At 68.2% G+C, this 48805-nt stretch carries 47 protein-coding genes, 1 tRNA gene, 1 pseudogene and 1 riboswitch; of the genes and pseudogenes, 28 read left to right on the top strand and 21 right to left on the bottom strand.

The window, feature by feature from the left end:
• Positions 1–144 precede the first annotated feature (144 nt).
• The 3 genes from QMK24_RS30165 to QMK24_RS30155 form a co-directional block, all read right to left on the bottom strand.
• A complete protein-coding gene (locus QMK24_RS30165; protein ID WP_283469996.1) occupies positions 145–1449 on the bottom strand; it encodes an IS1634 family transposase in 1305 nt (434 codons plus the stop codon).
• A gap of 9 nt (positions 1450–1458) precedes the next feature.
• Positions 1459–1542: riboswitch (ZMP/ZTP riboswitch) on the bottom strand.
• Positions 1543–1672: 130 nt separating this feature from the next.
• Positions 1673–3463: a serine/threonine-protein kinase gene (locus QMK24_RS30160; protein WP_283469995.1), complete on the bottom strand. Its 1791-nt coding sequence runs from the start codon at positions 3461–3463 to the stop codon at positions 1673–1675.
• A gap of 237 nt (positions 3464–3700) precedes the next feature.
• Positions 3701–4243, bottom strand: coding sequence for a hypothetical protein (locus QMK24_RS30155; RefSeq protein ID WP_283470000.1), 543 nt, complete (start codon positions 4241–4243; stop codon positions 3701–3703).
• 307 nt (positions 4244–4550) lie between these two features.
• On the opposite strand from QMK24_RS30155, the gene QMK24_RS30150 reads away from it, so the two are divergent.
• The 5 genes from QMK24_RS30150 (at position 4551) to QMK24_RS30130 (ending at position 7653) form a co-directional block, all read left to right on the top strand.
• On the top strand, positions 4551–4877 hold the full coding sequence (locus QMK24_RS30150) for a PadR family transcriptional regulator (protein WP_283469994.1): 327 nt from the start codon (positions 4551–4553) through the stop codon (positions 4875–4877).
• Complete coding sequence (locus QMK24_RS30145) at positions 4874–5230, top strand: DUF1048 domain-containing protein (RefSeq protein ID WP_283469993.1); 357 nt, start codon at positions 4874–4876, stop codon at positions 5228–5230. The genes QMK24_RS30150 and QMK24_RS30145 overlap by 4 nt, the downstream gene beginning before the upstream one ends.
• A 1-nt stretch (position 5231) precedes the next feature.
• Complete coding sequence (locus tag QMK24_RS30140) at positions 5232–5558, top strand: DUF1048 domain-containing protein (protein WP_283469992.1); 327 nt, start codon at positions 5232–5234, stop codon at positions 5556–5558.
• A gap of 305 nt (positions 5559–5863) precedes the next feature.
• The gene (locus tag QMK24_RS30135) at positions 5864–6865 is read left to right on the top strand and encodes an ATP-binding cassette domain-containing protein (protein ID WP_283469991.1); all 1002 of its coding nucleotides are present in this window, start codon (positions 5864–5866) and stop codon (positions 6863–6865) included.
• The gene (locus tag QMK24_RS30130; RefSeq protein WP_283469990.1) at positions 6862–7653 is read left to right on the top strand and encodes an ABC transporter permease; all 792 of its coding nucleotides are present in this window, start codon (positions 6862–6864) and stop codon (positions 7651–7653) included. The genes QMK24_RS30135 and QMK24_RS30130 overlap by 4 nt, the downstream gene beginning before the upstream one ends.
• 165 nt (positions 7654–7818) lie before the next feature.
• Here the strand turns inward: QMK24_RS30130 and QMK24_RS30125 are convergent, their stop codons facing one another.
• From QMK24_RS30125 to QMK24_RS30095, 7 genes are all read right to left on the bottom strand, one after another.
• Positions 7819–8469 carry a hypothetical protein gene (locus QMK24_RS30125; protein ID WP_283469989.1) on the bottom strand — a complete coding sequence of 217 codons (651 nt, stop codon included), beginning with the start codon at positions 8467–8469 and terminating at the stop codon, positions 7819–7821.
• 47 nt (positions 8470–8516) lie between these two features.
• Complete coding sequence (locus tag QMK24_RS30120) at positions 8517–8795, bottom strand: hypothetical protein (RefSeq protein WP_283469987.1); 279 nt, start codon at positions 8793–8795, stop codon at positions 8517–8519.
• A gap of 142 nt (positions 8796–8937) precedes the next feature.
• Complete coding sequence (pip, locus tag QMK24_RS30115) at positions 8938–9903, bottom strand: prolyl aminopeptidase (RefSeq protein WP_283469986.1); 966 nt, start codon at positions 9901–9903, stop codon at positions 8938–8940.
• Positions 9904–9944: 41 nt separating this feature from the next.
• The gene (locus QMK24_RS30110) at positions 9945–10169 is read right to left on the bottom strand and encodes a hypothetical protein (RefSeq protein WP_283469985.1); all 225 of its coding nucleotides are present in this window, start codon (positions 10167–10169) and stop codon (positions 9945–9947) included.
• On the bottom strand, positions 10166–10666 hold the full coding sequence (locus QMK24_RS30105; protein ID WP_283469984.1) for a hypothetical protein: 501 nt from the start codon (positions 10664–10666) through the stop codon (positions 10166–10168). The genes QMK24_RS30110 and QMK24_RS30105 overlap by 4 nt, the downstream gene beginning before the upstream one ends.
• A complete protein-coding gene (locus QMK24_RS30100; protein ID WP_283469983.1) occupies positions 10591–11325 on the bottom strand; it encodes a hypothetical protein in 735 nt (244 codons plus the stop codon). The genes QMK24_RS30105 and QMK24_RS30100 overlap by 76 nt, the downstream gene beginning before the upstream one ends.
• Positions 11326–12306: 981 nt before the next feature.
• A complete protein-coding gene (locus QMK24_RS30095; protein WP_283469998.1) occupies positions 12307–12612 on the bottom strand; it encodes a helix-turn-helix domain-containing protein in 306 nt (101 codons plus the stop codon).
• A 693-nt stretch (positions 12613–13305) separates the two neighbouring features.
• Between QMK24_RS30095 and QMK24_RS41975 the strand changes: the two are divergent.
• From QMK24_RS41975 to QMK24_RS30085, 3 genes and pseudogenes are all read left to right on the top strand, one after another.
• A pseudogene (locus QMK24_RS41975) lies at positions 13306–13449 on the top strand (transposase); the annotation flags it as partial.
• Positions 13450–13492: 43 nt separating this feature from the next.
• Entirely contained in the window at positions 13493–13621 is a 129-nt protein-coding gene (locus QMK24_RS30090) for a hypothetical protein (protein WP_283469982.1), read from the top strand.
• Positions 13622–13863: 242 nt separating this feature from the next.
• Positions 13864–14964, top strand: coding sequence for an integrase core domain-containing protein (locus QMK24_RS30085; protein ID WP_283469981.1), 1101 nt, complete (start codon positions 13864–13866; stop codon positions 14962–14964).
• Between the two features lie 238 nt (positions 14965–15202).
• Here QMK24_RS30085 and QMK24_RS30080 read toward each other — a convergent pair whose 3' ends face one another.
• The 8 genes from QMK24_RS30080 to QMK24_RS30045 form a co-directional block, all read right to left on the bottom strand.
• Positions 15203–15694, bottom strand: coding sequence for a hypothetical protein (locus QMK24_RS30080; protein WP_283469980.1), 492 nt, complete (start codon positions 15692–15694; stop codon positions 15203–15205).
• Between the two features lie 27 nt (positions 15695–15721).
• The gene (locus QMK24_RS30075; protein ID WP_283469979.1) at positions 15722–16375 is read right to left on the bottom strand and encodes a hypothetical protein; all 654 of its coding nucleotides are present in this window, start codon (positions 16373–16375) and stop codon (positions 15722–15724) included.
• A gap of 126 nt (positions 16376–16501) precedes the next feature.
• Positions 16502–16702 carry a hypothetical protein gene (locus tag QMK24_RS30070; RefSeq protein WP_283469978.1) on the bottom strand — a complete coding sequence of 67 codons (201 nt, stop codon included), beginning with the start codon at positions 16700–16702 and terminating at the stop codon, positions 16502–16504.
• Positions 16689–17237: a LuxR C-terminal-related transcriptional regulator gene (locus QMK24_RS30065; RefSeq protein ID WP_283469977.1), complete on the bottom strand. Its 549-nt coding sequence runs from the start codon at positions 17235–17237 to the stop codon at positions 16689–16691. The genes QMK24_RS30070 and QMK24_RS30065 overlap by 14 nt, the downstream gene beginning before the upstream one ends.
• Before the next feature lie 50 nt (positions 17238–17287).
• Positions 17288–18670, bottom strand: coding sequence for a glutamine synthetase family protein (locus tag QMK24_RS30060; RefSeq protein WP_283469976.1), 1383 nt, complete (start codon positions 18668–18670; stop codon positions 17288–17290).
• On the bottom strand, positions 18670–20202 hold the full coding sequence (locus QMK24_RS30055; protein ID WP_283469975.1) for an amino acid permease: 1533 nt from the start codon (positions 20200–20202) through the stop codon (positions 18670–18672). Before QMK24_RS30055 ends, QMK24_RS30060 begins: the two co-directional genes overlap by 1 nt.
• A 101-nt stretch (positions 20203–20303) precedes the next feature.
• Positions 20304–21350: a hypothetical protein gene (locus tag QMK24_RS30050; protein ID WP_283469974.1), complete on the bottom strand. Its 1047-nt coding sequence runs from the start codon at positions 21348–21350 to the stop codon at positions 20304–20306.
• Between the two features lie 243 nt (positions 21351–21593).
• Positions 21594–21788, bottom strand: a complete 195-nt coding sequence (locus QMK24_RS30045) for a hypothetical protein (protein WP_283469973.1) — start codon at positions 21786–21788, stop codon at positions 21594–21596.
• Between the two features lie 633 nt (positions 21789–22421).
• Here QMK24_RS30045 and QMK24_RS30035 point away from each other — a divergent pair.
• The 7 genes from QMK24_RS30035 to QMK24_RS30005 all read left to right on the top strand — a co-directional run bounded on the left by QMK24_RS30035 (position 22422) and on the right by QMK24_RS30005 (position 29129).
• On the top strand, positions 22422–23867 hold the full coding sequence (locus QMK24_RS30035; protein ID WP_502962615.1) for a helix-turn-helix domain-containing protein: 1446 nt from the start codon (positions 22422–22424) through the stop codon (positions 23865–23867).
• The gene (locus QMK24_RS30030; RefSeq protein WP_349307904.1) at positions 23788–24654 is read left to right on the top strand and encodes a 2'-5' RNA ligase family protein; all 867 of its coding nucleotides are present in this window, start codon (positions 23788–23790) and stop codon (positions 24652–24654) included. The genes QMK24_RS30035 and QMK24_RS30030 overlap by 80 nt, the downstream gene beginning before the upstream one ends.
• A gap of 323 nt (positions 24655–24977) precedes the next feature.
• Positions 24978–25334 carry a hypothetical protein gene (locus tag QMK24_RS30025; RefSeq protein WP_283469972.1) on the top strand — a complete coding sequence of 119 codons (357 nt, stop codon included), beginning with the start codon at positions 24978–24980 and terminating at the stop codon, positions 25332–25334.
• A 4-nt stretch (positions 25335–25338) separates the two neighbouring features.
• On the top strand, positions 25339–26640 hold the full coding sequence (locus tag QMK24_RS30020) for a radical SAM protein (protein WP_283469971.1): 1302 nt from the start codon (positions 25339–25341) through the stop codon (positions 26638–26640).
• The gene (locus tag QMK24_RS30015; RefSeq protein ID WP_283469970.1) at positions 26637–27536 is read left to right on the top strand and encodes a radical SAM protein; all 900 of its coding nucleotides are present in this window, start codon (positions 26637–26639) and stop codon (positions 27534–27536) included. Before QMK24_RS30020 ends, QMK24_RS30015 begins: the two co-directional genes overlap by 4 nt.
• 30 nt (positions 27537–27566) lie before the next feature.
• Positions 27567–28340, top strand: a complete 774-nt coding sequence (locus QMK24_RS30010; protein WP_283469969.1) for a cupin domain-containing protein — start codon at positions 27567–27569, stop codon at positions 28338–28340.
• A gap of 171 nt (positions 28341–28511) precedes the next feature.
• Entirely contained in the window at positions 28512–29129 is a 618-nt protein-coding gene (locus QMK24_RS30005) for a restriction endonuclease (RefSeq protein ID WP_283469968.1), read from the top strand.
• 117 nt (positions 29130–29246) lie between these two features.
• On the opposite strand, the gene aspS is transcribed toward QMK24_RS30005, so the two are convergent.
• A complete protein-coding gene (gene aspS, locus QMK24_RS30000; protein WP_283469967.1) occupies positions 29247–30563 on the bottom strand; it encodes an aspartate--tRNA(Asn) ligase in 1317 nt (438 codons plus the stop codon).
• Between the two features lie 612 nt (positions 30564–31175).
• On the opposite strand from aspS, the gene QMK24_RS29995 reads away from it, so the two are divergent.
• From QMK24_RS29995 to QMK24_RS29940, 11 genes are all read left to right on the top strand, one after another.
• Complete coding sequence (locus tag QMK24_RS29995) at positions 31176–31439, top strand: hypothetical protein (RefSeq protein ID WP_283469966.1); 264 nt, start codon at positions 31176–31178, stop codon at positions 31437–31439.
• Between the two features lie 338 nt (positions 31440–31777).
• Positions 31778–32110 (top strand): hypothetical protein, encoded by a 333-nt coding sequence (locus QMK24_RS29990; protein WP_283469965.1) that lies wholly within the window; start codon positions 31778–31780, stop codon positions 32108–32110.
• A 16-nt stretch (positions 32111–32126) separates the two neighbouring features.
• Complete coding sequence (locus QMK24_RS29985; protein ID WP_283469964.1) at positions 32127–32438, top strand: pore-forming ESAT-6 family protein; 312 nt, start codon at positions 32127–32129, stop codon at positions 32436–32438.
• Between the two features lie 103 nt (positions 32439–32541).
• The gene (locus tag QMK24_RS29980; RefSeq protein ID WP_283469963.1) at positions 32542–32925 is read left to right on the top strand and encodes a DUF6507 family protein; all 384 of its coding nucleotides are present in this window, start codon (positions 32542–32544) and stop codon (positions 32923–32925) included.
• On the top strand, positions 32922–35495 hold the full coding sequence (locus QMK24_RS29975) for a hypothetical protein (protein ID WP_283469962.1): 2574 nt from the start codon (positions 32922–32924) through the stop codon (positions 35493–35495). The genes QMK24_RS29980 and QMK24_RS29975 overlap by 4 nt, the downstream gene beginning before the upstream one ends.
• An 11-nt stretch (positions 35496–35506) precedes the next feature.
• Positions 35507–36373 carry an immunity 49 family protein gene (locus QMK24_RS29970; RefSeq protein WP_283469961.1) on the top strand — a complete coding sequence of 289 codons (867 nt, stop codon included), beginning with the start codon at positions 35507–35509 and terminating at the stop codon, positions 36371–36373.
• Positions 36374–36438: 65 nt separating this feature from the next.
• Complete coding sequence (locus QMK24_RS29965) at positions 36439–37038, top strand: RDD family protein (RefSeq protein ID WP_283469960.1); 600 nt, start codon at positions 36439–36441, stop codon at positions 37036–37038.
• Positions 37039–37373: 335 nt separating this feature from the next.
• Positions 37374–38744, top strand: a complete 1371-nt coding sequence (gene eccD / locus QMK24_RS29955) for a type VII secretion integral membrane protein EccD (RefSeq protein WP_283469958.1) — start codon at positions 37374–37376, stop codon at positions 38742–38744.
• A gap of 371 nt (positions 38745–39115) precedes the next feature.
• A complete protein-coding gene (locus QMK24_RS29950) occupies positions 39116–40039 on the top strand; it encodes a CpaE/TadZ family protein (RefSeq protein WP_349307903.1) in 924 nt (307 codons plus the stop codon).
• Positions 40036–44103, top strand: coding sequence for a type VII secretion protein EccCb (eccCb, locus tag QMK24_RS29945; protein ID WP_283469956.1), 4068 nt, complete (start codon positions 40036–40038; stop codon positions 44101–44103). Before QMK24_RS29950 ends, eccCb begins: the two co-directional genes overlap by 4 nt.
• The gene (locus QMK24_RS29940; RefSeq protein WP_283469955.1) at positions 44100–45533 is read left to right on the top strand and encodes a DUF6177 family protein; all 1434 of its coding nucleotides are present in this window, start codon (positions 44100–44102) and stop codon (positions 45531–45533) included. The genes eccCb and QMK24_RS29940 overlap by 4 nt, the downstream gene beginning before the upstream one ends.
• Positions 45534–46148: 615 nt before the next feature.
• Here QMK24_RS29940 and QMK24_RS29935 read toward each other — a convergent pair.
• On the bottom strand, positions 46149–46439 hold the full coding sequence (locus tag QMK24_RS29935) for an integrase (protein WP_502962614.1): 291 nt from the start codon (positions 46437–46439) through the stop codon (positions 46149–46151).
• Positions 46440–46529: 90 nt separating this feature from the next.
• Between QMK24_RS29935 and QMK24_RS29930 the strand changes: the two genes are divergently transcribed.
• Together QMK24_RS29930 and QMK24_RS29925 are read left to right on the top strand one after the other, a co-directional pair.
• Positions 46530–47174 (top strand): helix-turn-helix domain-containing protein, encoded by a 645-nt coding sequence (locus tag QMK24_RS29930; protein WP_283469953.1) that lies wholly within the window; start codon positions 46530–46532, stop codon positions 47172–47174.
• A 207-nt stretch (positions 47175–47381) separates the two neighbouring features.
• Positions 47382–48554: a site-specific integrase gene (locus QMK24_RS29925; protein ID WP_283469952.1), complete on the top strand. Its 1173-nt coding sequence runs from the start codon at positions 47382–47384 to the stop codon at positions 48552–48554.
• A 113-nt stretch (positions 48555–48667) separates the two neighbouring features.
• Here the strand turns inward: QMK24_RS29925 and QMK24_RS29920 are convergent.
• Positions 48668–48741, bottom strand: a tRNA-Pro gene (locus tag QMK24_RS29920).
• Positions 48742–48805: the final 64 nt, after the last annotated feature.

Genomic DNA, 48805 nt, shown 5'->3' with positions numbered 1-48805 from the left:
GCATCGCACCCTCCTCGATCAACAACAAGCCGTCCGCTGCCTGCCCCCACCCCTCCACGATCATGCCCCGCACACGAAGAAGCCCCCGCTCATCGAACAGGGACTCCCTTTGCCACAACGCACTCAGACTTCGAGGGTCACGGTTCAAGTTTGGGGCCAGTGGCTTTGTCCGATGTCGGTGTCAAGGAGATTGAGGAGGTGGAGTTGAACGCCACGGGTGATCTGGATGGTGGGCGGGTCGGTGATGTTGCCGATGCGCAGGGTGAGTTCGCCGAGGTGGTAGAAGATCATGCGGCCGGCCGGTCGGACCCGACGGTTATCGGGGTAGAGGCCGGTCATGGTCTGCTCGGGGCCCAGGGCCCGTCTGACCTGCCGCTCGATCAGGCTGAACACCAGTAGGGCCAGGCAGATGACCTGGATGAGGGCAGCGACGCGCCGGTTGTGCTGCACGAAGACCGGTGCGACGGCGAGCGGTCCCTTGAGGTCGTGGTAGCGGCGCTCGACCGCTCTCTGCCCCTTGTAGTGGACCAGGACCTGGCCCGGATCGGCTTGTTCGGCGGGCAGCGAGGTCAGAAGCGCGTACCAGCCGTCGACCGCGGCCTCGGCATTGAGGACATCCTCATCGAAGTTCCGGTCCAGAGCGGGGACGCCGTGTTCGTCCTCGGTGACGTGAAAGCGCAGGCAGGAAGCGACACGGCGCTTGGCCGCGATGACACCGAGGCGGGCGACGATCTTCTCGGCGCTCTTGTAGTGCCGTCCGCCGGCCGCTCTGGCGAGCTTGCCGAGATCGTCAGCCGCCCTGGTCAGCCGCTTGTCCCGGGCGGCCTGCTGGCCGGCGGCGTTCGCGGTGGAGTGAACCAGGATCCGCCGCACGGTGAGCTCGGGATCGCTCTTCCTCGCCCCCTCCAGGGTGTGGGAGTCCTCCAGCACCCGGTAACTCTCACGCTGCACGGCTGTCTTGCCCGCGTCTCTGCCCGGCACCCAGTCCACAGTCGTGGCACGGGTGAGGTCGAGGGCGGCATAGACCTCGTCCTTGACCTGAGCGGCCGGGGCCGGAGCGATGAACTGAACCCCGGCCGTCAGCAGGGCGGCGACGTTGGAGTAGGACACCAGCTTGGAGTCGGCGACCATCAGGAAGTCGCGGGTGCCGCCCATCGTGCGCAGGTCCTTCATCGCGCCGACGACCTGGCCGACCTCGGCCGCCGAGCCGTCGAAGACCCGGGCATGGACCGGGATACCACCGTCGGCGCTCACCGCGAGCCCGGCCTGGACCTGTTTCAGATCCACCCGCCGGTCCTTGGGATGCCCGTAGCCGATGACCGGGAAATCCTCGTCCTGGCCATCGGTCGGATAGGCGCCGTGGACGGACATGCTGGTCATGTCCCAGTGCAAACGGGACACATCGATGCCGAACTCGGCGATCGCCCGAGCCCCGACCGTTCCGGCCACGTGCTCCAGATGCGGAGCCCAGGCGGTCGGCTCCCGCGAGTGTGCTTCCCGATGGTTGGATCCATCTTCGGGCCGCCAGTCGCTTGAGATCCGCATTCTGGCACACAGGCGCTGACGCACCGCATGTCGCCGATTCCTAATCTTCTTGTCAAGCGGCTGGTGTGACGGGGGGTATATCCCGATCAACAAGGTAGGGACCACTGAACCCCTTGGAATCGATCATCTAGTAGGGCACCGTGCCGCACCAGGTCTGCGCCCAGGCGGAGGCGCCGTACTTGTTGGCCGCACGCACGGCGACGCAGATCTCGTCACCGGAGTACGGGCCATTGATCACGTACTTGGTGCCACCGGTGGACAAGATGGTGTCGACGTTCTTCGTGGTGAAATTACTGCCCTTGTTGGTGTAGTGGATGTCGTACCGGGTCGCTCGGGAGACCGCCGACCAGGTCACCGTGAGCGGCATGTTGCACGCGCCGACGCAGGAATTGTTGTACGCGACGTTGTAGCCCGTCATGGCAGGCGGCGGGGAGCCGGCGGGCGTCGTAGCCGGCGTGGTGGCGGGCGGCCTGGTGGTCGAGCCGACGGAGCCGGACAAACCTCCGCCGCCCGAGCCCGAGGGGCCGGACCCACCGCCGGACCCGCTGCCGCCGGCGGCTGGATTACTGCTGCTGCCACCACCTGGCGGCGCCGAACTCCCGCTGCCCCCCTGGGCGTTCCGCCCAACCGTGGCGCCCTGTGCTGTGGCGGGCGAACTACCGGCCGTGTTCGCTGAGTTGCTGCCCGCAGGAGTAGCACTCTCGCTGCTGGCCCGCGACTTGGCTTCCGCTCCGGCCCCGGCGCCGCTCTCGAAGGTATGGAGCAGTGCGGCCGTGCCGCCGCCGACGGTGAGAACGGCGACGATGGGCAGCACAATGAGCGTGTTGCGCCGACGGGGCCGCCGTTCGCGCTCCCCCGTCGTGACGCCTGCTGCGGCCGGCATGACTTCGGGAGTCCCGGTCTGCGACCGCAGCCCGACGGTCGCCCGGTCCACGGGCTCCTCCCGAAGCGGCGCCGCCTCGGCGTCGAGCAGCCGTGCGGACTGCTGCGCGAGGTGCGCGACCACGGTGGCAGGCAGCCAGGTGCCGAGCGTGATGAGGGGACGCGTCCGCTCGGGAGCGTCCAGCAGCTCGTCGACGCTGGGCCGTTGGCCGGGGTCCTTGATCAGACACCGGGCGATGAGCGCCCGCAGCGAGGCGTCCTCGACGCTCATCAGATCGGGCTCGCCCTCGACGATCTGGAACATCACGGCGTGCTGATTGCTGGCCCCCTGCCCGAACGGCAGCTTCCCGGTGGCCGCATACACCAGCACGCACCCGAGGGTGAACACATCGCTCTTCACCCCGGCGCGCTGCCCGCGCACCTGCTCCGGCGACATGAACCCGGGAGAGCCGACGATCATCCCCGTACTGGTCAGCAAGGAGTCGACAGATGTTTCGAGCGCCCGCGCGATCCCGAAGTCGATCACCTTCGTGCCGTCCACGGTGAGCATCACGTTGGACGGCTTCAGGTCGCGATGCACGATCCCGGCGTCGTGAATGTCCTTGAGCGCCTTCAGCAGCCCGAAGACGAGGGCGTGCAGGGACGCGGTCGGCAACGGCCCGTGCCGCCGTACGACTTGTTCGAGCGAGAGCCCGGGAACGTACCCGGTGGCGACCCACGGCGGATCGTCGCCCGGACCCGCGTCGAGCACCGGCGCTGTGTACTGCTCCCCGACCCTCCGCGCCGCGTCGATCTCCCGCCGGAACCGCGCCCTGAACTGCTCGTCGGACACGTGCTCTTCGTGCACGACCTTCACCGCGACGGTTCGCCCGCTGTCCGACCGCGCGAGGAACACCCGCCCCATGCCACCGGCACCGAGCCGCCCGAGCAGCAGATACGGCCCGATCCGCGCGGGGTCGCTCACCGCGAGGGGTTTGATGCCCCCGTCGACGTAATCGTCCCGCTCGTCGTGTCCGTCCCCGTTCGTACCGCTCATGATGGCGTGACTCCCCCGGTTCTTCTCGCCTGGTCATCGGCGTAACTCAGCTGAGAATAGACACTGTTGATGTACCCGGTGAAGGAGAGGACGCGCGGGACAGTCGGGACAGCTCTCCACGTTGTGCGGTAGATCACCGTAACTGATGAGGTGGCGCTCCATACGATGCGCGACGGATACACCTATCCCCACCTCAGGTCCCGGTCTCCAGGTGTCCACGATCAAGACTCTGCTGGTCTATTCACGGTGCGGTGAGTGAGAGGCGAAGTGCGCTGACCCGGGCTGGGGTAGCCGGTAGTCGTCCGCGCGCTGGGCATACCGGTCCCACCAGACGGCCGGGGCGTGTTCGAGCAACCAGACCGGGGCGGCGATCGCCAGCGTCTCCAAGGCTGCCCGCATCGTCTCCATCGCCAGTTCCAGGCGGTTGAGCAGCCGGACCGCGGCATGGACATGGGTTGCGTCGGTGCGCTGCCGCCCGCCCTTGTCCAGCAGCCGGTGCTCGCGCAGGTGCCGGAGCAACAGCCTCAGCAGCCGGTCGGCCTGGCCGTCCCCGGTCAGGCGGGTGCGGAACTCGCTGAGCACCGAGGCGTCGAAGCCGGGATCCTCCAGCGGCAGGCCGAGGCCGAAGGTGGAGCAGCAGGCTGCCGCCGAGTGGGCCGAAAAGTTCGACATGCCGCCGCTGGAGGGTCCGCAGAGGGCCCTGGACTGGGGCGCGCGCTCCCGCCACCAGCTGATGACGACAGCGCACACCGCGCTGGTCGTCGAGGGGTTCTCTGTCAAGTCCAGCGTGTTGGGGTAGTGGAAGGCGCCCAGCCCGCAGAGGGCAAGACGGCCGGTGGAGATTTGGCGTGCGGCGTGGCATTCGCCCCGGACATCATGAGGCCGACCGCGCACCTGGTGGCGCCAAGCGATGTCCCGAAGGGCACGCAGGAACGTAAGGGACTACGAGCGGCCGGGTCTCTTCCTCCGCTTCGCGGATCGCAGAGTCCGGCCCGTGTTCGCCGATCGCTGACATCTCCACTACTCGGTGGTACCGTATAGTGGTACTCGGTAGCACGTAGTACCGAGGGGCTGAGGAGGATTCGCGATGGACGACCTGACGGAGATGCTGAAGGGCACGCTCGAAGGGTGCGTGCTCGAAATCATTGGCAGCGAGGAAACCTACGGGTACGCCATCACCCGTCAGCTGAACGAGCTCGGCTTCGCCGACGTCGTCGAGGGGACGGTGTACACCATCTTGCTGCGACTCGAGAGGAACGGACTCGTCCAGGTGACGAAACGACCATCCGGGGTCGGTCCGCCGCGCAAGTTCTACGCGCTCAACGACGCCGGACACGAGGAACTCGCGAAGTTCTGGACGAAATGGCAGTACGTCTCATCACGCATCGACAGGCTCAAGGAGGGCGGGAGATGAACTTCTGGGAGACGATCACAGGCAGCGATCTCACCAGGGAATGGAAGGCGTTCGAAGCCCGGGCCGGGGCCCTGCCAGACGCCTACCGGGCAGCGTGGGAACAGATCAAGGGCCACCTCCTTCCTCATGGGGACTTCACCGGCCGCAACCTGATGCCGATCCTCGACGCCGCCCTGGGGCTGCTCGAAGAAACAGCGGCGGACGGGCAGAACGTCCACGAGGTGCTCGGCGACGACATCCGAGGCTTTTGCACGGCGCTGGCCGGTGGAGAAGGAGCTCGAACCTATCGCGACCGGTGGCGCGAGCAGTTGAACAGGAACGTCGCAAGAAAATTGAGCCGGATGGGAGGCTGACGTGGGCATCCAAGACATCATCGAGGGCAAGAAGCAGTGGCGGGCACACATGGCTCGGGTCAAGGCGCTCCCACCGGACTACCAGATCGTCTACAAGGAGATGCAGAAGTACCTGTTCAAAGTCGGACCGGTCGACCTGCCTGACGGGCCCCTACTTCCCGGGATCGTCGACTTCTTCGAGGAGGGCGTCGCCTCCGGTAAGGGTGTCTTGGAACTCATCGGCACGGACGTCGCCGCGTTCTGCGACGACCTGGTCAAGGACTCACGCACCTATGCGGACGTCTACCAGGAGTCCATCAGCGGAGAACCCGGCGCGGCCGAGAAGTAAGACCCGTCGCCTCATGTCAGCGGGCGTAGCCCGCACGCGCGGTTCGTTCGCCTCGGCGCAGCGCGAATAGGCGCGGGTCGGCCGGCCGCCAGAAGCCGCCGCAGATCCTGTCCACCGAGGCGGTCGAGCCGGCCGACGAGACCTGGCTCAGCCCTGCCAATGCCCCCGGTGAGCAGGTCTCCGGCGGCGGGCCGCTCGACACCATTCCCCAGGACGACACGACTGACGTGCAGTCACGGACAGCCACTCGATCCGAGTTCCGAAACAGCTTCCCCTGCGTCTTCAGCCTTCGAAAGGAAGTCACCATGCCTTCATCTGTCATGCCCACATCCAGGCAAGGTGGCGATCACCCGTCGCCGACCGCAGTCTCCGCCGTCGGGCTACGCAAGTCATACGGCGAAAAGCTCGTCCTCGACGGTATCGATCTGCGCATCCCGGCCGGGTCTGTGTTCGCGCTGCTCGGGCCGAACGGCGCCGGCAAGACCACCGCCGTGAAGATCCTGTCCACGCTCATCACCGCCGACGCCGGCGACCTGCACGTCGGCGGGCACGACCTGGCAGTCGACCCACAGGCGGTCCGTGCCGCGATCGGTGTCACCGGGCAATTCTCCGCCGTCGACGGTCTGATCACCGGCGAGGAGAACATGCTCCTCATGGCGGACCTGCACCACCTGTCCAAGAGCGAGGGCCGGCGGGTCGCCGCCGAACTCCTCGACCGCTTCGACCTGGTGGAGGCCGCGAAGAAACCCGCCTCGACCTACTCCGGCGGCATGAAGCGCCGCCTCGACCTCGCGATGACGCTGGTCGGAAGCCCGCGGATCATCTTCCTCGACGAGCCGACGACAGGTCTCGACCCGCGCTCCCGCCACAACATGTGGGGCATCATCCGCAGCCTCGTCTCCGACGGCGTGACCGTCTTCCTCACCACCCAGCACCTGGAGGAGGCCGACGAACTCGCCGACCTCATCGCTGTGTTGCACGACGGCAAGATCGCCGCCGAGGGCACCGCCGAGGAGCTCAAGCGGCTCATCCCGGGTGGGCACATCCGGCTCCGCTTCACCGACCCGGTCACGTACCAGTCCGCCGCTGACGCCCTGGGCGAGGTCACCCGGGACGACGAGGCGCTGTCGCTGTCCATCCCCAGCGACGGCAGTCAGCGCGAACTGCGCTCCATTCTCGACTGGCTCGACTCCGCCGGCATCGAGGCGGACGAACTGACCGTCCATACCCCCGACCTCGACGACGTGTTCTTCGCCCTGACCGGCCCAGCCAACGTCCCCAACCAGCCCAAGGAGAACGCCCGATGAGCTCCCTCTCTCTCGCTGTACGCGACTCGAACACGATGCTGCGCCGCAACCTGCTGCACGCGCGGCGCTACCCGTCAGGGACCCTGAACCTGCTGCTCACGCCGATCATGATGCTGCTGCTCTTCGTCTACATCTTCGGCGACGTGATGAGCGCGGGCATCGGCGGCGGCGCCGCCGACCGCTCCGACTACATCGCCTACATCGTCCCGGGCCTGCTGCTGATGACCATCGGCAGCACCGTGATCGGGGCCGCGGTGTACGTCTCCATGGATATGACCGAGGGCCTCATCGACCGCTTCCGCACCATGGCGGTCTACCGCCCTTCGGTACTCATCGGGCACGTCGTCGGCAGCGTGCTGCAATCCGTCATGAGCGTGGTCCTCGTCGGCGCCGTCGGCGTGGCCATCGGCTTCCGCTCCACGGACGCAACCGTCCTGGAGTGGCTGGCAGCATTCGGGCTCATCGTGCTCTTCGCCCTGGCGCTGACCTGGATCGCGGTCGGCATGGGCCTGGCCAGCCCGAACCCCGAGGCGGCCGTCAACATGGCCATGCCGCTGATCCTCCTCCCCCTCATCTCCAGTGCCTTCATCCCGGCCGACACCATGCCCGGCTGGTTCCAGCCGATCGCCGAGTACCAGCCCTTCACCCCCGCCATCGAAACCCTCCGCGGCCTCCTCCTCGGCACCGAGATCGGCAACAACGGATGGATCGCGATCGCCTGGTGCGTCGGCCTGATCGCACTCGGCTACCGCTGGTCGACGGCGCAGTTCAACCGCGACCCGAAGTAGCCGAGACGACCGCGCTGGCCGCCTCCCGCAACGCGTCCTCCCCTGCCCGCGTGCAGATCCGCACCCGTATGCCCGGCTGGTGGCGGGGCTGATCGAGCCGTGGCGAGCACCGGCTCCCACAAGGACCATCCCGAGGACATGGCAGGGCCTTGTCCCGGTTCCCGTTTACCTCAGGAGTCGGATGTCGGGGTTCGCCAGCTGAGTGCCCAGCCTGTTGATTTCCAACTGGGACAGATGGAGCGCTCCGACGAGTGCTTCGACGTCAGCTTCCAGTTGCCGGATCTGAACTGCGTCCGCGGCTCGGAGCTCCTTGAGCTTTGTGATCTGCCTACGAAGCCGCTTCTCGTGGTCCGGGGTCTGGCCGTGTACGCGGACTCTGTCGCGGTGAAGGCTCGGGCTGTCAGCGGTATCCGCGCGGTGACACAGTGCCCGGTCGCGGTTGTAGACGCACATCAGCAGGGAGTTCGGGTTGTCGTAGACGGCCAGAGCGGGGTTGTCGAGGATGTCGCGGGCCTGCCGCGAGGTGCGGATGGAGCCGGCGAAGGCCGGTGCCTGGGCTGCGGCCTGGATGGCGCGGCGCGCGGCCGGGCCGGAAATCCCGGTGTCTGCCGCGAGGTCTTGGTGGAGGGCGGTGAGGGTGTCGGCGGTGGCGCGGGCCGTCTCAAGATCGAGGAGTTCATGGATGCCGTCGCGGCTGCGCGATGCGGAGCCGGCACTGACTGCGGTCCGCAGGTGGCCGTACTGGATCGCGAGAGCGACGAGACCACCGGGCCGGCGGGCGATGTGCCAGGCGAGGGATCTACGGAAGCGGGCCACGCCGATCGCTCCGTGTCGGTCGTCGGGGATGGTCTCGTGCGGTCGGTTCAGGCGAGGGCCTGTTGGGAGGCCCAGGTCACGAAGTCCTCGATGCGGGCTCGAAGTGCCTCGTAGCCCAGTGAGGTGCCGTCGGATGGGCGTGTGTGCTGGAAGGTGTGGGCGGCGGAGTCGAAGAGCAGACTGCCGTCCGGCACGATCTTCTCCAGGACGCGGACGGCGGAGACGACCGGCTCGATCGCCACCCAGGGGATTTCCCGCAGGGTGCCGTCGGAGTTGTGGTTCCCGTCCTGGTCGCTGGCCCCCTTGAAGACTCGCCCGTGGATCACGTGGCGCCCGGACGGCAGATCTGGACAGCATCCTGTGCTCAGGCCCATGATTACTGGCGGGAGGGGGTTATTCCGACCGTGCGCTATTCCCGTCCTCTCTCTTCTGGGGCAAGGGGCTCGCAGCGCAGTGCGGAGCCAGTTGTCACCGTCCGCTCTTGCCGAACGCGGCAATCGCCTCCAGGATCGAGTCCTGCATCGCGGGACTGCCCGTGTGTCCGGAGTCGTCGATCACTTTCAGCTCCGCGTCTGGCCACGCTTTGGACAGCTCCCACGCGGTCTTCAGCGGGCTGCCAAGGTCGAGTCGGCCGTGGATCAGCACCGCCGGGATCCCAGCCAGCCGGTCCGCATCACGCAGCAGTTGTCCGTCCTCGAGCCAGGCATCGTTCGCGAAGTAGTGCGCGCAGACCCGGACGAAGGCCATCAGCGCGTCGTCAGGCTTGTCGCTGTACTGGCCCGGATGGCCGAGCGCCTCGTGTGCGATGACGGCGTCTTCCCAGGCGCACCAGTCCCGCGCCGCCCTGGCTCGGACCGCCTCATCTGGGCTGTTCAGCAGCCGGTTGTAGGCGGCCACGAGATTGCCGTCCCGGTCTGTCTCGGGCAGTGCGTCGCGGAATGCCTCCCAGGGGCCGGGCAGCAGGCGTCCGACGCCGTGGTAGAGCCAGTTGGTCTCCTCCGGCCGGGTCATGGTGACGCCGACGATGACGATCTCGGAGACCCGCTCGGGGTAGCGCTCAGCGTAGGCGAGGATCAACGTCGAGCCCCAGGAGCCGCCGTAGAGGAGCCAGCGCTCGATGCCCAGGTGCTCGCGTATCCGCTCCATGTCGGCGACGAGGTGGTCTGTGGTGTTGTGATCGAGGCTGACAGCCGGGTCGGAGGCATGAGGACGGCTCTCACCGCAGCCACGCTGATCGAACAGGACGATCCGGTAGACCTCGGGATCGAACATCCTGCGACTGCTGCGGCGCCCCCCGCTGCCGGGGCCGCCGTGCACGCACAGCGCCGCCTTCCCATCGGGGTGGCCGCTCGTTTCCCAGTAGACCTCGTTTCCGTCGGCGACATCGAGGAGACCGTGCGCGTACGGTTCGATGGGCGGGAACGGCTCGGCCATGACGGTCTCCTCCTGAAGGCGCGAAGAACAACCTCGCGAGATTAGTCGATGGCTGGAACGACGTCTCCCGATTTGTCCACAGCTCGGGCGGCGAGGTACTCGGCCCAGTCGCGTCGGGCGTAGGCGACCCAGCGGAGCGCGGTGTGGCGGTGCATCCCGGTCACGTCGGCGAGGATCGGGCTGGGGAGATCAGCAGCGAGAGCAGCCAGCGCCGCGTTGCGAGCGGTGCGAACCGGGATGCCATGGCGGCCCAGCTTCTGGGTCATGCCGTGCGTCGAGATCGGCTTGCACGGGACCATGCCCGGGAAGAGCCACCGAGGCCCTGGGTGGGTTCGTGAGAGCTGCGGCCGTAGCTGGGGCTGTTCGGCAAGTTGACGGAGGAGTTCGGCGAGCCGTGGCGGTAGCAGGACGGGGGGCGGCCCAGGACCAGGTGGGCATGCTTGTCGTCGAACTTGAGGTGCTCGGGCGTCAGATGGCAGAGAGGTTCGGTGGAGGGACCGAACAGCAGGGTGATCGGGCCGGCAGCTCGGACGTCCGTGGGCAGGGCATCGTCGGTCAGACAGCGTTGGAGGAGCGGCCATCGATCGTCCTCGTCGAGCAGGTCCTGGGGCTCCTGTCTCGGGAGGGAGGGGACGGTCAGTTCGCGGGTAAGCCGCCGGCTCGTGGTCCATTTGAGGAAGTATCGGATCAGGTAGCGCCGTTGGCTGGTGGCTGCGGTGATCCAGTTGTCGATGTGCTCTTGGGCGAGGTCTGCGAGGGCCAAGTCGCGTTGGTCCATCCAGGCCAGGAAGTCCAGGGCGACGCTGACGCGGCGCCGCAGGTCGCGGTCGGCGGAGGCGGGATGGTGGCGGTGGGCGGCCCGTTGGCGTGCTCGTCGGAGCAGGAACCAGTGCAGGAACGGGCGGGCGAGGTTGGCGTGCGCGGCCGGCTTGTCCGCGAGCTCGTGCTCCAGCCCGGGATGCGTTCGAGGTCCTCGTGGCGTTCCTCCAAGATGCCGGTGTGGACGAGGAGTTGACGGATATAGCGCTGGTTCCGGCTGGGCGGAAGCTCATCCAGCAGCTCGTGACCGAGCACGTGGCCGTCGGCCGCGAGCCGGGCGAGGAGCCTGGTGTTCGGGCTCTCCTTGATCCACTGGATAGCACGGAACGGTGAGGGAGCGTCCGTCAGCGCGGCCGCGAGCGGTTCCATCTGCGGGGCGACCGTGCCGTCGGGCCCGGCCAGCAGGGCGTTGACCCGCTCGGCGAGGACGCAGTGAGCGCATCGGCCGCGACTGTGGGGATTGCCCGCCCGGCCGCACCGGCGGCAGGTGTAGTCGGCGGCGAATCCGACGCAGGGTCCGCAGACCTCGGCGCCGTCGTCACCCCGCGCGATCAGCGGCTGGACTATGCCGCAGCGGGGGCACTCGGCCGGTGACCGGAGCACGGCTGTGTAGCAGGTTATGCAGACCGGCCTGATCGGCCATCGGGTGTTGACCGGCTTGGTCCGACCGCAGCGGGCGCACGGCTCGCCAGTGCGGTGTCGCTGGTAGCAGGTGGCGCAGATCGGTTGTCCCTGCTGATCGCGGCTGGTGCAGGGGCGGACCCGGCTGCAGATTGAGCAGGTCGCCTCGGGGCCCTGGTAGCAGCCGTCGCACAGGTCCGGCTGCCCGTCGCGCGCGTTGCAGGCGATCCGCTTGAGCTGCCCGCACCGACCGCAGGGCCGCCGTGGCCGGCGATGGCGGTCGTAGCAGAGGTGGCAGAGTGCGCCGTCGTCATCAACGAGGGCGGCGGCTGCGGACTTCCCGCAGCTCACGCAGGTGTGCATCGGGCGTTTCCCGCACTTCATGCACAGCCCTCGGCCGTCGCCCCGTCGCACCGGGTGTCGGAGCTGACCGCAGTCGGCGCACTCCTCGAACGTGGCGGGGTCCGCGCGGTAGCAGCGATGGCAGATCGGGCCCTCGGGGCGCCGGGGCAACGACGCGCTGGCCGTCGCGGTGGCACCGTGCGCAGGTTTCGCGTTTGCGGCTTCGGGCGTCGCACGAACCGCAGAGCCGCCCTTCGGGGCGGAGTTGTCGCAGGTCAGCACGGATCTTTCCGCAGTGCGCGCATCCGGGGCGAACGACCGGATGTCCGGCTTCGTCCAGCACCTGGGCCAGCCGCAGCAGAACCGGTGGGCAGAGGGAGCTGCCCGAGGTCAGGGCGTCGGGGTGAGCGGCCATGTGATCGGCCAGCTCCTCCAGGAACCGAGCGGCGCCGCGGACAGGGATCGGGACCGCCGCCTCCAACACCGCTGTCGCGTCGGCGGTGCTGAGGGTCGGCAGAGCCGTGGTGGCTTGGACAACCGCGGCGTTCGTGGCGGCTTCCATCCGCGCCGCCTGCGCGGCAAGACGGGCGACGATCGACGGGGCGGTCGGTGAGGGCGCGGTCACAGGCCCTCCGGTCGCCGGATCGAGGTCCGACGCACGGCCGGAAGCGGGCCGGGCGTTTCGCCGCCGGCGGTCTTGCGTACCTCTTCGTTGACCACCTGGACCTCGATGAGCTCGTTGGGCTGGCAGTTGAGGATGTCGCACAGAGCCGCGAGGGTGTCCATCGACATCCGCTGCGGCGGCTGCGTGACCAGGTGGAAGACCTCCTCGCGCGAGAGGTTGACGCCCCGTTCGGCCAGCAGTGGCACCAGCTCGGTAGTCTGGAAGTAACTGGATAGGCGGTTGTGGCCGAGGACGTGCTTGATCGCTGGTCGATCGGACCAGCGGGGTCAAGCGGTGGCGGGGTACTGTCCTCGAACCGTGAAGGAGGGTGTGTATGGCACTGGCTGGGAAGCGTTCACGACGACTGACCGTGGATGGCACCGTCTACTGCTGGCAGGTCCGCAAGAACAGCGAATGCCCGGTTTGCCTCGGCGGACTCGGAGCGACATTCGTGGTCCAGCGGGAGGAACCGCAAGGCGCCCTGCTTTTCGTCGACACGCCACAGCACACCTCTCCCATCGTCCCCGCCCTGGTCACGGTGAGCATCCGGCAAGCCTTGAGCCGGGGCTGGCAGCCAGCCCGCCCGGGCGGCCTCTTCCATCTCGGAGCCCTCCGGGCAGGTGTCCCGAGTGGACGGACGCCGCACAGTCAGTGACAGCTCGGGGGCGAAGCGGTACGCCCTGCCTCAGCCGTCTCTACTGGTCAGCGCGAAGGTGGTTCTGGCTGAGGATGTGCTTGATCGCCACTTGGTGGGGCGAGCGGCGATCAGGCAGTGGCGGGCGTCCAGGGTCTGCCTCGCATGGCCTGCACGAGGACGTCGAGCATGGGTTGGTCGTGTCGGTCGGCGGTGGCCGGGTAGGTGCGGATCGCGGCGAAGTCCTGGGCCCTGAGGCGGCCCCCGGAGTGTGGACACACCTGAGAATGGATCTTGACGGTCCAGGAAGGTGTAGGTCTCCATGGCAAGGCCGTCGAAGTACAGTCCGGAGTTCCGGTCCGACGCGATCGCGTTGTGGCGGGCTTCGGCCGGCAGGCGAACGTATCGGGACGTTGCTACCGATCTGAACGTCAACCCCGAGACGCTGCGCGTCTGGGTGCGCGACGTGGACGGGCCCCCGGCGGACGGCGGCAAGGTGACGCCGGGAGATGCGGAGGCGGAGCTGGCCCCGGTTGCGGGCGGAGACCGCCCGGCTGCTGAAGGCCGAGAAAGAGTGGCAGCTGGAGCGCGAGATCCTGCGACGGGCAGCCGCCTATTTCGCGAAAGAGATGAAGTGAGGACCCTTCCCCAAGCTCTTCGAGCAGGGGAGACCCCATGCTGGGACTTCGTCTCCGCCCACGCCGGCGTCTTCGGCGTTCAGCGGCTGTGCCGGGTGCTCCAGGTCTCCCGCTCGGGCTACTACCGGTGGCTCGCCGGTATCGAGGCCCGGGATGCCCGGCGGTGCGCCTGCCGAAAAGTACATCCGTGCAGGTCACCCCGCCACGAGCTGCCATCAGCAACCCCGGCAAAATGATCGACTGTGCTACTGAAGCTGGCCTACCTCACCGCCACCAACGCCTTCGCCATGCTCCGGCTGCTGCCGATGAGCAACCGGGACAAGGACGCCGAGATCCTCGCGCTGCGGCACCAGCTCAACGTCCTGCAACGCCAACTCGGCGATGACCGGCCCGCATTCACCAAATCGGACCGGGCCTTCCTCGCCGCCCTGCTCCAACCGCTCCCCCGCGAAGTCCTGCACCGCCTGCGGCTGCTCGTCCGCCCCGACACCGTGCTCCGCTGGCACCGCAACCTGATCCAGCAACGCCACGCGAACAGCAGCCGACCCAAACGCAACGGACGCCCCCGCACCCTGCGTTCCATCCGGCTCCTGGTCCTACGCCTGGCCCGCGAGAACCCCCACTGGGGCTACCGCCGCATCCACGGCGAACTCACCACCCTCGGCATCAAGACCGCACCCTCCACCGTCTGGGAGATCCTCAAGACCGAGGGAATCGACCCCGCCCCGCAGCGATCAACCACCACCTGGGCCGACTTCCTCCGCTCCCAGGCCGACGCACTCCTCGCCTGCGACTTCATCGAAACCGTCACCCTCACCGGACAACGCCAATACATCCTCGCCGTCATTGAACACACCAGCCGACGCATCCGCATCCTCGGAACCACCGCACACCCCACCGCCGCCTGGACCACCCAAGCCATCCGCAACCTCGCCATGGACCTCGATGACGCCGGCACCAAAGCCTGCTACCTCATCCGGGACCGGGACTCCAAGTTCACCGCCGCCTTCGACGCCGTCCTCGCCGACGCGGGCATCCAAGTCGTCCTCAGCGGCATACGAGTACCGAGAATGAACTCGATCATGGAGCGATGGGTACAGACCTGCCGCCACGAACTCCTGGACCGCACCCTGATCTGGAACCAGGCCCACCTGCTACGAGCGCTCCGCGAGTTCGAGACCCACCACAACACCCACCGACCCCACCAAGCCCTCGCTCAAGCCGCACCCCTACGCGCCGCCCCCGAGCCGACCACCCACCCCGACCAACTCAAAGACCTCCGGATACGCCGCCGAGACCGCCTCAGCGGCACCCTCCACGAATACCACCGAGAAGCCGCCTGACCTGCACGGACGGGGATTTCGGCAGGCGCAGCGCGCCTGGACGACGGGACCATGGAACTGGCCCCCGCTGATCTCGTTGTTGCCGGTCACTTCCCGCTCAGCGCTCCGATGATGGTGCCGACGATCACGACAGCGCACAGGAACTTGACCAGTCCCCGGAATGACACGTTGAACACAGCGGTGTCCCCTTCAAAGCGAACAGGAATGGAACCCATCCATCAGGGCCCCGATTGCTGCCTCAGCTGGTGACGTGTGGGCAGAGTGAGCGTTGCTGATAGCCGCCGGGTACGTCGGTGCCGACGGCGGTCCAAAACGCCTGTGCGTCGGTGGAGTGGCCGCCGAGGGTGTGCCACGCCAGTCCGAGGTGCTCCGCGCATAGGGCGGCGAGGCCGGCGGTGGCCAGTCCGCACCGTTCGTACTGCGGCATGGTGTACGGGTTTTCGACCCATCCGAGCCGACAGCGGCGGCAGATCCGGTAATCGACGGCGAAAGCGTGCTCATCGTCCAGGTTGGCGGCGCGGTTGCGCCAGCCGGTGCGTTCGGGGGAGATCGTGTCCTGCCACGGGGTGGCCAGCTCGGGGACGACCGGCCAGCCGTGCCGCCGGCCGAGACGCCCGCGGCTGATCCACTGCAGGGCCTCGCGCCAGGGTTTCCGCCCGGATACGCGCCCTACCTCGTGGGCCTGCCCGGCCAGACGCAGCGCCGCTTGCCGGTCGTCATCGGTCGCCATGCCATCACTCTCTCCTGGTCCCGAGGGTCAGGGACGGGCCCACCCGTAGGCGTCGATCATCTGTTCCAGCACGGGGGATGTGCCGACACCCAGCAGGATCGACGCCTCCATGGCCTGCGCGAAGCTCGCGCCCGGCTGCCTGTTCATCACGTCCTGGATCCGGGGCTGCGAGGTGATCGCGAGCAGTCCGCCACCGACGATGTACTGCCAGATCTCGGCGTGCTGGTCGGCCAGCAGCACCAGCCCGGTGGAACCGCGGGACGGACCATGGAACTCCAGCTTGAGCTTGACCAGGGGCTCCTCGCCTCCCAGCCCCGCCCATGCGGTCCCGACGTCCATCAGATCGTGCATCTTGACCGAGCCGTGCTCGTCGAGCAGCGCGAACGCCTCGCGCAGCTGCGGGGCGGGGCCGAACGTCCGCTCGTCCTCGTGCACGTAGACGGTGAACAGCGGGCCGAGGGGCGCCGGTCCGCCGGGGCCGTCCTCGGGGAAGGCGACTCCCGCACCGGCTGCGAAAACGGTGCCCGCCAGGAAGTCCTGCCGTTGGCGCGATTCGTCGCCGGGCGCGAACCGCTTGGCGGTCTGGAGCCGTCCCTGGGCGGGTTGGCCCAGTCCTGACCAGGTGTGCGGCGTGCGGCCCCCGCCTGGCTCACGGTCCGCGCGGCGGTCCTTACGGTTCATCGGTGGCCTCCCCTGGCTGGTGATCTGCTTCGACGGTAGCGGGGTGCGCCGGCACTGCAGGTGCAATCGAAGAAGGGGCGACTGATTGTCAGGGCGGGGCTGCGCAAGGGAATTCGAACAAATCGGTCAGCCCGCTTGTGTGTACCGTTCATTGAGGATGTCGGCCAGCACGAGATATGAGGCCGATTCACCGATGTGGTGCCGGCGCAGGCGTACGACCTGCTCCTTGTAGGGAGCCAGTCCGAGGAGCGAGCGGAGCACGGTGTGCAAACCGAGGCCGACCAGGGCAATGCTGCAGACCAGTGCGAGCACCTCACCCCCGGTCACCGCGCCTCCCCACATCTCGGATGGTGCCGTCGCGCCCTGCGGCATTGCGCCCGGCGAATGGTGTGATGGCCGGGCCGGTGCCGCTGTCGGCCGGGTGCAGGTAGCCGAATTCCCAGCCCAGGTGCACCGCGTGGGCGGCGTTGTCGGCGCCCAGTACCTCCAACAGCCGTTGGATGCGGACTCGCACCGCGTTCCGGGAGCGGTGCAGGACCGCTTCCATCCGCCGGGGGCTGGTTCCTGCGGCTATCAGCCGCAGCAGCACCAGCAGTTCACGGTCCAAGGCTGGCGGATCGTCCGGACGGTGGAGGGGCGGTGCGGGGTGTAGTCCGGTGCGGTAGGCCCGGTCGACCAGGGCTGCCCGCTGGCCGGTGTCGAGTTTCGTCTGAATGCGTCGCAGGGTGGACGTCACCGAGGCCACCGACAGCCCGGTCTCCGCTGAGATGGCCAGGTTGTCCCGGCCTGCTGCGACCAGGCGCAGCACGTCGCTCTCCCGGGCCGCCAGCGGCCGTGCCCCCGCGCATTGTGTAGTGATCATCGCTGGTGATTCCTCCTTCAGAGTGGGCGCAGCGACCGGCTGACACCGGTTCAGGCGCGGGTGAGTCCGCAGCGGCGTTCGGCATCGGTGACGGTGTACCGCAGCGCATCGCGCTCGATTTCGCCGGCGCGGGTGTAGTGCGCGACGGTCTCCGCCCCGAATGCGTTGCGGGAGAGCCTGCTGCGGGCGAAGGTGTCCAGGGCCGTATCGAGCGTGCCTGGCACCAGCGGGGCGTCGGTCTCCTGGTAGGCGTTGCCGACGACCGGTGGCGGGGGATTCAGGTCGTGCTCGATACCGTGCCGGGCGGCGGCGACCGCGGCGGCGAGCGCCAGGTAGGGGTTGGCGTCCGCGCCAGGCAGCCGGACCTCCAGATGCAGCCGGGGACCGTGGCCGACCACCCGTACTGCGCAGGTGCGGTTGTCCCGGCCCCAGACGAACCGGGTCGGCGCGAACGATGCGTCCGCGAACCTCTTGTAGGAGTTGACGATGGGTGCCAGCAGCGGCATCAGCTCCGGCAGCCCGTCCAGCAGCCCCGCAATCACCTGCCGACCCAGCGCCGACAAGCCCCCGTCCGCCCCAGCCAGCACCGACTGCCCGCCCCGCCACAACGACAGATGCAAGTGCAGCCCGGAACCGACACCGCTCTCGGGGGCGGCCATGAACGTCGCCGTCATCTGCGCCCGGCCCGCGATGGCCTTGGCGGCCTGCTTGAACACCGTGTGGTTGTCCGCGGCCGTCAGCGCCTCGCCGTACCGGAAGGTCACCTCCACCTGCCCGCCGCCGGACTCGGTCTTCAGCGCCTCCACCGCCAGACCCACCCCGGCCAGCGCACTTGGCAGGTCCTGGAGATAGACCGACAGGGGCGGGACGTGGTCCAGCGCGTAGTCGAGGTTGTCGCCGCTGACCGGTTCCAGCTCCCGGAATCCTGTTGCGGTGGCTGCCTCGGCTGCCCCCTTGTAGAGCGCGAACTCCGTTTCCAGTCCGGCCTTCAGTGTCAGGCCGTGTCCGGCCAGCAGTGCCAGTTGGCCGCGCAGCACCTCCCTGGGTGCTACCGCGACCGGGCGGCCGTCGGCGTGGACGGCGTCGGCCAGTACCAGGGCGGTGCCGTGCTGCCATGGCAGCATCCGGGCCGTGGTCAAATCCGGGACCAGCCGCAGATCCGGGTAGCCGTTCGCCCAGGACGCCAGGGCGTAGCCGTCCACCGGCCGCATGTCGACGTCGGTGGCCAGCAGGTACGCGCACACCTCAGCACCACGGTCCACGATCTCGTCCAGGAAGTGCCGGGCGTCATACAGCTTGCCCTTCAGCCGTCCCTGCAAGTCCGGCAGGGCGAGCTGCACCATCATGATCTCACCCGCCTCGATCCGGGCGCGCAGCTGCTCCGGCGACAGCAGCCCGCCCGGCACGGTCCCCGTCGCGGTCGCGTCGCGCATTACACGACCTCCTCGGCGTACTGGGCCAGCTCCTTCGCACCGGCCAGTGTGGGTACCTCATAGGTGCGGCGGCCGGCCGTCCACCACCACACGGTCGCCAGCACCAGCACCACCAGCAGAGCGACCGGCGCGTAGTTGAAGGACTGCACCGTCACCCAGCCGCCGCCTGCGGGGCGGGTCTGCGGCAGGCAGAACAGCACCGTCACGAACGCCACCCACACCACCGCGATCCAGCCCACCAGCATCCCCCACCGGCCCAGATTCCATGGCCCCGGCGTGAAGCGGCGTCCGGCCCGCAACCGCAGGAAGATCGGTATGGCGTACGCGGGGGTGATCCCGATGACGTTGATCGCGGTCACCGCACCGTAGGCCACCGGGCTGTACAGCGACGGCAAGGCCAGTAGCGCGGCCACACCGACCGCCAGCCACACCGCCCGTACCGGTGTCGCGGTGCGCCCGCTGACTCGCCGCCACCAGGCGCTGCCCGGTAGCGCCCCGTCCCTGCTGAACGCGAACACCATCCGGGAGGTCGCAGCGACCTCGGCGTTCCCGCAGAACAGCATCGCCGCAATCACGACCAGGAGCAGGGCCTTCGCCCCCGAGGCGCCGAGCGCGTCGAGGAAGATCTGGGCCGGTGGCACCCCGGTCGCCGACGCCTGGGTGTTCGCGTAGTTCTGGATGGCGAACGTCAGGGCAGTTAGGAGGACGAACCCGGCCAGCCATGACCACCCGATCGCCCGCATGATCCCGCGCGGCGCGCTGATCTGTGCCTGGGTGGTCTCCTCCGACAGGTGCGCGGAGGCGTCATACCCGCTGAACGTGTACTGGGCCAGGAGCAACCCGAGGCCGAGCACGTACCAGTGATTCGTCCAGCCGGTGTTGTTCACGAAGGTGGTGAACACGAAATGCGGCGACTGGTGATGGGCCGGGACCAGCGTCAACGCCCCGGCGATGACCGCGACCCCGCCCAGGTGCCACCACACCGAAATCGAGTTCAGCACGGTCACCAGCCGCACCCCGAACAGGTTCAGCACCGCATGCACCGCCAGGATCACCAGGTAGATCACCATGGTCTTGGCCGGCGTCGGGGTGAAGCCCCACTGCAGGTTCGCGAACGCGCCCGCGAACAGCGCCGCCCCGTAATCAATCCCTGCAATGGCGCCCAACAAACCGAGGAGGTTCAGCCAGCCGGTGTACCAGCCCCACTTGCGGCCGCCGAGCCGCTCGGCCATGTAGTACAGCGCGCCCGAGGTGGGATAGGCCGAGGTGACCTCGGCCAGTGCCGCGCCCACGAACATCACCATCAGCCCGACACCGAGCCAGCCCCACAGCATCACCGCCGGGCCGCCCGTCGACATCCCGAAGCCATACAACGTCATACACCCCGACAACACACTGATCACGCTGAAGGAGATGGCGAAGTTGCCGAACGAACCCATCTTGCGGCTCAGCTCCGGCTCATAGCCGAGATCGCGCAACAGGTCGTCATCATCCGCCAGCTGAGCGCCGGCGGACCCTTGTATACCGGACACGGAAACTACCTCCACGACGAAGAAGAACGAAAGGAGCGAGGGACGAGCGAGGGAGCGTCGAACAGGTCCAGCAGCCGGCTGGCTGCCGGGCCTGATGCTGTTCAGTGGCGGGGGCCGGCGCGCGGCGGCGGGCCGCCGGCTACCGCGAGGCTCTGCGCTCGGGCGTGCACGAACCCGGCCGCGGCTGCTGCGGGATCATCGGGGTCGTCGGCGACGTAGCCCCAGGGCTGCCGGGCCGCATGCGGGCCAAGCGCGGCGAAGACCTGGGCGGCCTCCTCGTACTGGCGCCCCGCCCACAGCGCATGGGCGAGATAGCTCAGGTCGAGCACCGACCGCCGCAGTGGCAGCGACTGCTGGAACCAGCCCTGATACGCCCGGCGCACATCCAGGACCACCGGCTCCCCCCGCCACTGCCAGAGCGCCACGGTGTCGTAGGCGCCCTGCTCACGGCGGGCGCGATAATGCTCCGCGTACGCGTACAACGGCAACACCAACAGCGGCGAACCCGAATCTCGCGGTACCCACGTACCGACCCAGTGCACGAACTGCAGCGCCGCCGCCGACCCACCCGTCCGCGCGTGCAGAAGGACCTGCAGCATCCGGTGGTGGGCCTCCCGGTTGAACCGGTCCCGCTGGTAGACCCGGTGCATCAGCCGCCACGGCCCGGCCGGCAACATCGGCTCCGGCGCCCTCCAGCGGTGCTCCTCCAGCAGTTGGTCCCTGTCCAGCAGGGCCAGTGCCAGCAGGCACACCCACGGCACCGGATCCCGCTCCGACCGCTCGGCCGCAGCGATGGCCGCCTTACGGGCCTCGCGGGCGAACTCCTGCGCGCTGTCATGACCGGCACGGTGGGCGTGCAGCGCCCGCTCCGCCCCGACCCGGGCCCGCATCATCACCGCGTCCGCGCTCTGCGGTTCCTCCGCCAGCCACTCGCGCACCACATGCGAGCGCGCCGCCGCCGTCCCCAACACCTGCGAACGCGACGTCCGCAACTCCCAGTCCGTCCCCGTAGTTGCCAGCAGATCCCGCATCGGCTTCCACCGGCCCGCCCTCACCTCCTCCAGCGCCACACGCAGCTCGTCGTCCAGCCCCGCTGGGTGCGTCAGCGGCCGAAACTCCGCACGGTCCGCGCTCTCCTGCGCACGCATCAGCGCATCCCGGCGGGTGATAACTCGAACTGAGGCCGGGGTGCTTCAGCTGGCTCCGCCACCGGTCGTGTTGGGACGGAAATTAGGGCTGCCGGCCGTAGCAGCGCCCTCGCCGCTTGCGGTACATGCGTCATCGGATTCCTCGATGGAGACATCAGTGGGGTGGGCGACCGTCCCGGGGCGCCGTACACGCCCAGCGCAATGGGGATGCGACAAGGCACAGGCAGCCCCGGGACGGCCGGTCTAGAGATGGATGCGGCCGATCGCGCCGACGACGCTCGTGATGCCCTGCGCGATCGACGGCCCCGCCCGGGAGGCAGCTGCCTCGAAACCCATCACGGCGCAGAGCAGGGCAGGAATCGGCTTGATGACCTTCTGCCGGATCAACACCACCACGATGATCAACAGCACAAGCAGCAGCGAGATACTAATCGCCACGACAACCTTTCAAACCGTCGTGTGTAACCGCAGCCGCTTCGCCTGCCCCCGTCTTCAGTAGTTGGCGGGTCAGCGGTGACAGTCCGAGCGGAGAGGAACAGCTCCGGGAGCCGGTGGCATAGGTGTCCCCGGGAATCGACTCGGGCCGGTTCGGTTCCATCTCTGTTTCTCCATTGATTGGGGCTTCGCAGCCGAGCCCATGCCCGGCGTCAAGAAGGTCGTGGACCTGACGGGACCGGTGAGCCTGTGTGATGAGCCGCTCCTGGCTCGGCCGATTCCCTGAGGCGGCCGCCCCGCAGCTGAGCGCACGGACGCTGCGGGGCGACCGATGGGCGGGTTGCTACCGGGGAAGCACCAAGAACCTGCCCTTCCCAGCCGTCTCCCCACGCTCTGGGAGGCGACGATCCCATCGCTCCGCAGCGGACTGACTGATGCTGGGATGACCGCTGCGGGGAGATCTCGATGTCCACGTCTCATGGCTCAAAGCGGTTTGTTGGATGGCGACTTGTGCGGACTCAACAAAGGATGCGGGGGGACTCTGGGCCGCGCACATCCGAACGGTGATATCACTGAGTACGTATCGAATCGCTGGGCGTCACGATCCATCCGCAAGTACGCCGAGGAGCACCCTGCATGGCTGTTGAGGAGGGACGTCGGTGCGCGCGTTGCGCCTGCCGACTGAGCCGGTACAACGAGGACCAGCTGTGCTCCGCCTGCACGCGCCTCGCCCAGGACGACGCTCCGCCGGTCCTCCGAGTCCCGGATCACGTCTGGCGCGATCCTGCCGTGCAAGGCGCTCTGGCGGCATGGGATTTCGGTCTTGCCAGCCGCGTGATTCGCGAGCGCGCCTCGTTTCGCCAGGAAGACATCGCGACGCTCACCGGCTTGAGCCAGGCGTACCTGTCCATGTTGGAGTCCGGCGCGCGGAAACTCACGAACATCGCCAAGGCCATCGAGTTCCTCGGCGGCCTTGGCGTTCCAGGCCACCTGGTTGCTCTCCCCTTGCCAGGACAGCCCGCCCAATGGCGCCCTGCGGCGCCAGCTGTACCAATTGCCGAGCTACGGGTTGAGTGGGAAGATCCGCTCGCTATCGTCCGGCGCGCCCAGAGCATGGCGTCCGTCAACGTGGACGACGCGACGCTGGCCGCGTTACGCGGCAGCCTCGATGACCTCGTGGAACGCTACGAAACCGTCGGCCCACAAGCTCTGGCTCCCCGTGCCGTCGAGATCCGGGGACTCCTCCACACCCTCCTGTCCGGCTCCCAGCACCCGCGGCAACGCCACGAGCTCTACGTCCTGGCCGCCATGACCTCCGGGTTACTGGGATACATGGCCGTGAACGCCGGCCGCCTGCCGACATCGCGCAGCTATTCAGCCGAAGCCCTGCAACTGGCCACGGAGGTCGAGGACAATTCCTTGGTGGCGTGGGTGCGCGGCACGCAGTCGCTGGAGGCGTACTACGACGGCAGATACGCCGAGGCCCACGCATTCGCCATGGCGGGTGTCGACCGTGCTCCGGACAGTCCGCAGGCCATCCGACTCCTGGCCAATGGAGCCGCCCGCGCTCTCAGCAAGCGGGGAGACCGGGCAGCCGCTGAGCATGCTGCGCAGCAGGCGTTGGAACTCGCGGACCGGTTCGCGACCCCCGAGGGCCTGACGCCGTGCATCTCCTTCGAGCCCTACGGCCGCGCACGGACCTTCGCGAACGTCGCCACGGCGTACGTGTCCCTCGGCGACGTGGCCAAGGTCCTGCACTATGCCGAGCAGGTGGACGCCCACATCGACAGCGCGGATTCCGCGTGGAGCCGGGCCCTGGTGGCGCTCGACGTCGCCTCTGCCGTCGTGCAGCAGCCGCAGCCGGACGTGGAGCGGGCAATGGCGCTCGGCCAGTCCGCCCTGCGCGCGAGCAGCAGCCGCCCCATCCGGTCTGTCGTACAGCGCGCGCACGAACTGGAACAGCAGGCGAACAAGTGGCGCAAACTTCCCGAGGTACGGGAGTATGCGGAGGCGCTGCGCACCTGGCGGGCGAAACCTGCCTCCTACGTCGTCTGCGCATCCGACCCTGCTCCGCGCACATAGAACGCCTCTGAGGAGTCCGGTGAATCCGGTCCACCACTCGGCCCGCTCCGCGGCCTTCCCCGTCGATCCCCCCGCTTCCCTGAGCGATCCGCAGACGATCGCAGATCATGAATGGCGGGCCTTCTCCGCCCTGCCCGAAATGGGCAACCACTGGGATCGGCCAGGCTGGACTGCCAGCACCCGGCGCTACTACTGGTTCCTCACCACGGAGCACTCCCCTAAAGTTGCGGAGCTGGCTGTCCAGTGTCAGCAGCCGCTGCCGGGGAATACCTTTGACCGCGTCCCCGCCGACGGTCTCCACGTGACGATTGCCCGCATCGGAGACGCCCGCCAAGTCGACAAGCAGACCTTGGACGACCTGGCGGACGCGGCGCGCCTCCGGTGCCACGCCGTTCCGTCGTTCAAACTCCAGGCCATCCCGATTGCCGGCTCCCGGGGCGCGATACGCATGAGCCTCGCCCCCTGGGAACCGCTGCTGGCGCTCCACCAGGCCGTGGACACCGCGTACACGGATATCGGGCTTCACGAACGCCACCCCCCGCAGGACTTCCGCCCCCACCTGGGGGTCGCCTACTGCAACCAGACGACGGACGCCGAACGCGTCCGAGAACAGATCCAGCCCCTGCGTGCCCTAGCGCCGCAGGAGCTAGACGTCCGAGAAGTGCATCTGGTCGAGTTGCGCCGAGAGAACCGCGCCTACCGTTGGGACGTGGCCCACACCGTCCCGCTCCGCCCTCAGAACGCGCTCGCGACCACCGTCGGCCGGACCGTCACCCCGGGTGAGTAAGACAGCGAACATCGAGACGGTCCTGCCCGGTGCGAGTGCTCTCTGAAGGCGCGCAATCTCTTCGGCTCGCGCCCGGCTGAAGACTCTGACTCCACGCGTTCCTTCATGGGCCGCGCTGGTCCTCAGCCCTTTTCACCGCCGGTGCAGCGGCTTGGACGGGGTCCCGAGTCTCCTTATCACCGTGGTGATATCACGGCTGCAATGTGCGCACCTGCGGCGATTGGGCGAGGCTCCATGACGAGTCAAGGTGCGGCGCCAGCCGGTGGAATCACCTGGTTCGGAGCACGCACGCCATCGGTGTCACCCAGTGGAGAGATGCGAACATGCCAACGCCTCGCCGCACGAAGAACGACCACTTGCTCTACGCAGACGTCGTCGACTCCAAGACCAAGGCTGGTGTCTGGATGGGAGAGCGCGACTCCTTCCAGGCCAAGCAGGCCCAGATCCTGGAGGCGGTCAAAGATCAGCTGAGCTGGGTTCCGCTGGAGAACGCCATCATGGTCATCAGCACGGCGCCTGCCGGCATCACGGTCATCGCGGCCAACCCGACCCTGCCGGGCATGATCGTCCTGTCGGACGGGGGCTCGCCTGCCGCGTCCTCCATCCTCCAGGCCCTCTCGGAGGAGACCATCCGGAACGCCATGGCCGGCCTCGGGATCGCCGAAGAAGAGGCCGCCTGATCCCATGCATGCCTCTGGCCTTCTCTGGGGGAAATACGTTCAGTTCGACCGGGACGGCGAGGCGGTCCTCCTCGACCCGGTCGGGCTGAACAGTGTGTACCTCGACCGCGGGGAGGTCACCGACCTTTCCGCGGTCCCCCCGACCGCCACCCACACCGCTCTCTCAGAGCACGGCTTCACCTCCGACGGGCCACCCGTCGACCGGCGTGAAGCACTCCTCCACCGCCTTGAGCTGCTCGGCCTCGATGCGACCCCGAGCCGGATCAGCGGTCTGCGGGTCGTCATCACCACCAAGTGCAACATGACCTGCGACTACTGCTTCGTCCACACCAACACCGGCGCAGCCGACATGACGCAGGAGGAAATCGCCGAAGGCCTGACGTACCTCTTCGAGGACAACGTCGGCCAGAAGGAGGTCGCCATCCAGTGGTTCGGCGGCGAGCCGACCATCCGCTTCGACCTCATGCAGTATGGCGACGAGCTCGCCGACGAACTGGCCGCCCAGTACGGGGTCCAGCGCATCCGCCGAACCGTGGTGACCAACGGCGCCCGCCTGACGGACGAAATGCTCGCGCACTTCGCCCGCTACGAATACGGCGTCGGGATCTCCATCGACGGGCCACCAGCGGTCAACGCCGTCAACCGCACGCTGCTCGGCGGGCAGCCCGCCGACGACCGGATCCGCGCCAACGTGCGGCGCCTGGTGGCGACGGAAGGCATCCACGTCGGTGCCAACCTCACCCCCACCGCGGCCAATGTCGGCCGGCTCGGTGAAGCGGTGACGTGGATCATCGAAGAGCTGGGGTTGACGTTCATCTACGCCAATACCCCCATCCCTTCCGGCGGGCGCTGGCGGGTGAACGGCCGCGACCTCGCCCGCGAGCTGTATCAAGCCCGGATGGTCGCGCTGGCCCAGGGCGGCATGGTGTTCTCCGTCCTCGACCGGGCCTTCCAGGCCCTCGATACCCGGCGCCCCATGCTCCTGGACCACATGCAGGGCGATCGCAGCCTCAACGCCGCGCTGCTGCGCGGCGGCCGGATCAGCCTGTGCGACATCAACTTCGAAGAACCGACCTTCATCCACACCCTCGACGAGCTGCGCCAGAACCCGGATCTCCTGGCCTCCATCGCCAAGCCCGTCGCACCGTATGCCGCCTGCGGTGACTGCCCCGCCCTCGCTATCTGCGGCGGCCCCTCCCGCAACGAACAGGCCCTCATCGGCGGAGACGCCCCCGACCCGCAGATGTGCGCCTTCTACACCGGCTCCGTGGAGATCGCCGCCTGGGACAACACGGGGGTGCAATGAACCCCAGCACCGACCTCGACCTCCCCTCGGCCACTCGGGTGGGCGGCTTCCGCTCCGCGCTGGTCAGCACGGCAGGCCACTGCAAGATCGCCTGCGGCTTCTGCCTTCGCGCCGACCGCGCCCACGGCTTCCTCGACGTACGCACGTACACCCGGGCCCTGTCCAGGTTAAAGGAACTCGGGATCCGGGACATCTGCCTCACGGGCGGCGAGCCAACCCACCACCCCGGCCTACGGCAGTTCGTGAGGCTCGCCCACCAATTCGGCATGCCCGTCTCCATAGTCACCTCCGCCCGCACCGAAGCCGAGGTGACCGCGCTGGAGGCGATCGCCCGCCTCCTGCACAACGTCACCGTCTCCGCGGACTCCGAAGGAGCCAGGGCCCTCGGCCGGACGACCCGCACCGTGCTGTCCGCGGTCGCCACCCTCCAGCGGACCGATACGCCGACCAAGATCCTTCACCTCACCTGCTGGCGGATCACCGCCGAAGAGTGCCGCGAGATCGCCGAGCACGTCGCCGCAGCAGGCGTTGAACTTCAACTCAGCCCCATCACCCTCGATGCCGCCGCACTCCAGCGTGCCGGCTTGAACACCACGGAGTACCTCGGCCAGCACCGGACCGACGCCCAGGCCCTCAACCGCCACTTCCAGCTGGGGGCCGGCTACGAGGAACACCTGGACACCATCCAGGCCGCCACCCTCTCGCCCGAGGACCGTCACCCATGCTGCTCACCCACCGTGTACGTCTCCGCCAAGGGCGATCTCCGACGTTGCCCCTACGGTCAGGAATCGAGCAGTGTGCTCGGGCCGCGGGCCGACATCGCCCGCTTCCTCAGCGCCCCGTCGCAGGACCGCGTGACCCCGGACTGCGCGGCCCTGTGCCGGGCGGACGTCTGACCTGCGAGGTTCTCTACGATGCTGCACCCCGTGACCAGCGCCGAAGAGTTCACCGCACGCTGGAGGAACCCGCCGAACTTCTCGGTCGCCGCGAACCTCGTCCCATTTCACCTCACCTTCCCCGATGCCCGGGAGGTGCTCGACATCGTGCGCCGGGACGAGGAAGCGCGCATCACGGTCCTCGGCGATATCAGCAGCGCAGTGCGGACCGCCCGATCCTTGACTGTCCGCACCGCGCCCCTCGACGAGATCCTGTCCTGGCCCTTCCGCCTGGCGCACTTCAATCTCAGCCGTTTCTACGGCGGCCTCCTGCACGACTTCCAGGCGCAGGTCATGATCCCGTGGCGTGCGTTCCTGGCCGGCCAAGGGTTTACCTGGCAACGGTGCTCGCCCGCTCTGTTCATCTCCGGGCCGGGAAGCAACTCCACGTACCACTCGGACAACTCGCACGGCCTGGTGTGGCAGGTGGAAGGCATCAAGACCTTCCACAGCTACCAGAGGCCGGACGAGATCGTCACCGCAGGGACGGCTGTCTCCGGCGAGATCACCGCCGAGCAGCCTCCGGCTCATGACCCTGCTGCCCGTCAGTCCATGCGCATGGAACCCGGCAACCTGCTGTGGAGCCACGCCCTGACCCCGCATTGGGTCACCGGGGAGAGCCCGCTGAGCATGAGCGTCACCCTGTCCCTCGGCGGCTTGTGCCACCAGGGCCGCTACGCGGCACGGGAGATCGCTCTGCGCAGACACTGGGATGAGCACCCCGAGCAGGCATGGCTGACCGACCTGCGGAACACCCGCTACTGATCATGGCCGGAAACGCCACCTTGGCAGCACCGCCCAGCACTCCCACACTGCCCAGCAGTTCACCAACGGGGAAGGGACTCCATGCCCAAACGGAAGGGACGCCGTTCCAAGGCGCAGCGGCGACGAGCTTTACGTCAGCGAGCAGCTGTGGCTTTGGGCGGGGCCGCAGCGGTGCTCTTCGCTCTCTGGCAGGTCCCGTGGATAGTGCTCGGGGTCGCCCTCGCTGGCGGTGTGGGGACGCTGGGCTGGTTCGGGTGGCGGGCACACCGGCGCGAGCGGGCCGGCGATCAGGCGTGGCGGGAGCAGAACCGCCGGATGGAGCTGGAACGGTCCATGACCGCCATCGACGCCATGAGCTGGCAGGACTTCGAGCATTACGTGGCGGAGCTGTGCCGCCGTGACGGCTGCACCGGCGTCTTCGTGAGCGGCGGCTCAGGGGATCTGGCTGCCGACGTCATCGCCTGCATGCCCGACGGCCGACGCCTGGTCGTGCAGGTCAAGCACTACGCGCCCCACCGCTCGGTGCCCAGCGGGGACATGCAGAAGTTCGTCGGCATGGCCTTCGCAGAGCACCAGGCCGACGTCGCATTGTTCGTCGCCACCTGCGCGTACGGCAAGGCCGCCCGGGACCTCGCGGTCAAACACAACATCGTCGCCCTCAACCGTGACCTGTTCGGCTCCTGGAACAACGGAGCACCCCTGGCGTCCCTCCTGCCGTTGAGTGGGGCCGGCGGCGGGCTGCCACGCGGTCAACGGTCGGCTCGGAAGCGGCGGCAGGGCACGGCGTAGTCGCTGCGCTGCCTTCACAACGAGGAGTCGGCCTGATTCCCCGAGCCTCGGGGATACTGCGACCTGATCGCAGCATCCCCGAGCGCCCAGGCCCCAAAGGGAGCGGGTGCAACAGCCTTACGGGGTCAGTCGGTTCGGCCCGCGGAACAGGAACGTGGCTTCGCGGATCGAGTCGAGCCCGAGCATCACCATCAGCACCCGGCCGAGCCCCAGGCCGAGGCCGCCGTGCGGCGGGCAGCCATACCGGAACGCGTTCAGATAGTCCTGCAACGGCTCGGTGCCCATGCCCTTCTCTGCGGCCTGCTTGAGCAACACGTCATAGCGGTGCTCGCGCTGGGCACCGGTGGTGATCTCCAGGCCCTTCCACAGCAGGTCGAAGCTGAGCGTCAGGCCCGGCTGGTCGGCAGGCCGCATGTGGTAGAAGGGCCGGATGCTCGTCGGGTAGTGGGTGATGAACGCGAACTCGTGCCCGGTCTGTTCCTTGATGTGGGCGGCGATGCCCCGCTCGCCCTCCGGGTCGAGGTCCTCCTTCGTCCCCTCGGGGTCCCAGCCCTTGGCACGCAGGATCTCCTGCGCCTGCGCCATGGTGATCCGCGGGAACGGAGTCTGCGGCACCACCACGTCCACACCGAAGAGCTCCCGGACCGCCTCACCATGCAGGTCGGCGACCTTGGCGATGGCGTGCGCGAGCATCTGCTCCTCGAAGACCATCACGTCCTCGACGTCCGAGATCCACGCCAGCTCCACGTCGACGCCGGTGAACTCGGTGGCGTGCCGGGAGGTGAAGGACGGCTCGGCGCGGAAGACCGGGCCGATCTCGAAGACGCGGTCGATGCCGGCGGCGATCGCCATCTGCTTGAAGAACTGCGGCGACTGCGCCAGGTAGGCGGAACGGTCGAAGTAGCCGAGCTTGAACACCTCAGCCCCGGACTCCGACGCGGTGCCCATGAGCTTGGGGGTGTGCATCTCGGTGCAGCCCTGCCTGTACGCGAACTCGCGCATTCCCTGCTCGATGGTGGTCTGCACGGCGAACAGCAGCTGCGCGGCCGGGCGCCTGCGGACGTCCAGGAAGCGCCAGTCCAGGCGCTGCTCCAGACCGGTGTGCTCGTCGATCGGCAGCGGCGCCTCGGCCCGGTTCAGGATCTCGACCGACTCGGGGATGATCTCCAGGCCGCCGAGTTTGACCACCGGGTTGTCCACGACACGGCCGACGATCCGGACGGCGGATTCGGTGGTGCAATGTTCAAGCTGGGCTTCCAGCTCGCTGTCGTCGCGCTTGTGGGTCACCTGGGCCATGCCGGTGTGGTCCCGCACGAGAACGAACTGCATCTTGCGCTGCAGGCGGAGAGTGTTCACCCAGCCTGAGATCGAAACGGTTTGACCGACGTGTTCTCGCAGGTCACAGACCAGTACGCGGCTTGTCGTGTGGATCATCGCAGCCCTCCGGGGGCGTCGTCATGATCCCTTGGGAGCGTGGGCGAGAAGGGTACTCGCGGTGCCACCACGCCTTTGCCGCCACCAGACAGCGGCGGCCTCATTCATACCCGATGACGGGGGCCAACCGGCGGGGCATTGGGCCCGAGGGCCTTTTCTCCCCGCGCTCAGGAGGGTCTTCACCAAGGGGTGCGAGGCTGCCTTCACAGCTACCGGCAGCTCTCTCGACTCGCGTGGTCCCGCGGCTACTCGTCTCCTTCGACGCGTTACACAAGAGGATAGGGGTGCTGGCGTATGCATCGCAACGAATATGCTCCGCTCCGCGCCGCAGCAAGATCTTCACTTCAGGAGTGAGGCTTTAGCCAAAGGGAAGACGCCGGATCGCCCAGCTCTTCCAGGGACGGCAAGCCATCGAGCTACACGGTGGGGAGCCGCTGACCGCGGGCCGGGACCAAGTCGCCGATGTCCTCGGCGAGCTCGCCATCCTGCCGTCGGTGGGTACCGGGCCAGGACCTCGACTCCCTCCTCGTTCACACAGCCGACATCCACCAGTCGCTGGCTCCGGCTGCCGCGCCGTCCGCTCCGGACCCAGACAGCGAAGCTCTTCACACCATGCTCGGCACCTACACCTGCGACCAAGTACCCGGCACGCTACGGCTGTCCCGCAAGAATCGCGCGCTGTACTTGTGGCGCCGCACACGCGACCGCCTCACCCGGACCGGTCCCACGACCTACACCGCTGACGGCTACACCCTGACCCTGGCCGCGACCGCAGGAGAGTCCGGTCCCCGAGCCGACGATTTTGTCGTGGACCTCGAACGGGCACCCGGCCTGCACTATCAATCGCGGCAGGAGCCCGCAGGCACGCCCTCATGAGTTTGACGGTGCGCGCTGGTGGCTTCCGATCACGACGGGCCGGGCCTGTTCCGGGAGCCGTTCGTCCTGCAATCGGAGCAAAATGCCGGCTCGACGACCAAGCCGCTCCTACCCGGAGCGGCCATACCCCGACGCCGGACGAGGCGAGCGGACACCTCTGGAGGGAGGCTGTGATTCACCCCCTTCCCCTCAACGAGTCTGGCGACAGGGCTACTTGCATGCTGTCTCAATCACATCTTCTATAGACATACGTGCCATAGGGTGGGAGGCATGGTGTGCGTGTGCACACTGCGACGCATGAAGTTCCGATGTGTAGATGACTGTTCGGGGGCGGGTGCATGAAGTTCGACATGGGGTCTACGACGCTGTCGAGTCTCGGGAAAAGCACAGAAGGGTCCAGCACTGATCTGGGCACGCTGATTCGGCAGCTCATCACCGCTGCGGATCCGCTGGAGGGCAAGTTCAACGGGGCCGGCAAGGCGGCGTTCGACTCCTTCAAGCTGCACGCGGATGAGATCACGGATGCGCTGAACGGTTCCCTGCAAGGGATTCTGGGCGGCCAGTCAGGCATGGACACGGCCTTCGTGGCCGGTGACCAGGAGGCGGAGAGCAACGCCCACCAGACGATGTCCGGAGCCAACTTCGACGCTGCCCGGTTCTCCGGGCGATAGATACGGGGAGACAGCGATGGGGCAGAACCAGGACCGCACCAGCTACGACATCGGTGCTTCGACCGAGGTTCAGGGCGGCTTGCAGGTGATCATCGGCCGGATTGAGCTGGTACTCCACGACCGGGACGCCGCGGTGAAGTCAGCGATGGCCGACTTCACCGCCGACGGGGTCTCGGACGAGTACCACGGCAAGGAGATCCGTTGGAACCGCGCTGCGAACGAAGTGCGCGACATCATCCGTCTCGTACGCGGCACGCTGGAGCAGAACGACAGTACGGCTCAGTCGACGCTGGCCAGGGCAAAGTCCGCGGTCGACAACATCGGTTGACCTGCGGGCAAGAGGCCGGGAAGGCCGGGAAGACCAGCGCCAAGTCGTCGGAGCACTGTGGCGCGGCTTCGGTATGGGGTTCGGGAATCAGGGGGATTTTGTCGTGACGGCTTGGGACATCACCCAGTCCGGGGTGCAGACCGTGCTCAAAAATGCGGCGACGGCGGCTGAGGGGCTGTCGACTGCCGGCAAGGATATGGAGAAGACCCTGCCGAGCGCCGCGAAGTCGGCAGGCACGGTCGCGGGCCCCCACGCCCACGAGGCGCCGACCGGCGTGATCGAGGCTGCGCTGGGCGAGTTTCTCATGGCGCGGCAGAAGGACCTGGTCTATGTGGCGGTCCGTACCGCCAATTCGCTGAACGGGGCGGCCACAGCCACCAACTGGTACACCCAGGGCAATCTGGCGATGGCCGCGAACGCTCAGGCCACAGCGGTGCAGGAGCCCGTGATCGTTCTGTCCGATAAACCAGCGGGGGGCAGGCCGTGAGCGACAAGCTCATCAACCCGGCAGGCATACACCAATTCACCGGCAACCTGGCCCAGTTGGATCGCGACACGGCGGCACTGACCGGGCAGGCCGGGCACTTCCGGACAGCAGGCGCGGGCGTGCACAACACGTTCCAGGGGCTCTCGGCGTTCTATCACGCCCCGGAGGCCGACCAGTTGTTCGCCACCACCGCTCCGGTGGCCCTCAAGACGGACGCGTTCGCCGATGACTTGGAAAAGGTATCCGCCGCGCTCAGTGCGTACAGCACCGAGGTGCGCCCCCTGGTGGACCGGCTCGATGCCGTCACAGCCGACGCCCATACGTTCGTGTCCCAGGTCCAGGACGACGACAAGTGGCGCGAGGACGAGGACAAGGTCCAGCACAACAACGACCTCGTCTATGACGTCAACGCCATCATGGACGCGTTCTGGGCGGCCGAGCGCAGCTGCTGCGGCAAGATCACCGCACTGGTCGGCGGTGCCCCGCTCATCGTCGACGACGGTACCCACAAGCAAAACATGTACGGCTACAAGGCCGAGGATCTCGACCACGCCGAAGAGACGCCCTGGGGCTCGACCACCGAGCAGGAGTACTCCGGCTTGGCCTGGGCCGCTCACCAGGCCAAGAGCTACGTCTGGGACGGCTTCATCATCGACGGCGTGGTGGGCACCATCAGGGGGCTGGGCACCCTGTTCGTCGCCGACGGCTGGGATGCCGCGGGCCAGGCATGGACAAATCTGGCCAAACTGAGCACCGCCCTGACGATCACGACGATCCCGGGCCTGAGCACCATCTTCCTGGCCGCCCCCGACAAGGCACTGCCCTCCTGGATACGTGACTCGCGTACGGCACTGAAGGAGACGGGCAAGGCGCTGATCGCCTATGACGAATGGGGCAAGAACCCGGCTCGGGCGGCCGGCGCGGTCACCTTCAACGTCATCACCACGGTCCTCACTGACGGTGCGGGCACCGCTGCGAAGACCGGTGCAGCAGCACGGACCATCTCCCTCGTGGGCAAGTTCGGCCGCGTGGTGGATCCCATGACGTACGTCTTCAAGGCCGGAAGGGTCGCCTTCGTCAAGGTCGGAGACCTCATGGCAAACCTGAAGAACCTACGCACCGGCACCATCGTCGACGTCGCTGGCGGTGCCTACAAATTGCCGGGGCTGACGGACGTCGCACCTGCGCGCCCCCCGGTCTTGCCGGAGACCTCCGTCCGGCTGATCGATCCCGAGGGCAAGACGGTCTATCTGGACCCCAAGACGGGCGCCCTCCTCGACGAATCCGGCAAGGTCGTCCAGACCGTCGGCGACATCAAGGTCGAACCCTCGGCCGCCGAACGCGCCGGGGCCGAGCACAACCCGCTGCCGCAGCGGGAGCCGGTGCTGGTGGGAGCCCATCCCACGGCCCACGTGGGCGATGGGATCGGGACGAGGGGCCACGTTCCGGGGGGCATTGCTCATGACCTGAGACAGAGGCCATCAGCCAGTCACGCAGGAAGCTCTGGAGGACGCGGCGCCGACACCCTGCCCTCGGGGGCTCGCGATGGTGTCGATCAGACGGGACATGCTTCAGGCTCCGGTCACGGAACAGGTGACGAGGGTAGCGGGGGCGGCCATGTTCCGGGCCAACACGGAGGCTCCGGATCCGGTAGCAGCCACGAGGGGCGGCCACCGCACGGTCAAGAGCCCCCGCCCAGCCCACTCGAGATAATGCGGCACCAGGTTGTGCGTGCCAACAACGATCCCGCCTGGTTCAAGAAGTACTACCGGTCCAACGGCTACCGGCGCTTCACCAAACTCGACGGCGGGTACGGCCAGCGGCTGCCCAAGTTGGCGGCAGACCCGACCCATCCTGGTAAGTGGGTTGCGGCCAGCGACCTGCCGCCGGCGGTCGCCGAGAAGTACCTGCGTCCCGACCCCGTTCTCGGACACAGGACAGCGGTGAGTGACGACGCCCTGAAGCATCTCGACAGTGAGGCGACCAAGAGGCATCAGGCCATCGCGGCCGACAGGGCAGCAGAGAAGCGGCTGGCTGCCGCAGAGAAGGCGTACGAGGCCAATCCCACTCAGGAACTGGCCGACGCAATGGCTCACTCGGACGCAACGCATTCGCCCCTGCACGGTCAAATGAGCCGGGCAAGCGAAATGTTTGGCGAGAACGTCGCCGAACACCACGCGATTCCCGAGAATTATCCCCACGCGGAGCGACTCGACGACGGGGCACTCGGAAACAACCGGTTCGACCAGGTCTACAGGACTGCGGACGGACGGTACGTGGTAGTCGAGGCCAAGGGATCCGAAAAAGCCCAACTCGGCACGCGAAAAGGGCATACTGGACAGCGGGTAACGCAGGGGACACCGGAGTACTTCGAAACGATCCTCAACGAGATGGATAAGCGCGCGGACAAGGCCAAGAGAACGCCCGAGGGCCGGGCAGAGAAGGCCTTGGCGAAGCAGCTTCGCGTGGCACTCAAGAATGGCAACGTTGACTACGTACTGGTCAAGGCGAAGCCCGACGGCGCTCGGTATGCTGGCTACCAGATGAAACAGTTCGACATCTCACCATGAGGAAGCAGCCAATGGCACCGAAGATTTCCCGACCCGAGTACGACCCGGGCGAAGATTCCGCGGAGTGGCTGCAGGAGATCGACGAGGACACCCTCGAAGAGATCGATGATCTCTCAGACTCACCGGACATGTTCGGCCTGACCTTCAGTAAGACCCTCAACACGGCCTTTGTCCACTGCCTCCACGATCCGACCGCGAACACGATCGAATCGTGGGAGGCCTGGGTCGCGGCCATGCAGACCGGATCCGCCCTGTTCGCGTCGGCGAGCGCGCCGGAGGGGACGACGGTCGAGTGCATGATCGCGCACAAAGTGCGGACGATCCCGGCCTCCGGGACGCGCCACTTCGCACATGCCGCCACTTGGCTTGAGGCGTTCTGGCTCGCTGTCATCTGCCGTGACCAGGCCCGCATGACCCAGCTCTGCAACGTCCCGATCGAGCAGCTGCGGGCCTCGGGCGCGCAATTCGAGGAGTACATCTACCACTGGGTGGACGCCCTCCAGACATACTGGCTGGAACGCCCGGGCCTCGGCGAGAAGCTGGTGACGGCCTTCGACGGGACCTCCCCGGACACGCTCCGGTCCGTCGACCGCGAGCTTATGCTCAAGATCCTTTATCCGCCGCTCAACCTCTTCCACCGCTTCATCAGCCAGGACCCGGAGAAGTTCAACGACGCGCTCGTAGAAGCGATCCAACTGCACAAGGAGTACTGGACAGCCGACGAGGAACGCAGCGAAGACCTCAGCGGTGCCGTCGCCCTCGCCCCGCTGGCCATCGCCTGCCTCGCCTACGACGCCGGACGTCCCATCGACGTCGAATCCGAGTATGTGCCCGAGAACCTCCTCGATCGCAGCTGGCTGGGCGAGTTCGAGATCTGAGCGCCCCAGGCCCCGCATCCGCCGCCTCGTCCGGCGGCCACCATGTCCACCGCACCAGGAGCACCATGTCATTCCCGCCCTCTCCCCCTCCCGCCGTGGGCCCGGCGCAGCCGCCTTCGCAGTTCGGGCCGCAGGTGGGTCAGTACCCCGTCCACCCCGGTTCTGGGTATCCCCCCTACTCGGGCACTGGTACTGGGTACCCGGCCTACCCCGGCGCCGGGTTCCAGCCGGGGGCGCTCGCGCCGGCGGACGTGGGGGCGCGGCTCGGGGCGCGGTTGATTGACCTGGTGTTCTGGTTCGTGGGCTACGGGGTGCTCGCTGTGCCGCTGGCGATGTGGATCGACCGGTCGGGTCCGGCCGCATCCGGGGTGCCGCGGACAGTCTTGATCTGCTGGCTCGTTGCCTCGCTCGCGCTCTATTTCCCGTTCAGCATCGGGAAGTTCGGGATGACCCTCGGTAAGCGCATCTGCGGCATACGAATCGTGCGGCGTGTGGCGGGAGAGCCAGTCGGGTTCTGGCGGGCTGTCGGCCGGGAGTCCTTCTGGCTCGTCGCGATTGTCATCCCCGTCCTCAGCCTCCTCGACCCGTTGTGGTGCTACTGGGACAAGCCGTTCCGGCAGTGCCTGCACGACAAGGTCGCGGACACCATGGCTGTGGAGCGGTAGGGGCTGGAGCCAGGGCGAAGAGCGAGCCGCATAGACCAGGGAGCAGGTATCGGTGTCAGCTCAGGATTACGACAGTCAGTTGCTGGAGTCGGTGTCGGTACGGCGCCGACGGCTGCGGGATGCCGTCTTGTTCGGGGGGCAGCGGCAGCGGCGGTCGGTGGATGAGCGGCTGGGGAAGGTATTTGTCGGGGTGGTGATCGCGGCTGTGCTGTGTGCCGGCTGCGTTGGCTGGTCGTTCATTTCTCACCGGCTGATCGGGAAGATGTCCGGGCCCTCTGTCCAGCAGCATCCTTCGCCTCCCGTGACGCCTTCGGCTCGATGATAGGTTCGAATACGTGATAAATACGGGGTCCTTGAGCCGTACAGCATTGAGCCGGGTCACTCTGGTCGGTGAGCGGCGGCGTGTTGACCTCGTACTGCCGTCGCAGGAGCCGATCGGTCTTCTTCTGCCCGACGTTATGCGGCTGCTGGACGACAGGCCCAGCGGACGGCCCCTGTTGCGTCATCTGGTGACGGCCGATGGCTCCGCGCTGGCGCACGAGAGCACGCTGGAATCGGCCGGGGTACCGGACGGTGCGGTGCTGCGGCTGGTGCGCGCGGAGGATGCCCCATCGGCTCCCGTGGTGCATGACGTCACCGATGGGGCCGCCGCTGATCTGGACGTACGCGTGTGGCGGTGGCGGCCCTCGACCCGCAGGGTGGTGGCCGGGCTGGCCACCGTGCTGTGGGCGCTGGCGGCCGGAGTGCTGGCCCGCGAGGAGTTCCCGGTCTCCGTCGTGAGCAGTGTGCTGCTGGCCGTCGCCGCGACGTCGGCGCTCGTGGGGGCCGCATTGGGCAGAGCGCGGAAGCTCGCTCTGGCCACCACGCTGATCGTCACGGCCGGATCGCTCGGTGTGCTGGGGGCCTGGACACTGGCCGATGCCCATGCTCTGTCGGGCGGGTCACGACTGGCCGGCGTGGCGTTGGCCATGGTCGTGGCGCTCGTACTGCTCGGGGCGTTCTCGCCGCTGGGGCGCGGCGGGTTGGTCGGTGCGGCGGCGGTGGCAGGCTGCGCGGTCTGCTGGGAGATCGCGATCGCGCTGCAGTCGGCCGCCGCTCCGGCGGTGGGGCAGGCCCGCGCGGGGGCGCTTTTGGCGGTGGTGTCGTTGGTGGTGCTGGGTGTGTTGCCACGGCTGGCATTGATGGCTTCGGGGCTGTCGCGGCTTGACGATCACCGTTCGGGCGGGACGTCGGTGAGCCGGTATCAGGTGGCGACCGCGCTGACGGCCACTCACCGCGGGCTGGCGCTCGCCACGGTGGTGATGGCCGTTTCGGCGGCCGCGGCTGCGATCTTGGTGTTGCGGACCCCGACGGTGTGGACCTTTCCGCTCGCGGCGGCTGTGGCCGTGGTGCTGGCGCTGCGGATGCGGGCGTTCCCCCTGATCGCCGAAGTGGTGGGGTTGCTGGCGGCGGCCGCGGTGGTGGCCGGCCGGTTGGCCTGGGTGTGGCTGGAGCGTTCTGGTTCCGGCACGGTGGGGCCGCTGGCCCTGTTGGTGGTGCTGGCCGTGACCCCGCTGGTGGTACTGGCCGTTGAGCCTGCGGATCATGTGCGGGTCCGGCTGCGGCGGTTCGGTGACGCTGTGGAGTCCGTCGGAGTGATCGCTATGCTCCCGTTGCTGATGGGGATGTTCGGTGTGTATGGGCGTCTGCTCTCCACATTCGCGTGAAGGGGCGGGCACCGGACATGGCAGAGGGTGACTGGCAGCACGACGTGCTGCGGGAGTTGAGGCAAAGCGCGCTCGCAGCGGATTCGCGGGCAGTGGATCCGAGCGCGGCAGATCGCAGCGCGGGGCAGGCCAACGGCGGGGATTCGAGGGTGGAAGTTCCGGACGCGACGGCAGGCCCGGCCGGTTCCGGACAGCTCGAATCAGCTGACGGCTCGCCCGCCGCTTCCGCCGCTTCCACGGGTTACACGAAGTCCTCGGAGGAGCTGGCGAGTCCGCGCCCGGGCGCCACGCCATCCGCACCACCCCCACCCTCTCTACCGGCCGGGGCGGCGCTTCCGCCAGAGCCCGCGAAGCGCTACCGCCGCCTCCCGATGGTCACGCCGGAGTCGGTCCCCACGGTCGATCCCCGCCTCGCCCTCGCCATGGGCAACTCCCCGCACGGGGACTCCCTGACCCGGCGTACCGCACGCTCCCTGCGCAAACTCACCACCGCCCCCTCCCAGGACGTGGCCGAGGAGTCCCGTATCGCCCGGGAGGTGCAGCAGCCGGTGACCACCGGCCGGGTGATCGCCGTCACCTCGATCAGGGGCGGAGTGGGCAAGACCACCGTCTCCGCGCTGCTGACCCGTACCTTCAATCACTACCGGCACGATCCGGTGCTCGCGCTGGAGGCCGACGCCGCCCTGGGCACCCTGCCTGTACGGCTGGGCGCGCAGTCGGTGCGCTGGTCGTGCGCCGAACTGGCCCAACTGCTCACCCCGTCCATGCTCCTGACGGACGTCACCGGCTATCTGGTGCCGGTGGCGGACGGCGGCTGGCTACTGCCCGCCGGTCAGGGCCGGGTCGGCGCGCCGCTGGATGTGGCCACCTACCGGACGGTGTCGCTGGCGCTGCGGCGGTATTTCGCGGTGACGGTGGTGGACTGCGAATCGCTGCCGGGCGAGGTGGCCCGTACGGCGATGGACACCGCCCACGCGCGCGTGGTGGTCGCCCCGATGACCGCGGAGGGCGTGAACGGCACCCGTGTCGTACTGGACTGGCTGGCGCGGCTGCCGCACTCGGCGCTGGCGGCCACCGTGGTCGCCCTGACCGCGAACTCGCCCGACCTGGTGCTTGATCCGAAGGCTGCCACCGCGCATCTGCGCGAGACAGGAGTCACGGTGGTGCCTGTCCCGTACGACCGCCATCTGGCCGCAGGAGGCCCTATCCACACCGCTCGGCTCAGTGAGGCCACCCGCCGGGCGGCCACCCGGCTGGCCGCCGAAGCGCTCGGGCGGGCGGTGCTCGCGCGATGACGCAACAACTGGTCCACCGCCCGGCGCGCTCGACCCGGCCGCTCGACCCGGTTCAGCCCCGCACCATTGAGCCTCCGCCGAATCTGCCCGAGGGCAAGACGGGCAAGGGCGCGACCGCGCTGTTGCCGATGGCCGGGGTGATGAGCTCGGTCGTGATGATGACGGTCATCCGCAACAGCCAGTTCGCGGGTCTGGGCGCTGTGGTGCTGGTGGTCGCGCTGCTGGGAGCGGTGGCGCTGTTCGTGTCCCAGCGGGGCAAGGCGCAGCGCACCCGGCGTACCCAGCGCGAGCGGTATCTGGAGTATCTGGAGGAGCTGCGTGAGGAGCTCGGGGTGGCGGAGCGCGCGCGACGCCAGGCGGCCCGGTTGCTCAGTCCGCCGCCGCAGGCGCTGTACGACCTGGTGAATGACCCGGCGCGGTTGTGGGAGCGCCGCCGGGCCGATGCAGACTTCCTGCGGATTCGGGTGGGTACCGGCATCGTGCCCGTATCGCATCTGGCGATCGGCCAGAACAGCGCCGGAGGTGTCCTGACGCCGCCGGATCCGTTCATGTTGAACGAGGCGCGCTCGGTGCTGACCCGGTTCGGCACGGCGATGGATTTCCCGTTGACGGTTCCGCTGGACCGGGCCGGGAACGTCAGCATCGTCGGGGACCGTGACGGTGTGCTGCGCATCGCACGGGCCCTGTTGATCCATACCGCGGTGACGCATGCGCCGGAGGATGTGGCGTTCGGGCTCGGGGTGCCGGGCGGGCGGCTGGCGGAGTGGGAGTGGGTCAAGTGGTTGCCCCATGTGCTGGATGCTCAGGAACTCGCCGGGCCCGTGGCCGCCCGCCGGATCGCGCCGAGCCTGCCGCAGCTGGCCCAGGTCCTCGGCGCCGATCTGCGGCAGCGGGCGTCGTACGCCGCGGAGGTTCGCCGCGGGCTGTCCGACAAGAACGCGCTGAAGCTCGTCGGCCGGCTCCTGGTGATCAGCGACGAATACGGCGGGACCGCCGTCGAACTGGCCCGCCCCGATACGGCTGTCGCCCTGACGGACATGGGGGTGACGGTGCTGCACCTGCTGGAGCGACAGGTGCACGAGCCGGACGAGGTGAGCGTCCGGATCACCGTCGACGGCGACCAGGTGACGGTCGAGGACCTGCGTGCGGAAGATCTGCGCACGTCGGATGCCGTGGCCGCCTACGGGACGTCGGACGCCGTGAGCGCCGCGAGCTGCGAAGGGCTCGCACGCACGCTGGCTCCGCTGCGGCTGTCGGCCGAGTCGCTGGCCGAGGGCACCCCGGTGTCCGGCGCGGTGGACTTCGCCGAGATGCTGGGCATCGACGATCCGGCAGCCCTGGATCTCGACCAGTTGTGGGCGAAGCGCGGTGAACGGTCCTTCCTGCGCGTCCCGATCGGCCTCAACGACCGGCACCAGCCGGTGCTGCTGGACCTGAAAGAATCCTCCGAGCTCGGCATGGGCCCGCACGGTCTGTGCGTGGGGGCCACCGGCTCCGGCAAGAGCGAGTTGCTGCGCACCCTCGTGCTGGCCCTGGTCGTCTCGCATCCGCCGGAGGATCTGGCGATGGTCCTGGTCGACTACAAGGGTGGCGCAACGTTCGCTCCGTTCGCTCAGCTGCCGCACGTCGCCGGTGTGATCACGAATCTGGAGAACCAGGCCGGCCTCGTCGAACGCGTCCACACCAGCCTCGCGGGCGAGGTCAAGCGCCGCCAGCAGGTCCTCAAGGACGCCGGGAACATTGCCGACATCGGGCACTACGCGGCGCTGCGCACCCGGCGGCCGGACCTGGATCCGCTTCCCCACCTGTTCGTCGTGATCGACGAGTTCGGTGAACTTCTCACCGCCAAGCCCGACTTCATCGACCTGTTCCTCTCCATCGGGCGCATCGGCCGCTCGATCGGTGTGCATCTGCTGCTGTCCAGCCAGCGCATCGAGGCCGGCAAGCTCAAGGGCCTGGAAACGTATCTGTCCTACCGCCTCGGCCTGCGGACCTTCTCCGCCGACGAGTCGCGCACCGTGCTGGACACCACGGACGCCTTCCATCTGCCGCCGCTGCCGGGCTTCGGCTACCTCAAGGTCGACACCTCCGCGTACGAACGCTTCAAGGCGGGATACGTCTCCGGCGCCTACCGGGGCCACTCCCCGAGCGGGACCACGGACGCCGGCCCGCTCGCCTGGCCGTATCCGACGTTCAACACCCCCAGCGCGGACGGCAACGGAACCGGCACCGGAACCAGCGCAGGCGATGCCGAACCCGTGATGCGCGAGCGGGAGACCGGGCCGACCGTGATGTCGACCATGGTCGGCCAACTCCGCGCCGCCGCCGAGCCGGTACGGCGGGTATGGCTCCCCCCGCTGCCCGACACCCTCACCCTCGACGCCGCCGCCGGACCCGTTCAGGTATCCGAGCGCGGCCTCCACCTCACCCACCGCCCCGGCCCGATGCGGGTGCCGCTCGGCCTGCTCGACGACCCCGCCCGGCAGTGGCAGGGACCGTGGAATCTGGACCTCACCATCGCCGGCGGCCACATCGCCGTCATCGGCGGCCCCCAGTCCGGCAAGACCACCCTGCTCCGCACCCTCGCCCTGTCGCTGGCTCTCACTCACACCCCTGATGAAGTCGCTCTCTACGGACTCGACCTCGTCGGCGGCGGACTGGGCGCGCTGGCCGGGCTGCCGCACGTCGGCGGCATCGCCGGACGGGCCGACACCGAGCGCGCCGCCCGGACCGTCGCCGAGGTCCGCGCCATGCTCGCCACCCGCGAGGAGCTCTTCCGCGAGCACGGCATCGACTCCGTCGACCAGCTGCGCAGCCTGCGCGCCCAGGGCAGACTGCCCGAGCTCGGCTCCACCGACGTCGTGCTGCTGATCGACGGATTCGGCGCGCTCCGGGACGAGTTCGCGGCCCTCGACGACGTCATCGCCGACCTGCTCAAACGCGGCAGCGGCTACGGCATCCACGTGGTCGGGGGGATGCTGCGCTGGAACGACGTACGAATCGCCACCCAGTCGATGTTCGGCACCCAGCTCGAACTGCGCCTCAACGACCCCAGCGACTCCGCGATCGACCGCAAACTCGCAGAAACGCTCAGCACCGATACGCCGGGCCGGGTCCTGACCAACGGCAAGCTCTTCGCCCAGGCCGCTCTGCCCCGTATCGATGCGCTGCCCACCACCGTCGATCTCGGCCCAGCCCTGGAAGACGCGGCCAGAACGGTCCGTGCCACCTGGCACGGGGAGCCCGCGGCCCCCGTACGCGTCCTGCCCACCCGCCTGCCCGCCAGCAAACTCCCGGCCCTGGCAGCCGAGCCGAGAAAAGCTCCCATCGGCGTCGACCAGGACACCCTCGCTCCCGTACTCCTGGACCTGTTCGAGCACGACCAGCATCTGCTGATCCTCGGCGACAGCGAGTGCGGCAAAACCAACCTGCTCAAACTCTTCGCCCAGCAGCTCATCGACCGGTACACCGACGAAGAACTGGTCTTCGCGGTCTTCGACCCGCGCCGAGGCCTGCGCGGCCTGATACCCGAGCCATACCGCGGCGGCTACGCGCACAACGGCAGGATCAGCACCGCCCTGGCCGCGGGCATCGCCAAGGAGCTCGACAAGCGGCTGCCCGACGAGAGCGTCGACCACGACACGCTCCCCGACGGTCCCGCCTTCACCGGTCCGCGCATCGTCATCCTCATCGACGACTACGACATCCTCACCACCGCCGGACAGCAACCGCTCGCCGCCTTCCTGCCCTATGTCTCGTCCGCCCAGGACATCGGACTGCACTTCGTCGTCGCCCGCCGCGTCGCCGGATCTTCTCGCGCACTGTACGAGCCGTTCCTGACCACCCTGCGCGAAACCGGCACCGCCGCCCTCCTCATGACCGGCGACCGCACCGAGGGCCAGCTCTTCCCCGGCCTGTACGCCTCCGCGCAGCCGCCCGGCCGCGGCACCCTGATCCGCCGCGGCCGCCCCCACCAACTGATCCAGACCGCCCTGGCCCCGGAACGCGACCCGGGACAGGACGCGACGGACAACTCGGGACACGACGTGAGGCTCGGCTCATGACCAAGGACGTCATCGCTCTCACCCCGAAAATGCCGGACACCTGGACGCTGCTCGCCGGGCTCTACGCGGGCGGGCCCGGCCTCGACGTCAGCTCCACCCACGACGGGGCGGTCATCCAGCTCTGCACACCCGGCGGCCGCCCGCTGGTCTGCGTCGAAGCACCGCTGCTCGTCCAGGTCCCCGGCGAGGCCGAACGACTACTGGGTGTCCGACCAGCCAACGGCGACGGCCCCTACTGGTGGACCGAAGCCCGTGCCTCCACCGCCACTCCCGGGGCAGAACGCCTCGCCGGTTCCGTCATCGGCCGCCTCACCGCCCTGCTCGGCGGCATCACCTGGCCCGCCGGAGCCGCCACCACCGGCGTCGTCCACATCACCGGCACCGAAGACCCAACCGTCACCGCACACCCCATGCCCAGCGCTCATTCCGCCGTGGACGTCCTCACCGACACCACCGCCGTCGTTCTGGCCGACCGGCCCGTCATCGCGCTGACCTCCTGGCTCTCCGACATCCTGCGCACGGTGGCAACCACCGAGCGCTCACTGCAGATCGTCACCCCGCCCCACGTACGCCTCAGCCTGCCGCTGCGCACGGCTCTGACCGGCGCCCCCAACCGCTGGGTCGTCCAGGACCCGGACTGCGGCTACTACGACGGACTGTCCGGCGCGGTACTGCGCTGGCAGGACGGCACCTTCGCCCCAGCCCCCACGGCCGGCACGGCCCATGCCGAATCCGGGGAGCCACCGGTGGCCGAGGCGTTCAGCGGCCCGGCCCTCACCTCGGAACGGCAGCTCATCGTCTCGTTCCGCACCCTGCACGAGCCCGACACCAACCTCGTCCTCGGCCGGGCACTGCGGACAGCCTGGACGACACTGACCGGATCGCCCCCCGCCGGCTGGAGCACCGCCGAACCCATCAACCTACCCTGGTCCGAGGGACAGTTGACCGCCCTCGCCCGCGACCGCGCCCCCGAACCGACCCAACTCCTCGCCGTCGGCCACCCCAACCGCCCCGCCCTCGCCACCACCCGAATCACCCGCACCACCGCCGGAGTCGCCGAAGACACCGTCCTGACCCTCGGCTACAACGCGGACGAATCCCCACCACTCGACGCACTCGAACCACTCGCCCGGGCCCTGGTCACCGACCACGGCCTCACCGCCATGCTCGCCTCCCTGCGCCGGGCCCGCCGGGACCTCAGCGTCCCCCCGCACTTCGAAGCCCCACCCATTCCCCTGTCCCTCACCCTCGGCGCCCGCGACGTACGCGACATCGGCCTCGCCCACGCCCGCCGCCCACCTGTGAACCTCCAACCCAGCCAACTCGGCCCACCCTCCTACCCCGCACTCCACTACAGCCTCGGAGACGGCACCAACGCCCAGGCGTGGACAACATTCCAGCACCTCATGGACCACCTGAACAGATCATGAATCGGTTGCCGTAGACCCTGGTGTTGGCGCACCTAAGACATGCGGTGAACAACCGGCCGGCTACGGTGCCGGAGCCGAGCCAGCACGCGAATGATCCCGGTCGCGCCGACGACCGTCACCTCCGTATCTTCCTGGGCGACGAACTCGATCGAGCCGCTGCACTACTCGATGAGCCGGCGCGGGTAGCCCGTGTCCAAGAGCGCGCACCCGATGGCCTGTGCCACACCGAGACCAGCTCAGACGCCTCCGATGACGGCTTACGCCAGGGACTTTTCAGGGACTTTCAGCTCTGTCCGAGGGACTTCTGAGGGACGTTTTGCCGCCTAACAGGGCAAGCCCCTGAAAGACCGGAAAGGGCCTCCGACGCAGGTCAGAGGCCCTTCCTCAAGCAAAGCCGCTGGTGGCGGCGGACGAGTCGGCCTGTACGCCGGGAACACTCCTACTTCGCACGTCGTCCGTTCGCCCGGAGCCGTCCGCGCCCACCTGAAGCCTTCTCCTCGCCCGGGTGGAGCGTGGACTACTCCAAGCCTGCCGGGTCTATTCGCCGGCCAGTCCCGAGTGGGTCCGGTACATCTGATGCCCTGCTCGACGCAACCCGGCATGGGGCCGCCCGCTCTATGAGGCCAGATCATGGTCGGTGGCGACGGGCGGCCCGCTGTCTGTCCATGCCGGCACTTGGTTGTCGATACACAGGACGCGGAGCAGGTCTGCGGTCAGCACTCGGTACGCGGTGCCGAGTCGCAGAATCTTGACCGGATACCCGCCCTGCTTGGCCAGCGTGTATCCGGTGCTGCGGCCGACCGATAGAGCCCGGTTGGCGGTGTCCAGGTCGATCGCGGCCGGGAGAGCCAGCAGCTCCTCACGTGTCATTGCTTGCGCACCACGGGCAGCTTTTGATGTAGCCATGACGTACTCCTAGGGGTCCAGCGGGCATCTTCCAGAGAATAACTATCACGGATGTTGCGGCGAACCATTTTTGCTCTGTATCTTGTAGCCATGACAACCGATGATTGGCCGAAGGGACTCACCACCCGGATCGCCGAGCAGATCCGCGCAGTACGCAAGGCCGCAGGCCTCACCGTGGCAGAGCTGTCCCAGGCGTGCGCCGACCGCGGGCTGCCCATCCCGGGCACCACGATCACCAACCTGGAAAACGGCCGACGGCACTCCGTCGACCTGGGCGAGTTCCTCGTCCTTGCCGATGCTCTTGGCATCCCGCCGATCAGCCTGCTGTTCCCACTCAACGCGGCCCCGATCATGACCGTACTGCCAGGCCGGGAGATGTCCGCGTGGGAGGCCGTGACCTGGTTCACCGGCGAGACACCGACCACCGAGGCAATTCCCGCAGACAGCCCCCGGGAACTGCTCGAGACCTTCCGGGCCTACAGCGACGCGGTGGCCACCGCCCGGGTCTCAACATCCCTGGCGAAGGCGAGACGGCGCAAAGCGAGCACCACCCTGGATCCCGCACGCCGCGCCACGTTGCTGGAGACCGCCGCCGGATACGACGAACTCGCCTTCGATGACTGCCGGGAACTGCGCGACTTCCGCAACGCCCTGCGCGAGCGCGGCCTCGCGCCTCCAGAGCTGCCCGCTGAACTCGCATTCGTCGACGCGGTCGACAGCGATGACGCCCAGTAGCGCAAGCCCGGGCCCTGCCACCAAGCCCCCTGCACGGACACGCGCATCGGCTCAGCCGCGCTCTTGCTTCCGCCGGAGGCCTTCGCATCGACGGCTGATCATCCTCAACGGCACCGAAGCATCGCCCCGGTCTACAGCTCTGCTCCTCAGCCGCGCCCCACCCACGGCGGCTGATCGTCCCACCCACTCCAGCACGGAAGAAGAGGCGTGAAGGAACCCATACGCAAGATCACCCACAAGGACGGGCGCACCCGCTACCGGCTTGTCGTGGACATCGGCGATGACGCCGCCGGGAAACGGCAGCAGCTCACCCGCACCTACAACACCAAGAAGGAGGCCCTGAGCGAACTCTCCCGCATCCGACACGAGGTCCACGCCGGGACCTTCGTCGCCCCGGCCAGGACCACGGTCAACGCCTGGCTCGACACCTGGCTCAAGAGCGCCATCCGAGACGTCGAGGAAGCCACCGCAGCGAACTACGAGGACGCCCTCCGTGCCGTGCGCACCCACCTCGGCGACAAGGAACTCCAGCAGCTCCTCGAAGCGGACATCGAGAGCCTTATCGACTGGATGCTGACCGCAGGGCGCATACGCGGCGGCAAGCGCGGCACCGGACTCGGCATACGGTCCGTCAGGCTCACCCTCGGACGCCTGCGCGCCGCTCTCAACGTGGCCGTACGCAGGCAACTGATCGTGCGCAACGTCGCCGAGCACGTCACCATCCCCCGGCAGGCGCGGGAGGCGGCGCAGGCCATGAAGGCCGGCCGCGAACCCTGGACAGAGAAGGAAGTCGTGCCGTTCCTACGGCAAATCGCCACAGACCGGCTGCAAGCGCCCATGCTCCTGCTCCTGCTCGGACTGCGGCCGGCCGAGGTGTGCGGGCTGCGCTGGTCGGACGTCGACCTGGAGACAGGCATCATCGCCGTGGCCGAGACCCGGACGAACGTCGAGACGAAAGTGGTGGTCAAGGCACCCAAAACAGCGGCCGGAAAGCGAAAGCTCCCGATGCCCTCGATCGTCCTCGTGGCACTCAAGGCGTTCCACGCGACACAGGCCAAGGAGAAGCTCGCCGCCGGCGCCGAATACGCGGCCTCGGGGCGCGTGGTGGTCGACGAGTTCGGCGGGGCGGTGAAGACCGACTGGCTCCGCCGCCGCTGCTACAAGCTCATGGAAGCCGCCAAGGTCCGGCGAGTCCGACCCTACGACGCGCGGCACGCATGCCTGACCTGGCTCGCCGCCTCCGGAGTGCCGGACGTCGTGGTGTCCGCGTGGGCCGGCCACAGCGACCTGTCGTTCACCAAGCGGGTCTACGTCCACCCGAACACCGAACACCTACGGGTGGCCGCCGACCACATGGACAAGGTCCTCGGCCAGAAGTGATCACAAAACCGATGTGAGAAGTTGTGAGACGCACGCCCTCGGAAACGACTCAGGGCCCCGTCTCACCGAAGTGAAACGAGGCCCTGACCTGCGACTGTGGAGTGAACTCCCAGTCGGGACGACAGGATTTGAACCTGCGACCCCTTGACCCCCAGTCAAGTGCGCTACCAAGCTGCGCCACGTCCCGGTGCTCGGTCGTTCTGGGGTTTTTCCCCTGGCTGACCGCGCATGAGAACAATACCGCACTTGGG

This window comes from Streptomyces sp. PH10-H1, assembly GCF_030063355.1.
Taxonomy (GTDB): Bacteria; Actinomycetota; Actinomycetes; order Streptomycetales; family Streptomycetaceae; genus Actinacidiphila.
Note: the sequence above shows the minus strand (reverse complement) of the source record. Positions and strands in the feature narration are given on the sequence as shown.

Bases quoted from the DNA above. Each gene is read 5' to 3' on its own strand.
- QMK24_RS30160 (WP_283469995.1), bottom strand. From the start codon at position 3,463: ATGAGCGGTACGAACGGGGACGGACACGACGAGCGGGACGATTACGTC.
- QMK24_RS30150 (WP_283469994.1), top strand. From the start codon at position 4,551: ATGGACGACCTGACGGAGATGCTGAAGGGCACGCTCGAAGGGTGCGTG.
- QMK24_RS30145 (WP_283469993.1), top strand. From the start codon at position 4,874: ATGAACTTCTGGGAGACGATCACAGGCAGCGATCTCACCAGGGAATGG.
- QMK24_RS30135 (WP_283469991.1), top strand. From the start codon at position 5,864: ATGCCTTCATCTGTCATGCCCACATCCAGGCAAGGTGGCGATCACCCG.
- QMK24_RS30130 (WP_283469990.1), top strand. From the start codon at position 6,862: ATGAGCTCCCTCTCTCTCGCTGTACGCGACTCGAACACGATGCTGCGC.
- pip (WP_283469986.1), bottom strand. From the start codon at position 9,903: ATGGCCGAGCCGTTCCCGCCCATCGAACCGTACGCGCACGGTCTCCTC.
- QMK24_RS30110 (WP_283469985.1), bottom strand. From the start codon at position 10,169: ATGACCCAGAAGCTGGGCCGCCATGGCATCCCGGTTCGCACCGCTCGC.
- QMK24_RS30090 (WP_283469982.1), top strand. From the start codon at position 13,493: ATGCGGAGGCGGAGCTGGCCCCGGTTGCGGGCGGAGACCGCCCGGCTG.
- QMK24_RS30080 (WP_283469980.1), bottom strand. From the start codon at position 15,694: ATGGCGACCGATGACGACCGGCAAGCGGCGCTGCGTCTGGCCGGGCAG.
- QMK24_RS30075 (WP_283469979.1), bottom strand. From the start codon at position 16,375: ATGAACCGTAAGGACCGCCGCGCGGACCGTGAGCCAGGCGGGGGCCGC.
- QMK24_RS30065 (WP_283469977.1), bottom strand. From the start codon at position 17,237: ATGATCACTACACAATGCGCGGGGGCACGGCCGCTGGCGGCCCGGGAG.
- QMK24_RS30060 (WP_283469976.1), bottom strand. From the start codon at position 18,670: ATGCGCGACGCGACCGCGACGGGGACCGTGCCGGGCGGGCTGCTGTCG.
- QMK24_RS30050 (WP_283469974.1), bottom strand. From the start codon at position 21,350: ATGCGTGCGCAGGAGAGCGCGGACCGTGCGGAGTTTCGGCCGCTGACG.
- QMK24_RS30035 (WP_502962615.1), top strand. From the start codon at position 22,422: ATGGCTGTTGAGGAGGGACGTCGGTGCGCGCGTTGCGCCTGCCGACTG.
- QMK24_RS30030 (WP_349307904.1), top strand. From the start codon at position 23,788: ATGCGGAGGCGCTGCGCACCTGGCGGGCGAAACCTGCCTCCTACGTCG.
- QMK24_RS30025 (WP_283469972.1), top strand. From the start codon at position 24,978: ATGCCAACGCCTCGCCGCACGAAGAACGACCACTTGCTCTACGCAGAC.
- QMK24_RS30020 (WP_283469971.1), top strand. From the start codon at position 25,339: ATGCATGCCTCTGGCCTTCTCTGGGGGAAATACGTTCAGTTCGACCGG.
- QMK24_RS30015 (WP_283469970.1), top strand. From the start codon at position 26,637: ATGAACCCCAGCACCGACCTCGACCTCCCCTCGGCCACTCGGGTGGGC.
- aspS (WP_283469967.1), bottom strand. From the start codon at position 30,563: ATGATCCACACGACAAGCCGCGTACTGGTCTGTGACCTGCGAGAACAC.
- QMK24_RS29995 (WP_283469966.1), top strand. From the start codon at position 31,176: ATGCTCGGCACCTACACCTGCGACCAAGTACCCGGCACGCTACGGCTG.
- QMK24_RS29990 (WP_283469965.1), top strand. From the start codon at position 31,778: ATGAAGTTCGACATGGGGTCTACGACGCTGTCGAGTCTCGGGAAAAGC.
- QMK24_RS29985 (WP_283469964.1), top strand. From the start codon at position 32,127: ATGGGGCAGAACCAGGACCGCACCAGCTACGACATCGGTGCTTCGACC.
- QMK24_RS29970 (WP_283469961.1), top strand. From the start codon at position 35,507: ATGGCACCGAAGATTTCCCGACCCGAGTACGACCCGGGCGAAGATTCC.
- QMK24_RS29965 (WP_283469960.1), top strand. From the start codon at position 36,439: ATGTCATTCCCGCCCTCTCCCCCTCCCGCCGTGGGCCCGGCGCAGCCG.
- QMK24_RS29950 (WP_349307903.1), top strand. From the start codon at position 39,116: ATGGTCACGCCGGAGTCGGTCCCCACGGTCGATCCCCGCCTCGCCCTC.
- eccCb (WP_283469956.1), top strand. From the start codon at position 40,036: ATGACGCAACAACTGGTCCACCGCCCGGCGCGCTCGACCCGGCCGCTC.
- QMK24_RS29940 (WP_283469955.1), top strand. From the start codon at position 44,100: ATGACCAAGGACGTCATCGCTCTCACCCCGAAAATGCCGGACACCTGG.
- QMK24_RS29935 (WP_502962614.1), bottom strand. From the start codon at position 46,439: ATGGCTACATCAAAAGCTGCCCGTGGTGCGCAAGCAATGACACGTGAG.
- QMK24_RS29930 (WP_283469953.1), top strand. From the start codon at position 46,530: ATGACAACCGATGATTGGCCGAAGGGACTCACCACCCGGATCGCCGAG.